Origin of the sequence: Psychrosphaera sp. F3M07, from assembly GCF_018860345.1 — a bacterium.
Classification (GTDB): Bacteria; Pseudomonadota; Gammaproteobacteria; order Enterobacterales; family Alteromonadaceae; genus Psychrosphaera; species Psychrosphaera aquimarina.
On record NZ_JAHKPJ010000011.1, the window covers coordinates 230686 to 288356 of the forward strand.

The following is a 57671-nucleotide window of genomic DNA, read 5'->3' on the forward strand; positions in this document are numbered from 1 at the left end:
CCAACCACATTATCTTGTTCATCGTACAAAACGTGTGACGCTGCAAAACCTGGGAATATTTCAACCCCCATAGATTCAGCTTGTTCCGCTAACCAACGACATACATTGCCCATTGAAACAATATAATTACCATCATTGTGCATTGTTTTTGGGAAGGCAAAACTTGGGACTTTAGAAGATGCAAGATCACCGCGTAGGTAATAAATTTCATCGTGACTAACTTGAGTAGTTAACGGAGCGCCTTTCTCTTTCCAATCTGGTATTAGTTCATTTAATGCTTTTGGGTCTAGTACCGCACCTGACAATACATGAGCGCCAACTTCAGAGCCTTTCTCTACCACGCAGACCATCAACTCTTCTTCGTTTTCTTGCGCTTTTTGCATCAATCGAATTGCCGCTGATAAACCAGCAGGCCCGGCCCCTACAATTACGACATCAAAGTCCATTGATTCTCTTTCAATTTCAGACACTCTGACTCCCCTTAAATTTTATTATTATGTAATTATTATTGCGCCATTCTACTTAGCTAACTTTAGTACAACAACTAAGTTTGAAAATAATTGTTTAACCGACTGTTGCCACAAATTGACACTGTGTTTGAGGACAGAGTCAGCAATTAGCTGCATTTCTAGCTCTTTGGTTAATTGGTGGATATATTTTGCACCTATGTTGCCCGATGCCCCTTTAAAGCTGTGTAACAATTCTAACCGTGCTGTCGGGTCAAGGTGTTCAAAGTCATCTAACAACACACTTAACCTAGCATAGTAGGATAAATGGAATTTATTTAATATAGCCAATACCGCATCGACAGACTGATTAACTTGGTTATATAAATATTGAACATCAACTTGATTCTGTAATTGCTTACTCAACACAATCAACTCAGGCTGTGTAAACGCCAGTATTGCTTCAATCAGTTTGGTTTTATCAATGGGCTTGGTCAAGTGTTGATTAATACCAGCTTGTAATGACTTCTCGATATCTAACTTGGAAGAATGCGCAGACATGGCAATAATTGGGAGTTCACAAAATTCATCCATCAAACGAATTCGGTTCGTTAGCGACAATCCATCCATCACTGGCATTTGAATGTCTGTCACAATCAAATCAAATGGTTGCTTTTCAAGTTCTAACAAAGCTTCCTGACCATTAAAGCAGGTTGTGAATGTCGCACCTTCTGATTCGAAAATTAGTTCTAATACTTTCTGATTTAAATCGTTATCTTCCACAATTAAAATATGTTTACCCAGTAATCGGGCTGCATTAGTGTGATGATAATTGGGGTAAATGATTTGCTGTTGGTGCAAGTTAAATAACATTGTTTGAATGTTTACAGGTGCAGTAAGCAATGGCAGGTGTGGGATACGAGATAAACTACTGCTTGGTTGTAAAGTGAAAGTGATAGGTTGTAACCGGATCACACCAGACTGAATTTTGTCGATTACGGGTTGAGGAATGTGCTCAATTAACTCTAAACGGCATAACAATACTGTTTGTTCGTTGTACAATTCTATGTCGTTTTGCTGCTGTAAGTTTATTGCTTTTGCGTCAGCCCCTATTGTGTTTAGTTTGCCTTGTATTAACTTTTCTATTTCAGCCTCGGTTTCCCAATAAACCCACTTATGATCTATCTGTTCTAGTCTTGGTTGTTCTTCAACGCTGCCAAATTCAAAGACTAAAGTGAAACGTGTTCCTACTCCAGGTTCACTTTCTAGGGTAATTTCACCACCTAACAATCGAACTAATTGATACGCAATGGTTAACCCTAATCCAGTACCACCATATTCACGAGTGACCGAACTATCTGCTTGTGAAAAGGCTTCAAATACCGACTGTCGATCAGATTCTGCAATCCCAATCCCGGTATCTACAACCTCAAATTTAACTTTCTGCTTATTGATGGCCACTTTTTCCATCAAAACCGCTGAAACCGTTACACTTCCTTGCTGGGTGAATTTCACCGAATTACCAATCAAGTTAGTAAAAATCTGAGTTAATTTAACTTCATCACTGATGAAAAACTGAGGAAAGTGCATTGGTAGGTTGATGTCTAATAACAGCCCTTTTTTCATTGCTTTAGGCAAACTATTTGCAAAAGCATTGTCCAGTACATCATTAATATTAAAGACACTCAGTTCCGTTTTTAGCTTATTTGCATTTGCCTTAGAAAAATCCAAAATATTGTTTATTACGGCCAATAAACTTTTTGCCGAATGTTCTGCAATACCAATAAAACTTTTTTGGCTCGGGTCTGTGTTGATGCCGTCCAATAACTCCAGCATCCCAATGATGGAGTTCATTGGCGTTCGTATTTCGTGACTAATGTTAGCAATGAATTCACCTTTAACTACATTGGCTTTCTCGGCCGCGGTGACTGCTTTTTGTAATTCATTAACATTATGATGTTGCTGTGTAATATCATTGCCTAACCCTAATACACCTAACACTGTATTTTGATTATTTATAATAGGTGAAAACAACCAACGTATAAGAACGGCCTCGCCCATTGAGTTTCGAGTCCACCGCTTTCTTACCATTGATTGTTTTTTAGCAATGACTTCTTGTTCAAACTCCTCAATCCAAACGGCGCGACTTAATTCAAAAATCTCTCTTGAGGTTTTATGCACTATGTTTTGTTCGCTCATACCAATAAAGGTTTCATAGGCACTGTTACAACCAAGGTATTTGCTGTCTAAACTTTTATAAAACAACATATCAGGGATGGTATTCATCATGGCTCGATTAAGTGCCAAATTTCTATCTTTGGTGCTGGTTTGTTCAAGCAGTTGTTGTGTTCGCGCATTAACTTTAGCGTCTAAATCATGCGCTCTGTTGGTTAAGGTTTTTAATAACTCTTTATTTTGTCTATATGTTTGGTTAAGTAAAGAAAACCAAACTTCCCAACCTTTTGCCGGGGCATTTTTACTTTGTGTTCTTTTAAAATGCAGTCCTTCGATACTATGGATCAGTTTAGAAACCGGCATCGCTAACAACCAACTGATTAGCGCTGCAAATACAATAATGACAAAAGTAGAGGTTAGAAATAACGTTTGGGCAAATGTCTTAGCCCCTTTAAATGCGACTAATTCAAGTTCATTGGTCGTATCAACAAGTAATAACCTAAAGAGATCGTCTCCTAAACTAAACTGCTCATAAATGACGGAATGGTAACCATCTACCTCGTTTACACTTGGGGTATTTAATTCACTTATTTCGTCATTTAATTGTTTGATTATATTGTTATAAGGCGAGGGGAATACTTTTTTTACCTTTAATAATGAATTCGTGTTGTGTTCAGGTTCAATGGCAATGTTGGTTGTTAATAAATAACTACTCATCGGATCCCAAATCACAAATTTGTTATTGATGTTGGCAGGAAATGACAAAAGTTTACTGTCGAGTTCAGCGATTAGAAAGTATTTCTCTTCCCCTTGTTTATACACAGGATAAATCAAAAAGTTTGTTAATTGGTTTGCTGCTTTTATAACAGGAATGTTAAATAATGACTTACTGTCAAAATCAATATAAACACCATGCCTGATCAACCAAACAAAGATTTCTGATGGGGTATTATCCTCAGCTTGTAGAATATATTCAAAATCAAATTTACCAGATTGCTTAATCAAGTAACTACTATTGATATGTTGATTGCTGTTCAAATTACGAAGATTTGTGTGGATCGTTTGGAAGTGCCATCCTAATTCAGTATCTCTTTTGCGACTCACCTTATGTCTAAATTTTTGCCCCCAACTAAATGCAAAAACATCTCCCAATGGTTTGATTTCTTCAGTATGGGGAGATTGTAAAAGAGTCGTTATTGAGTTAGCACTGGTGAAGATTATCTCGTTTAAAAAAGATAACTTTGCTGACATGGTTTGTATTACATGCTCTTGATGTGCAAAGTGTTGTTTTATTAGGTCCACTTTATCGGAGTTGTACTTTTGCACAGCAAAATAAATACTCATAACCGCAAGTAAAGACAGGGTAATGAAGAAAGCAACAATCAATCTTCTGGCTATAAATATATTCAATGTTATTCCATTAAAGTGAAAAAATAATTAAGCCAAAAAAACACATGGCTTTTGAGATTCGGTTTTAATTGATAAAACTAACATAGCAATCAAAACAATCAATACTGTTACGCACTTACTTGTTAATTAGGCTTTTCTAATTAGGTTGCAGAACCTTAGGTCAAAGCTATAATGAAATTCCAAATCAACAAAAGGCGACACTTATTTTTAATCTTCCTTTATTCCTCATCTTGTTGTTCACATTATCGATGCCGTTAGTGGCAAAAACTAAAAATATCGACGTTATAGTTATAGATCACCCTTCGTTTATGACAACACAGAAAAGTGACACTGAGTTATCACTAAAGTTACTCACAGAAAACAAGTTGAGCTTGGACATTCAATGGCAACCACATTTTTTGCCATCAGGCCAAGCTTACGGCGTGCTTTCGAGTGGACAATGGTGTGCAAGTTTACATCAACCCTCAAGATATAATGATTATATTAAATATTCGCTCACGGATACTAACGTAAAACTAGGATTAATACGTAAAAAGCAAATCAATCCGTTTACATGGAATGATTTCTACGACTTTTCTGGCGAGGCAGTGGCGTTATTGCGCTCGAATGCTGATGCAAAATTAATGAAACAATTTAAGTTAGCCAATATAACAGTGCATCTTGTTGATACAAATGATGCTGTCATTTCTATGGTGAATTCGGGGCATGTTGACTTTGGCATTATTGATAACATTAGCTACCAAAAATCTGAAAAAAAACCACAACTGCAATTCACAACCAATCCAATGTTACAAACCGAAACCGTGGTGTTTTTAAATACAAAATGTAAAGATTTAGACTTTTTAATAACTAAAATTAAAAGCGCTTAACATGTTGGGTAAATAATCTATCACTTGTTTAATTAACAATGAGAAAAACTCATAAACAATATTTATGAGTTTTTCAGTTCAACGATATTATGGATACTTATAAATTTTCCTCTGCGAATTGGGCTAAACGACTTCTTACGACCCCTTTTAAGTTCACATTGGCACTGCCTTCAAAGCTCTTAAACCGTTCAACGATATAAGTTAACCCCGAGGTTACTGCCGTTAGGTAATTACTATCTATTTGAGCTAAATTGCCTGAGCAGATGAGCTTAGTTCCTTCCCCACAACGGGTGATTATGGTCTTTAATTGTGAAGCGGTTAAGTTCTGACATTCGTCTAACAATACCACCGCATTTTGAATACTACGGCCACGCATAAAGTTGACACTCTTAAACTGAATGTTGGCTTTTTCCATAATATAACCAAGACTAGAGCTCGGATTTTCATCGTTTTTATGCAGTACTTCTAATGAGTCCGTAATCGCGGCTAACCATGGAGCCATTTTTTCTTCTTCCGTACCTGGTAAAAAACCAATAGATTCTGCTATTTCAGGGGTATTACGAGTAACAAGTACTTTGTCGTAAATGCCCTGTTCTACCACCATTTCTAACGCAGCGGCTAAGGCTAAAAGCGTTTTACCACATCCGGCGGGACCGGTTAAGATCACCAATTCAATATTAGGATCGAGTAGCGCATTTAATGCCATGCCTTGATATATATTTTTTGGTCTAATGCCCCAAGCTTGCCTAGCTAACAAACGTTGTCGCCCAAGGTCGAGTAATTCCACATGGTCGTTATCTTTGTTAATAACACGAGCGGCAAAGTCTGATGTTTCATCAAGTAAATATTCGTTTATAAATGTTCGTTCTAAACTTTTTGCAGTGAGCGAATGTATGGTATCTCTGCCATCGGTTTTACTTTCTACCGCCGTCATGTTTTGCCAAAACTCACCCGGAAACTCTTCATAACCTTTAGTTAAAAAGCTAATGTCGTCGATTAATTGGTCCGTTGTATAATCTTCAACATGTTTTAATCCTGCACCTTTTGCTTTTAAGCGCATATTAATGTCTTTGGTTACCAATACAACGGTAACATCCGGCTCGTCTTTCTGACTGTATTTTTTTTGTAAATACAAAGCCGCATTGATAATACGATTGTCATTTTCGCCGCCAGGTAAACCGGACACCTCAGCATTTATATGATGGTCGTTTAAAATGATTAAGTGACCCGTTACTGTGCTGTCTTTTAAATCACCTCTATTAAGTGGCACACCTTCAATCATCAATTCTGGTGGCACATCTTGTAATGTATTTTCTAAGGAGCGAATGGCCACTCGGGCATCACGGGAAACATCTTTATTTCGGTCTTTGATATGATCTAACTCTTCCAAAACCGTCATTGGAATGAGTACATCATGTTCTTGGAAGTTAAAAAATGCGTGGGGGTCGTGTAACAATATGTTGGTATCTAAAACAAATAACTTTTTTTCAGCGCTGCTTTTTTGTTGTTTTTGCATAGGTCGCCCTTTAATTGAATATCCATGTACTCTTTAAATGTAGTAAAAAAATATGAATGTTTGATGAAATTTATTCATTTAATGCACAATTAACGCGCTAAGCAAACTTTCTAAAATATCCTATTGTTAATGTCGTTAGCTTTATCGATGTTTTATTAATTAAATACTGTAATTGTGCGCTAAGGCAAGTACAATACGCGCCCTCAAAACTATGTAATCTGGGCATTCTAGGAGTTTCATTAATGAATTTTGCAATTGGTCAAAGATGGGTAAGTCAAGCCGAAAACGATTTAGGCTTAGGAACAATTATTCAAGTAGATACCCGTTTTGTTCAAGTCCTCTTTCCTGCCGCAGATGAAACTAGAAACTACGCCAGTGAACAAGCTCCTTTAATGCGAGTAGAATTCGCGCCTGGTGAAACCTTATCATCACTTGAAGATTTTAAGTTTGTCGTTGAACACGTAGAAGAAATGCAAAACACCTTAATATACAAAGGTAAACGTGTAGACAATGGTGAAGAAGTATCCGTCAAAGAAATCATGTTAGACCACCACATTAAACTGCATACCCCAGAAGCACGTTTATACACAGGTAATTTTGACCGCAGCAATTGGTTTTCATTGCGAATGGAAGCCCATCAACATAAAGCCGCCCTAGAGTCTTCACATTTACAAGGTTTACAAGGCGCACGCGTTAGTTTAATTCCACATCAGTTATATATTGCAGACACGGTTGGCCAACGCTTTTCACCAAGAGTGTTATTAGCCGATGAAGTTGGTTTAGGTAAAACCATTGAAGCAGGCTTAATTATCCACCAACAGTTGATTAGCGGCCGTTCGCAACGAGTATTATTAATCTTACCAGAAAGCCTACAACATCAATGGTTAGTCGAGATGTTACGTCGCTTTAATTTACGTTTTTCTATTTTTGACGATCAACGTTGTGAAGCTGAAATGGAAACAGCTGGTGAAGATGCGGTTTCCCCTTTTGACAGTGAACAATTGATCTTAATAAGCCAAGAATGGTTATCCCGTGACGATAAGTGGCAAAAAGCCTTATTGCAAAGTGAATGGGACTTAGTTGTCGTTGATGAAGCTCACCACATCACGCCAGAGAATGAATTGGCATTGGCAAAACAAACTGAGCTGAATCAGTTATATAAACATGTACAACAAATTGGCGAACAAACAAAAGGGTTAATCTTATTAACCGCAACCCCAGATCAACTAGGTCATTTTGGTCATTTCTCACGGTTACAATTATTAGACCCAAACCGTTTCCATGATTATGAGAAGTTTAAACAAGAGGAAACGCATTATCAGCAAATTGCTGAAATCGCTAATGTATTAGTGTCTCAAGAGTCGTTTTCAGATGCACAATACAAAGTGTTATCTCAGTTATTAAATGACTCTACAAGCATAGAAACGCTCGATAAGTACCAATCAAACAAGGACAAAGCTGAGTTAGCTCAACGTCTAATTTCTGATCTTTTAGACCGTCACGGTACTGGACGGATCATGTTCAGAAATAGCCGACAAGGCATTAAAGGATTCCCAGAACGTAAAGTAACACCTTACCCACTTAATGCACCTGAAGGTTACCCTAATCAAGCTAGCTTTATGGGATTACAACCTGAAACCCAACATGACAGTGGGGTAACTGAAAACAACGCTTGGTGGAACTTAGACCCAAGAGTGCAATGGTTATGCAACTTCTTATTAGAAAATAAAGGTGAAAAAGTATTAGTTATTTGTGCACATGCACAAACGGCAATGAAAATTGATGACACCTTATTTGAAAGAGAAGGGTTACGTTCAACTATTTTCCATGAAGGCATGAGTATAGTAGAACGCGACAAAGCGGCCGCTTATTTTGCCGATGAAGAAAACAGTGCTCAAGCGTTAATCTGTTCTGAAATTGGTTCAGAAGGCCGTAACTTCCAGTTTGCTCATCACCTAGTATTATTCGACTTACCAGCAAACCCAGACTTGTTAGAGCAACGTATAGGTCGTTTAGACCGTATTGGTCAAACCGAGACGGTAAAAATTCATGTGCCATATTTAGTGAATAGTGCACAAGAAAACTTATTTAATTGGTTCCATAATAGCTTTAATGCATTTGAACAAACCTCAACAACAGCCCGCATTGTAGCAGAAGAATTTAAACAACAAATATCCGACGTATTGTTGAATGTGTCAGAACAGAGCGCGCAAGAAGCGTTAATTCAAACATGTCAAACTCGTAACTTAGAGCTAAAACAAGATGTTGAAAACGGGCGAGATAGATTATTAGAATTAAACTCAAGTGGCGGCGATAAAGCCAAACAGATCTGTGAACAAATTGACGAAATGGATGATTCTACAGAATTGATGAATTATATCGGTCGCGTTTGGGATCAGTTTGGTGTTCAGCAAGAAGAAAAATCTACTTTCAGTACCATATTGCACCCAGGTGAACATATGTTAAATGACCATTTCCCAAGTTTACTTGAAGATGGCATGACGGTTTGTTTTGACCGTGAAACGGCATTATCACAAGAAGATCAGCACTTTATGAGTTGGGAACATCCAATGGTCACTGGTGTATTAGACATGCTTACGTCTGGTGAACTCGGCAACAGTTCTGTTTGTTTGTTACCACACAAACAATTACCACCGGGTACGTTTTTAGTGGAAGCCAGTTACGTGTTAACCACAAGTGCACCAAAATCATTACAACTTCATCGCTTTTTACCAAATACGGTTATCCGTTTAATGCTTGATAAAAACGGCAATAATTTAGCGGATAAAGTTAAACAAGGTTCGTTAGATAAGATGTTAAAAAATGCTAAAAAACAAATGGCATTGCAACTGATCAAGGCGTTAAAAGACGAAGTAAGTGTTCTGATAGAAAAAAGTGAAGCTATGGCTGCCACACATGCAGTACAAATAAAGCTGGAAGCAAAAGATAAAATGTTAACTAACCGCCAGCAAGAGTTAAATCGTTTAACCGCGTTGCAAAAAGTTAATCCGGCAATTCGAGATGAAGAAATTAACTATCTGCAGCAACAGATTGATAACTCAGTTAAAGAAATTGAAATGTCTCAAGTTAGTTTAGATGCCATACGATTAATCGTTGTAACACAAGGATAAAAACTGTGGCACTGCTGGAATATAATCCACCAACCAATCCATATTTAGATATTTTGTATCAAGATGAGCACATTCTCGTCTTGAATAAACCCAGTGGATTATTGTCCGTCCCTGGCAAGCATAAAGAACATTTTGATTCTTTGATGTTACGAGTTCAGGCTGTATGGCCTAATGCAGGGATTGTTCACCGTCTGGATATGATGACATCTGGTATTATCGTTATGTCGATGCACAAAGATGCACTTAGGTTTTTAAATCGACAATTTGCTGACCGTGCGACTGATAAGTTCTACATTGCAGTGGTTGCCGGGCATATGGAAAATGATACTGGCAGCATAGATTTACCGTTAATTTGTGATTGGCCAAATCGGCCTAAACAAATGGTGTGTTATGAAAATGGCAAACCATCATTGACCCACTATCAGGTAATAGAAAGAGGAGTAAGTAGTAACTATAATTGGACCCGAGTAAAATTAATACCCATTACTGGTCGAAGTCACCAGTTGCGTGTGCATTTAAAAGCATTGGGACACCCCATATTAGGCGATCGTTTGTATGCTCCAGAAGATATCATTCAACAAGCAGATAGATTGCAATTACACGCACAAAGATTAGAAATAAAGCACCCGCATACGGAGCAAGTGATGGTGTTTGAAAAAGAATGTGAATTTTAACGTTAGCTTCCAACATTAAAATTCAGCTCACACACATTGAGAAACCAATTGAATATTCAGCAATGGCGTTTATCTGGCGCCTATTTCACATTTAATAATCAACAGATTTTTTATAAAGACACATTACAAACTGACTCAGACAAAAACAAACAAACCTTGCTGTTAATTCATGGTTTTCCAACATCAAGCTGGGATTGGATGAAAATATGGCCAGAGTTAAATAAGTCGTATCGTTTGATAACTTTAGACTTATTGGGTTTTGGCTTTAGTGACAAACCCTATAAAAAGTACAGTATTTTTGAACAGGCTGATATTTGCCAAGCATTATTAACTAAGTTAAATGTGAGTCATTATCACATCATAGCCCACGATTATGGCGACACGGTTGCCCAAGAATTACTGGCCAGAGACGTAACTGGCGAACAGATCCAAAGTTGTAATTTAACCAATGGCGGCTTATTCCCAGAAACGCATCATTCATTACCAATACAAACGTTGTTGATCAGCCCTTTAGGTTTTTTATTTCCATTATTTTATTCAAAATTTAAGTTAAAACAAAACTTAGACAATATATGTTTTATACCATTGAGTGAGAGTGAAATCTCCGCTAATTGGCAACTAATTTGCCATAACAAAGGAAAGCGGATCATCCATAAAATAATTCGTTATATGCGAGAACGAATTCACAATAGAACGCGTTGGGTTAACGCTTTGATAAACACTGAAGTGCCTTTGCACCTTATTAACGGTGTATTGGACCCTATCAGCGGTGAGCATATGGTTGTCCGGTACGAGGAACTAATTCCGAAGCCTAACGTAACTCGGTTACACCAAGTAGGTCATTATCCACATGTTGAGAGCCCGAGTAAGTTTGCTAAGGTATGCATACGATTTATTGAAAATCATTCGAATCCCGCTTTATAAACAACAAAGCCCACATTAGTGGGCTTTTTCATTTAACTCAAAACAACTTAGTTAATATTTAAATCCAGCGGTTATACCAAAATCACTGTCGATATCACCGGTTAACGCCATAGTAGTGTATAAACCTAAAATAAAGTTATCAAAATATATGCTGGCCCCAAAACGAGTAAACAACCCACCTTCGACTTCTAGATCTTCTTCATAACAATCACTGCAGTTATCAATACCGCGAGTTGCATCAATGACTAGATTAAGACCGGCTTGCGCATAAAACATGCTCTTATTGCCATTAACAAACCAAGCTTTACCAAATGCACCACCAATTGATGAGGCTGATGCTGAAGATTTAGCCGTATCATAAGAGCCAGAGTTTCCTAAACCGGTACCTATTACATCTTGGCTAAAGCCATAATTATCATCAAACTCGACAATATTAATTAAAATACTCGAGTACCAGTCTTGTTCTAAATAATCAAATGACATACCAAAGGTAAATGCACTACTGTCAATTCCTTGTGTAGCTAATTCAGAGTTAATAGCCGTGTTACCAAAATTAAAGTTGATAGCCCAACCTTGTGGTTTAACTAAAATGGGTAGCACATCCGTTTCTTCAGCGCTGACAGTAAACGACGTTATAAACAATGTTAAAACGAGTAATAATTTCATTTTTATCCTAATGAAGGTAATTTAAGTCGCTGCTTTATAACAATAAACATTGGCTGTAACAAGTTGAACCATTGATTTTCTATGAGTGACTTATGTTGTTTTGTAAATGCTGATTAATCAAACTGTATGGATATTCGGCAAACTGAGCAAAACCAGAAATTGATCTAGCTTTTAATTTTGTAAAAACAGGGGTGGTTATTCCACATAAAAAGCGCGTGGTTAAAACCGAACTTGGTGCTTTTGCATATGCGGCTTGATAACGAGTTACAAATTCATGACTCGCCGCCATCAACTGTTGGGCTTCGATAACTGGCTTTTCTGCTGGTGCAGGAATAACAATTTGATGTCCCGAGCAAACGCTGCAATGCCCACATCGTACTGGTACGTTAACATCACCAAAATAACTCCCTAATTGATGGGTTAAACACTGGTTTTGTTCAAACAATTGCAACATATTATGAATTCTAGCGACTTCAGCTTGTTGTTTTTGTTCAAAATACTGAGCTAAATCTTGAGCTTGTTGGCTGATGTTAATTTGCTCAACATTAACTCGATAAACTTCAGTTATCTGTTTAGCTTGTAATTCTATCCAACCTTTTTCATCAAAATATTCCAATGCTTTGATCACTCTTGAACGGTCCGTGTTTGCGTTTTCTGTTTGATATTGCTGACAGATAGCGTCAACGTCTGCGGTCCACCAAGTTTTAGCCCGTTGTGAATAGCGTAAAATCGCTTGCACAAAACGTAAACGTTCATCATTAAAGTTTGATAATAAAGCCGCTTCGTCCACCAGCAATTTAAATTTATACTCCGCAAAATAAGAGTACATTGGCTGTACCAACCCTTGAATCTCTAAATAAACCAATAAGGTTTTTAAAGGTAACTGACGAATATTCGACTCCATGGATAACGTATAAAGTTGACACTCCCACTTACCGTTTTGTTTATTTTGATTGATATCTTGCAGCACATGTTCGATACCTGAATACTCTGGCGTATCACCATATATAAAGTTTTCTAATACACTGATGTTGTCTCGATTTACTATCACTAAACAATCTGATTTTTCACCATCTCTGCCGGCTCTGCCAATTTCTTGTGAATAGTTTTCAATTGATTTTGGTAAGTCAAAATGCACAACATGCCTGATATTACTTTTATCTATCCCCATACCAAATGCGATGGTTGCAACAATAATGTCGACATTGCCCGCCATAAAGTTTGCTTGTGTATCCTGCCTCACATCGCTGTTCATCCCTGCATGATAGGCTTTAACATTAAATCCAGCTTTAGCTAAAGAGGCAGCCACTAATTCAGCGGTTTGTTGTAATGTCACATACACTATTGTTGGGTCTATTTGGGCCGTTTTGTCTTTTTTATCACGAATATTATGTTTAAACGCGGGTTTGTATCTGGCCTCATGTAACAACCAATTTTCTAGATAAAACAGCTTATTTTTATCACTGACGGCCGCAACACCAATATCTAAATTAGGTCGATAAAAGCCTGTTGCCGTTACATCTTGCGGCGCTATATTAAATTTACTCGCCATATCTTGAATAACTTGAGGTGTTGCCGTTGCGGTTAATAATAGAGTTTGTGGGATATTAAAGTCACGCTGATACTGTGGCAATTTTAAATAATCAGGACGGAAATTGTGCCCCCATTCCGAAATACAATGCGCTTCATCAACCACTAATAAAGAAATAGAAATACTTTGTAGAAAATGACGGAAACGCTCGTTTTTTAGGCGTTCGACCGCCACCATTAATATTTTAATCTGCCCGGATCTCACCTCCTGCATTATTTGATTAACTTGATCACGAGACAAACTAGAATCGATACTGGCAGCCGGTATATTTTTACTATTTAGAAAACTGATCTGATCTTGCATTAACGCTAACAAAGGCGAAATAACTAACGTTAAATTAGGCATATGCAACGCAGGCAGTTGATAACACAATGACTTGCCCGACCCTGTTGGGAATATCGCAGCACTTGAACGACCGCTAACAATTGCATTAATGACTGGCTCTTGCCCTAATCTGAAGTCGGAAAAGCCAAAATATTGCTGTAATGTTTGTTTTATCGATGTTGGGTTCATCAAGATCATCCCTGCTTTGCAAATAACTGTAAACAAAAACAGTATAATTCATTCCCTTTAAATGCCAAGCCTAATGCGCTAAATTAGTTGTAATTGACCTTTAAAGCAGCGAATACGGTTTAATATTATTTATTAAGTAGGAACAAAATGACACCCGCAATCAATTACTTAAACAAAAACAAAATTGTCCATCAAGTACTTACTTACCACCACGAAACAAATGCTCAATCGTATGGTTTAGAAGCGGTTAAAAAGTTAAAACTACCTGCCCCACAAGTGTTTAAAACCTTAGTTGTAAGCACAGAAACCAACCAATTAGTAGTGGCAATTGTGCCAGTATCGTTTCAGTTGAATCTTAAAAGTGTTGCCAAAACCATTAAATGTAAAAAGGTGCTCATGGCAGAACCGGCTATGGTTGAAAGAAGTACGGGCTATGTTTTAGGTGGCGTCAGTCCATTAGGGCAAAAAAAGCGATTAACCACGGTTTTAGACAGTTCAGCTCTAGAGTATGAACTCATTTATGTTAGTGCTGGTAAAAGAGGCTTGGAGATTGGTGTTAACCCAAACGCATTAATAAGGCTACTGAATGCAAAAGTCAGTGATATTGCCCAGTTAACCTAAACGTTCAAAAAGCTGGGCTACCATTATTCCCTCTAGAACAAGACGCTGTTAGGGATGTTCATCCCCTTTTAATAGCACCAAACCTTCACACTTAATTTTACAACAGCACCTCGATGTTTTTCATTAATCAACACTGATATTGGCTTAGTCTTTCTTTGAAAAGCAATTATTATTACCACTTTCTTGTTTTGCTGCATTCAGCTCTTTATCTTTATACATGTTTAAGTCAGCAATGCTAATAAGCTCTTTGGGGCTGAATGCGTTTATTCCACGAATGGCCCCCCCAATTGCAATAGAGATTGGAATATTCAGAATTTCCCCCGTAATCGATTGCACCGCATATTGGCCATTTAACACTTTTCTTTTATTGGCGATTAAACGCTGTAGCTTTTCGTCGTTATCCACTTTGGGCACAATTAATACAAACTCATCCCCACCAAACCGCCCAACAAAGTCGTTTGCTCTATTGAACATTTGTAAACGGTGCCCTATATGTTGCAGAATTTTATCGCCTACTAAATGGCCATAAGTGTCATTGATTGGTTTAAAGTTATTGATGTCTAACATTAAGACTGAATATGTGACTTCATAACGCAAGAAATCAGATTCTATTGCTTCTAGTTTTTCATCAAACGCAGCGCGGTTATGTAACATGGTTAATTTGTCACGGGTTGCTAGCTGCCCAAGAGCGCTGTATAAAATTAGTCTTTCTTTAGCGAATTGGATGGCGCGTTTTAACGTTGATGCATTAATTTCAGATTTTAATAAATAATCTTGGGCGCCGAGTTGAATTGCTTGAATACCTATCTCATCATCATTGCCAGTAAGGACGATGATAGGAATATCTAAACTGAATTTACGAACTTCAACTAATGTGTCTAACCCAATTGATTCACGAATGTTTAAATCTATGACCAAAATATCAGGTACGATTGCATTTATCAGCTTATGCAAACCGTCTAAGGAGTCCGTTTCGAGAGTTGAATAGTTTATCGCTTTATCATTCGCTAATAACTGCTTGAACAGGTACACATCGTCACTGTTATCTTCTAGTAAATAGATGGTAAGCTCACTTTTCATTCTTATTCCTTCAGGTTCAAATTGAATGTAAACCAGTACTCAGACAGAGATGAAACTAACTGGGTGAGTTGTTCTAAATTATCAGGTTTAGTCAAATATGAATTCACACCTAATTCATACGCTGCTTTTACATCTTCTCGGTGATCCGATGTTGTGTAGGTAATAATGATTAATTGATTAATCATGTTTGATTTATTTAGCTTTTTTAGAACTTCTAAACCACTCATTTTTGGCATGTTTAAATCAAGTAATATCACTTTTCCAATACAATTATTTTGCTCTATATATTCAATTAATTCGTTTCCATCATGAAGAACGGTTACTTCCAGTTTAGGGGTAACTGCATCACAGGCCATTTTAAAAAAATAGATGTCGTCAAGATCATCTTCAACCAATATCAACTGACTCATGTTAACTCCCACTAATGGACCACCAGAGGCAAAGTGATAATAAATGTCGCCCCCTGTCCAGCCTGACTCTTACATGTAATTGTGCCTTTATGAATTGCTATAATCTGACGACACAGCGCCAAACCAATTCCACTTCCTGAATAAGAGTCTTTATTATTCAACCGTCTGAAGGGTTCAAATATTTGCTCTATAAATTTCTCAGGCACTCCAATGCCATTATCCTTAAAAATCACAGTTAAGTTGTTATTATCTTTTTGACTTTCTATTTCTATAATCGGTGTACTAGTTTGCTCCATAAACTTAATGCTATTGGCAATTAAGTTTTGAAACAGTTGGATCATTAAGCCTTCATCTACCAATAACACTTCATCAACTTGCTCTAACCTAAATTCGACCTGATGGTCTTCAATTAAGTGACTTAATAAGTCCATACTCTGGGTTAAAATGTTAGATAATGAACACGGTTTCATGTCTAACGCAGAACTATTTATTTTAGATAGTTTGAGTAGGTCTTTAATCATCTCTCGCATCCGTTCAGATGCGTTAACTAACCTTGAAAATTCAAATTCAATACTGGCATCATTTTTAATTTCATTTTGTAATCGGTTAGTTAATGAACTTGAAAAGGCCGTTATCTTTCTTAATGGTTCTTGTAAATCATGACTAGCGACAAAAGCAAAACGTTTTAAATAATCATTTGATTCTTGCAACTGATCCATCAGTAATGTGAGTTCTGTAATATCAACAAAAGTCCCCAACATTAATTCAGGCCTGTTGTCTTGTGTGTATTTCACAATACAGTCAAAGGAATAACACCAAACCCAATTGCCATCTTTGCTCTTAAATCGGTACTTTAATGAATATAGTTCACCATTTTTAGATTCGGCAACTTTAGTCATATGTTCAATGACTGAAGGTAGGTCGTCTGGGTGGAATAACGTCATAAAATCAACGCCATCATTCAATTCATCAATGTTATAACCTAGAATTTCTGTGTATCGACGATTGATAGTCACATTTTTTTGTCCATCCAGATCAAATACATAAAGCCCACAAACAGCAGAGTCTATTATTTTTTCTAAAAACAACTTATGCTCTTCCAGTGCTTTTTCAGATTTTTTTTGTTCACTAATATCAATCGCAGTTCCAACGATTTTAACCACATCCCCTTGTTCATTTTGGATTGGGTATAACGAGGTTTTATACCACCCATCCCTATTATTAAATTTTAAGTACTCAATATAATCGAGCTGAGTTTTCGATTTAACACAGTTGGTGTAATTTTGATGCACGTCTAATAAGTTGCCACTTGCAAAAGTTGATGACGTTAATTCTGAAAGGCGCTTATTTTCTATTTCTTTTGCAGATACCCCCAGTCGTTCGCACACCGTTCGATTAAATTCAGAAAATCTAAATTCGTTATTTGCTTCAATGTCCAACACCCAGATCGCGTGACTAGAACCTTCGTATATGGCATTTAAAAATTGTGATTTTTCAATAAGTGCAATTTCTAATAATTTCCTATGATGAATGTTTCTTAACGAACCTGACATTAGTATTGGTTCGTTTTGATCATTGAGGCATGAGTTGCCAATACTAAAGAACCAGTTGTATTCTCCAACTTCGTTTAACCCGACATACTCAACTTCGTATTTCTCTTTTGTCTTCAAATGAGCAGACAGTGCCATTTCTACTCTTGCACGATACTCTGGATGTATATGTTCAAACCAATGATTATATTGTGGGTTAGCCTCATTCTCCCGGCCTATAATCTTCATAAACTGTGGCGAATAATTAACGCTATTGTCAACGATATCCCATTCCCAAATACCATCTTCTATAGCTGAAATAACCCGAGTGAAACGTTCCAAGGAATGAACCAATTTTTCTTCTATCATTCTAATTTCAGTCAAGTTTTGAAATGAAATCAATCTGTATATTTGTTCATTGTAGGTGTACGAAGAGAGGTTTATTTCAATTGGGGTGATGCCCCCACGTTTAGCAACTAACGACCCTAAAAAAGTGGCATTTTCATCTTCAATCTTTTGTTTATAACTGTTTAAATTGTTGAGCAAAAACCTGTATTTTTCATCGTCAACTTTAATGTAACGATTAAATGCTAACAACTCTAATTCTTCCTTGTCATAGCCAGTTTCCATTAACAATTTTTCATTTATCAGAATGGGTTTAGCGTGGTCGTCTAATAACATAGTGCCAAAGGGTAACTTATTCAGCATAATGTTGATCATCTGCTTTTCGTTTAAACTGGCTTGGGCGTTTTGTAGCTTTTGGTAATTCGATTCCGCGAGTTTCACAGCCACTTTTAGTTTATTTTCAGCTTCCATACGAGCGCTAATATCACGAATTGTTGCTGTACTTATTTTTTCCCCCGAAATAACTGAACTACTAAGGCTGACCTCTATCGGAATGAGCTTGCCATTTTTATGCAAACCAAACAGTTGACGATCCCCTTCTCCCATTAACCGTCGGTGAGGCGTATCAAAGTAGGATTGGACGTATTGCTGATGTTTATGTTTCACATTGTCAGCCATCAACATAGATAGATTTTGTTGCAGTAATTCAGTTTTAGCATAACCAAATAATAATTCTAGCTGCTCGTTACATCGTATAATTGCTCCCTTTTCGGTAATACTTAACATGGCATCAGGAGAGTTGGCGATGAGTAATTCACTTTCGTTTAAAGCCTTGGTTAAATCAGCATAAACTCGCTTTAACCGCTTAGCCCCAACAATCAATAATATGGCAAACAAAAAGACAACAAAATACAAGGCAACTCCGGCAAATATCCAAAGTGATGTTTGTTCAAAGGTTATCTCGGTTTGTTTTTTATGTGTCTGATTGAGCGTTAATGCTCTGTCATTTAAAAAGGCCAAGGCTGTTAAAGCTTGGCTATCATCAATTTGTGCTGACACGTCCCTATCGATAATAGATGCATCACTTTGTTGCTCTAACTTAAGTAAACTTTGTTGATATTGGCGAACTACTCGCTTAAGAGTTTGAACGGCTTGTAACTCATCTTGAGTACTAAACAAGCTAGTTAACTTTTCAGCGGCAGAATTAAATTGCTCCAGATCTTCGGCAATCTTTTCTAAATTTTGTGGTTCATTCCTAATCACATAGTTTTTAAAATTATGAATAAATCCACCAAAACCAATGGCGTGATTAACACGAGATATTGCGGTGTTAATTTGTATTACTTTGTCATTTTGTCGATGTACTGATGTTTCTAAATCCGACAATCTAGTGGTTAATTCATAGGTATAAATACTAAAAAATAACGTAAAGACAAACGTTGCGACCAAAACAAGCATAATATGAATTTTAAACTTGTTAGCATAAAGGTTGGGATTCTCTATTTTCATCTCACAGCCAAAACCAAATTCCATTTTTATTAACATTAGCATAGGATTTAATTTACGGTTTACCCATAAACATTTGATTTATAATTAGACAAAATAGTAGTCAACTTATTTGGCTTAACTCATGTATAATCCCGCGCTTAATTTTGTGGTTACAAAAAGCCAGCACGGCCGTTTTATATATAGGTGACATATGTCAGATAAATTTTTCTTTAAAGGTCGCCAACCTGCGCGACTGGATCACACAAATCATGGTTTCAACCCTAAAGCCAACCAAAAGTTAGGCACTAAAAAATATCCTTTAACCTTGCAAGTCACCTCTGTTGAGCGCCAACAAGAAGTACAAGCATTAGTTGATGAAGCGAATTTAGTTGCCAATATCACCATTAACAATGCAAATGACGCGGTTGAATCTATTGAAGAGCTAACGACGATACTGAGTATCAGCAAACCCATTACATTTGAACAACTACCAAAACGCAACGATCCTTGTCATTGCGGAAGCGGCATTAAATTTAAAAAATGCTGTGCATAACAGTAAAATTTCTGTGGTGATCCTTAACGTGTTTTTTGTTAGGATCACAACACCATAAGTAACTTAACGTATCCCAAGATTTTAATCCGTTGAGTTCCTTTCCATTTAATCAAAATCACATTAATTAGAAGATGAGAATATGAAACAAGTAGCAATTGTTATGGGTTCAAAATCAGACGGGCCAACCATGAAACATGCCGCTGAAATGTTAGATACATTTGGCATTGAATATCACGCAGAAGTGGTATCCGCCCATAGAACACCACATTTGTTACAAGAGTTCGCAGAAACAGCCGAAGAAAAAGGTTACAAAGTGATTATTGCAGGCGCAGGCGGTGCAGCGCATCTACCTGGTATGATTGCCGCTTTTACCCACATCCCTGTGTTAGGTGTCCCCGTAAAATCGAGTAAATTAAGTGGTGTAGATTCTTTATATTCTATTGTACAAATGCCTAAAGGTGTTGCCGTTGGAACTTTAGCAATTGGTGAAGCTGGCGCTGGCAACGCTGGTTTATTAGCAGCGCAAATCATTGGATTAAATGATCCGGTCGTGACTCAAAAGATCAAAGACTTTAGAGCGGCGCAAACGCAAGACGTTTTAGATAATCATAAATTAGATTTTTAGTTTTTAACTAATCTATTTATTTAGTCTGTTAATTTACAACTCAACTTCGGTATTAAAATGACTCAAACATTCACAGGTAATGCCTCTTATCTAAATAACGGTAATGATTTAATTGTTGTACTAGGCCACGGTCAACTCGCAAGAATGATGTATTTAGGTGCAACACAGTTAGGTCTAAATATCATTGCAGTGGACGCAACCAATCGTGTTTGTGTTAATGCTGTGGATAAAACTGTCCTAGATTTAACCGTTGAACAAGCATTTGAAGCTTGTAAAGCCATCACCTCAGAATTTGAACATTTACCAAAAGACTTAGTTAAACAAGCTGAAGATTCTGGTAAATTTAAGCCGAATGCTCAGGCCATTGCAGCCGGAGCAGACCGAATTATTGAAAAATCACTTTTAGAAAAATTAGACATTCCTAATTGTCCACATCAAATAATAAACAGTGTTTCTGACTTACAAAATGCGTATCAAAATTTAGGGCCTAAGTTGATATTAAAAACGAGTCGTGACGGTTACGACGGTTATGGTCAATGGCGTATTTTTTCAGAACAAGATTTGGCGGTTGTGTGTGGCGATTTAGTTGATTTCGATTTTGAACATATGCCATTAGTGGCAGAGCAATGTATTTTGTTTGAAAGAGAGATCTCGTTATTAGGGGTGACTGATATTCATGGTGAACACAAGTATTACCCGCTGACGGAGAATCACCATGGCGACGGTCAACTTGTCTTATCATTAGCGCCAGCCCCTAATTTAACACCTGAGTTACAGCAACGTGCCGAAGCCATTCATAAAACAATGGCGGAAGCGTTAAATTATTGTGGTGTATTAGCGATTGAGCTATTCCAAACTGGCGATCAATTATTAGTCAATGAAATCGCGCCTAGAGTACATAACTCAGGTCATTGGACACAACAAGGTTGTGCCGCTAGCCAATTTGAAAATCACATTAGAGCGGTGGCAGGTTTACCATTAGGTGATACAAGTGCGCGGCATTTAGTTGCGATGGTAAATTATGTTGGTGAGCCAAAACCAAGTTCAGAGTTATTAAAGCTAGATAACGCTCATTTACATTGGTATGACAAATCCGTTAGGTCAAAACGTAAAATGGGCCATATTAATTTAGTAGCGGATTCTGTTGAAGAATTACAAAAATTGATTGGTCAAGTACATGATTTATTGCCTGAGTCGTTAGCGACAAATTTGGCAGAAATTAAAGAGTAACTCTGATGTTTTAGCTAATCGTTTTACAATAAGACGGTTAGCTACTTTGCACTTTTATCGCCAAAAACTCATCTGATAATGCATCTATCTTTTTCGCTTTTGCCCATATCCCTAATTTTCCGTTATTCACCTCATCCAATAAAAACAACTCAATTTCAACCGGTACAAGTTCACCGGACTTGGTAACGTATTCTTTTTGAAACGATGCATAACCTTCAGCGAAAACATGCCTGATCACCATATGGTTTTCATAAATTGTCCACGCTTCCGCGGTAATATCTTGATAAGCTAAGTTTTTAAGCTCATTTAGTGTATAACCTGTTAACGCCAGAAAGTGTTGATTGGCATTAATTACATTTCCTTTAGCGTCGGTGGCTGCAACAGCGTATTCTTCTTTATCAAATTGAGTTTTATAATCGTAATTAATGGTGCGCATACCAACCTTCCATTGAACAATAATTATTCAATTTACACTTTTTTTAGAAAATATGCACATCCGATCAGTAAGTTAAGATATAAAATATGAATAACAAAACTATTTATAACAAATTCAAACAATTATAATGTTTCAAATCAGCTCTAATTAGGAACTAATAGATGAAAAAAATTCTCGACGGTTTAAAGCAATTTCAAAAGTTAATATACCCGTTACATCAAACACGTTTTGAAGAGTTAGCAGTTAACCAAGACCCTGATGTTTTATTTATTACCTGTTCAGACTCCCGTGTTGATCCTAATTTAATTACCCAAACCGATCCAGGCGAACTATTTATTTGTCGTAATGCTGGCAATATCGTACCACCACACTCAAATGAAACCGGTGGCATGACTGCATCAATAGAATATGCAGTATCTGTTTTAAACGTAAAAAACATTATTATTTGTGGTCACAGTCATTGCGGTGCAATGAAAGCGGCCATGCACCCAGAGAACGTAAAAAATTTACCTCACGTAAAAGTATGGATCGATCACGTAAGAGCTGCAAAAGAGTCGGTAGAGTTTTCGCATAAATGTGAACCTTCTGGCCTTGATGACTCTCACTTAGACGAGTTAACCAAACAAAATATTGTATTACAGTTACACCATCTAAAAACCCACCCATCGGTATTTGCAAAATTAAACTCTGGTCAGTTGAACTTACATGGCTGGATTTACAATATAAAAACGGGTGTGGTTGAATCATATAATGAGGAAACTAAAGAGTTTATTACGTTATAATAACCCTGACTTGGCTTCTATAACTATTCAACTATTGAGTGTAAAAATTCTTATTTGAACGTTTTAATTACTTAAAAAGATATGGTTACACTCAAATGAACAAATCTCGCTTACATCCAAGAAACCGTCATCAAGCCGTTAATGGTGTGGCTTATGATTTTGCCACACTTTGTAAGGTTAACCCCGAGTTAACTCAATACGTTGGCACCAATCAAGCTGGCAATTCTACCATCGACTTCGCCGTTTCTGATGCAGTTAAACAACTGAATAAAGCCTTATTATTGCACTTCTACCAATTGCGTTTTTGGGATATTCCAGAGCAATACCTTTGCCCACCTATACCGGGACGTGCTGATTACATCCATTATTTGGCTGATTTATTAGCAACACACTTTAATGGTGATATACCAACAGGGAAAAATATTAAAGGGCTAGATATTGGAACCGGAGCCAATTTAATTTACCCAATCATAGGTTCATTTGAATACAAGTGGAGTTTTGTTGGCAGTGATATCGACCCAGTATCTATTAACTGTGCGACTCAATTGTGTAAAGTAAACCCAAGATTAACAAAAGCAATTAAACTTCGTAGTCAAAACAATCCAGATCAAATATTTAAAGGTGTGATTAACAGCACAGATAAATTTGCGTTTACCATGTGCAACCCACCTTTTCATAAATCCGCAGAAGAAGCACAAAAAGGCAGCCAACGTAAATTAAATAACTTAGCCGCAACCCGTAAAGGTAAATCAGAATCCACTGATAAACTGAATTTTGGCGGCCAAGCAAATGAGTTATGGTGTGATGGTGGAGAGGTTGAATTCGTATGCAAGATGGTGCGTGAAAGTTCTAACTACAGCCAACAAGTGGTATGGTTTTCCAGTCTTATCTCAAAGAAAGATAACCTAGAAATAATCCAAGCTGAGCTAAAAAAATCAAAGGCAAAGCAAATAAAAATTATTGATATGGGACAAGGGAATAAAATTAGCCGATTTATCGCTTGGTCGTTTTTAACCAAAGAACAACAAGATGAGTGGTTTAATTCCCCTGCCTAATATTCAACAGGGGCTTTATGAAAAACAATCACTCTGCGCTGGTTTTATTATTAACCAGCGTTTTATTATTTATCACTGGCTGCGGAAACAATAATCAGCCTGACACCTCCAACGTCAATAGTGCGGCACATTGGTTAACGGACACAATAATTGTTGTAGGTGATACTAAACCCAACACTCAATTTGAACTGCACACCACCCTTGTCGATGGTCGTAAATCACAAGTTAAATTAACAACTACTTCTATGCCAACAGCGCTGTCGGTAAAGTACCCTCATCTATCCGATTTTGTTGCGTTACAAGTTCCGCAAACGATTATCGATGTAAAGTCACTGTTAAAAGGCCATAATCAGGTAATACAAAGTTCAAAAGATGCAGCTACTCAAATATCCAATGTACAAATTTATGGTGTACTGGACGCTTTGTATACTGCCAAAGAGAATGATGCCAATGAAGAAACGGATTTTGGCTCAGTTGTAAATCAACACTCTGTGACATTTAAAGTGTGGGCGCCCACCGCAACCCAAGTCACGGTTTTATTAACAGATAAAACGCACCAGCAAACCACTTCTGAATTGGTCATGACTGAGGACAGAAATACCGGTGTTTGGTCTGTATCGAGCACACAAGCTAACGCCTTTGATTATTACCAATATCAGCTTGATGTATACCACCCTAACACGCAACAATTTGAAACCGTTACAACTACCGACCCTTATTCATTAAGTCTTTCTACTAATAGTAAGTATTCACAAATAATAGATTTGAATAACCCGAACACCTTCCCACAAGGCTGGTTAACACAAACGATAGATACCTTAGAAGCCCCAGAAGATCTGATCTTATATGAAACTCATATTCGGGACTTTAGTGCATCTGAGAAAAAGTTATCGTCACCTGAGTTTAAAGGTAAATACAAAGCTTTTAGTGAAACTAATACCGACGGCATTAACCACTTAAAAATGTTAAAACAAGCGGGGTTAAATACCATTCATCTGTTGCCAACCTACGATATTTCTACAGTAGATGAACAAGCAGGCATCGCCATTGACATCGATGATCCCGTGTCAAAGGTGTGTTCTATTTACCCAGACTTAACCCATTGTGATGATGACAAGGTATTAAACAAAAGCCTGAAACAATTATTAAACAGTTTTGATACTCGCACGGGACAAGCTCAAGAAGTGATGGAAACCATTAGAGGCAAAGATAATTACAATTGGGGCTACGACCCATATCATTACACGGTACCGGAAGGCAGTTATGCCGTTAATCCTGAAGGTAAAAGTCGCATCGTAGAATTCCGTGAAATGGTGACTTCGCTGCATAATTTAGGTTTTAGAGTGATCATGGATGTGGTGTACAACCACACTTTTGCCTCTGGTTTAAATGAAAAGTCGGTATTAGATAAAGTGGTCCCGGGTTATTACCATAGATACGATGCCATTTCTGGTGTTATGGAAATTTCCACTTGTTGTGATAACAGCGCAACTGAACATGCCATGATGGAAAAACTAATGACTGACTCATTAGTGGTTTGGGCACGTGATTACAAAATTGACGGCTTCCGCTTTGACCTTATGGGTCACCAACCAAAACAAGCGATGTTAAACGCCAGACAAGCGGTACAACAAATTGACCCAGATACTTATTTTTATGGTGAAGGTTGGAACTTTGGCGAGGTTGCCAACAACAAACAGTTTGTTCAGGCCAGTCAAAATGAATTAGCAGGCAGCGAAATTGGCACCTTTACTGATAGATTACGTGATGCGGTACGTGGTGGTAACTTCATGACCAACGCTGAAGGGTTACGCCGTGACCAAGGTATAGGCAACGGCTTATTAGTGATTCCAAATGAGTTACAACCAGAAGATAAACAATTGGCTGAATATCAAATATCGATGGATCAAGTTCGCCTTGGTTTAGCTGGTAACTTGCAACAATTCTCAATTCAAACATCCAACAATGACATCAAATTAGGTAAACAGATCAATTATGGTGGTTCTCCTGCTGGTTACGCGTTAGACCCTGCAGATACCATTAATTATGTCTCTAAACATGACAATCAAAGTTTATGGGACAACCACCAATATAGATTGCCATTTGATATGAGCAGTGATGACCGTGTGCGTATTCAGAATATGTCGTTAGCGTATCCATTATTAGCTCAAGGTATACCATTTCTGCACATGGGTTCTGAACTGTTACGTTCTAAATCATTTTTACGTGATAGTTACGACTATGGTGACTGGTTTAATGCCGTGGATTTTTCTAAACAAAGTAATAACTACGATGTGGGATTACCACCAGCAGAGAAAGATATAGACAACTGGCCTATCATTACGACTTTGTTAACAAACAATGAAGACCGAGATGATGTCAGCCCAACACAAATTGATTTTGCATCTAAGGTGTTTGCTGAGTTTATAAATATTCGCGCGCACTCTGTGTTGTTTAGGTTACGTACTGCAGAGCAAATAAACCAAAAAGTATCGTTTTTAAATACGGGTTCTGCACATCAAAATGGATTAATTGTCATGCTGATTGATGATAATCAAGGGCAAGATTTAGATCCTAATTACCAATCTATTATTGTTATTTTTAATAACAACAACTCGCCCCAAGAGTTTAGTTATCAAGACGCAGCAAGTTATAAATTGCATGTTACACAAGCCAATGGTGTTGATGCTCAAGTAAAAACATCAGCGAGTGATGGTAATGGATTTACCATAGCTCCATTAAGCGTAGCGGTATTTGTTAAGTAACTAAGGTGTGTGAACAACTAACGCCACTTCTTTAAAAACTCGATACAAAAAAACACCAAGGTAGATATTATCTTGGTGTTTTTTTTATCTTTAAAAAGAGTTTAGCGACTGAATTTTTTAAATGGCTATCCGTTTAAATTACTTTCCGTTTAAAGGCAGTATCAGTCTTCTATGTTTCGGGTGAAACAAGGTTCGTTTGGTTTTGATAATTCTGGATTATATTGATAACCCGCCATATCAAACGCTAACAAACCTTCCAAGTTTTCGATTTTGTTTTTCACTAAATATTGCACCATCATGCCACGGGCTTTTTTAGCGAAAAAGCTGATCATTTTATATTGACCATTTTTCCAATCTTTAAACATTGGCGTAATAAGCTGAGCGTTTAACTGTTTCTTTTTTACTGACTTAAAATATTCAGTTGAAGCTAAGTTAACCAGAAACTCGGATTTAGTTGCCGCGATTTGCTCATTAAGTTTATTGGTGATGAGTTCGCCCCAAAATTCATATAAGTTTTTACCACGAGTGTTAGCTAGTTTAGTCCCCATTTCCAAACGATAAGGTTGCATTAAATCAAGTGGTTTTAATAAACCATACAAACCAGACAAAATACGTAAATGGGTTTGGCAATAATCAAAGTCTTGTTGTGAAAAACTTGTCGCTTCTATCCCTGTGTACACATCACCATTAAAGGCTAGGATTGCTTGTTTCGCATTATCAGGTGTGAAGTTAGGCTGCCACTGTGCAAAACGTGCTGCATTTAATCCCGCTAACTTATCACTAATGTGCATTAAGTTAGATAAATCAACAGGCGTTAACGTCACGCAGGTTTTCATTAATTCTTGCGCATCATTCAACAACTCAGGTTGAGTATACGTTTCAGTAACAGGCGGGGTTTCATAATCTAAATTTTTAGCAGGTGATACAACATACAACATGATTTATTTCTTAACAGCCTTAAATATATTTGAACGCAGTTTAACAAAAAGTGACATTTATGTTTACCCATATATTGCTATTGATGGTTAAATTTAATCAAGAGGATGATTTACCGAATTGGCTTATCCCAACGTCAACCAGATCCCCATAAGCGATAACGCAATGATCATGGTTTGTTTAGTTCTTAACGTCCAAAACCATTCTGGATATACCTTTGCAAGATTGGTTTTCAACTCAATTTGCCATAACACCAAAAACAATAAAGCACTGATAAACACACCGGCTTTAGGTACTATAAAAATGATCAACCATGACAATATAGAAACTAAGCCAGCACCAAACATCAATCCTTTTCGATTAAAGTCAAATTTCTCATTATTTAATTGAATTAAAAAAGCCGCAGACCATACACTACCGGCAACAAAGCTAACAATAATTGCACTGTATAATCTGACGATAAGGAGTACATCAAAGTCCAAACCAAACAACGGGAGTATTGGAAACCAAGTTAACACAGTGCATACTATAAACGGCGCGATGGCGAACCAACTCATAAATGAGATGGTAGGCTTCAATTCAGTGGTGAAATATTGATTATTTGACATATTACAAAGCTATTTATTCTATTTGCCCAATACAATAGAGAATTGACATTGGATAGCAATAAAAATCGAAGCCAGAAAAACCATAACCAGTAAATACATCATCTAATTTTAAAAAGCTGAACCAATTTGTAATTTTGCTACAAAATAACACCGTTTTATTCAGTATTTTTACGCTAGATGACTTCCAAGATGCCTCGCATTGTAATAAAGTTACAGCATCTGGATTTCAAACTCTAAATCAACGGATCCTAAATAATGACAAGCATATTAAAACAATTAAGAGAGATGACGACAGTTGTTGCCGACACCGGCGAAATTGAAGCGATTAAAAAGTTTCAACCTGTGGATGCAACAACAAACCCATCTTTGTTATTAAAAGCCGCACAACTTCCTGAATACCAATCTTTAATTACTGAATCTATTGCTTGGGCAAAAACACAATCATCTGATCAAGTACAACAGCTAGAAGATGCTGGTGATAAATTATCAGTACTTATTGGTAAAGAAATAAGCGCAGTTATCCCTGGCCGTATTTCTACTGAAGTGGATGCGCGTTTATCTTTTGATACTGAAGCGACCATTTTGAAAGCCAAAAAACTTATTGCCTTATATGAAGAAGCTGGCGTTCCTAAAGATCGTGTTTTAATAAAAGCAGCGTCAACTTGGGAAGGCATTAAAGCCGCAGAGCAATTAGAGAAAGAAGGCATTCAATGTAACTTAACTCTGTTATTTAGTTTTGCTCAAGCAAGAGCATGTGCTGAAGCCGGCGTATTTTTAATATCACCATTTGTTGGTCGTATTTTAGATTGGTACAAAGCGAATACCGAACAACAAGACTACACTGGTGAAACTGATCCAGGCGTTGTATCAGTAAGAGGCATTTACCAATACTATAAAGAACATGGATATGACACAGTAGTTATGGGCGCAAGCTTCCGTAATACCGATGAGATTTTAGCCCTAGCGGGTTGTGACCGTTTGACTATAGCTCCGGCATTGTTAGACACTCTAGATAATATGCAAGGTACATTAGAACAGAAGTTAGCCTTCGCTGGTGATGTTAAAGCCAAACCAGAATCTATGACCGAAGCTCAGTTCCGTTGGGATCATAATCAAGACCCTATGGCGAACGAAAAATTGGCTGAAGGCATTAGAAACTTTGCCATTGACCAAGTTAAACTAGAAACTCTATTACTTGAAAAATTATAAAAAAAGTAACTAACTTTGATTAAGTGGCACAGGATGACGTGTCACTTTTTTTGTTTCTGCACCACAGCAAAACTATAACAATCTGATAATTTTTAGGAAATCAATAATGACAGTTCAATCTTGGCAGTCTGTACAACAAGAATTTAACCGTTTAAAAGATACACATATGCGTGACCTATTTGCACAAGATCCACAACGTGCCAATACATTCACAAAAAAAGCATGTGGTTTCACTCTCGATTACTCAAAAAATAGAATAGATGAACAAGCGTTAACTGCATTGTTTAAACTGGCTACTGACAACCAGTTAGAGCAAAAACGTGATGCGATGTTTGCTGGTGAGATCATTAACAAAACCGAACACCGCGCAGTATTACATACCGCTCTTAGACGTAATGCCCAAGACACTATTTTAGTAGATGACAGCAACGTGGTTGATGAAGTTCATGCAACCTTGGCTAAGATCAAACAGTTTGTTGCCGATATTCATAACGGGACACGTACAGGACGCACAGGAAAGGCCTTCACTGATGTTGTTGCAATTGGTATCGGTGGTTCGTTCTTAGGCCCTAAGATTGTCACTGAGGCGTTAAAACCTTATCAAAATCAATCGTTAAAAGTTCATTTTGTTGCCAATGTTGATGCACATCATATTGTTGATGTATTAGCTAAGTTAAATGCTGAAACAACCTTAGTAGTAATGAGTTCAAAATCATTTACTACCCAAGAAACCCTTAAAAATACCGAAACCACTCGTGAATGGTTTTTGGCATCAGGCGCTAAGTTTGAAGATATTGCCAAACATTTCATGTGTGTCTCAAGCAACATAACAAAAGCCACTGAATTTGGTATTGACCCTGACAACATATTCCCAATGTGGGATTGGGTTGGTGGCCGTTATTCTTTATGGTCAGCGATTGGTTTGCCAATTGCCTTGTCTATCGGTTTTGATAACTTTGAAAAAATCCTACAAGGCGCAAGAGAAATGGACCAACATTTCTTAACTTCACCACTAGAAGAAAACTTACCTGTGATCATGGCCGTGTTAGGTGTGTGGTACAGCAACTTCTTTGGCTGCCAAAGTCATGTATTGTTACCTTACTCTCATTATTTGCGTGGTTTCCCAGCTTATGTTCAACAGCTAGATATGGAGTCAAACGGTAAATCCGTTAACCAACTTGACCAAAACGTTGAATATACAACTGGGCCAATTATTTGGGGTGGTGAAGGTACTAACGGACAACATGCGTTCCACCAATTAATGCATCAAGGGAATACAATTATTCCTGCTGATTTTATTATGCCGATAAAACCCAATCACGGTGAAACAGAACACCATCAAATGTTAGCCTCAAACTGTTTTGCTCAAACTCAAGCGTTAATGCAAGGTCAAACGACCGCAGAGATAGAACAAGAATTACTGGCTAAAGGTGTTGAACAAGCAGAAGCGACACGTTTGGCTAAACACAAATTTATGCCAGGTAACCGCCCTTCTAATACATTGTTAATGGAGCAACTTGACCCAATTCAGTTAGGTCGATTAATTGCTTTATACGAACACAAAGTATTTGTACAAGGTGTGGTTTGGGACGTAAACAGCTTTGACCAATGGGGTGTTGAATTAGGTAAAGTATTAGGTAATCAAGTATTATCTGCATTACAAGATACTGCTCAGCCTGAGTTAGACTCTTCAACACAACAATTAGTGGATATGTTTAAACAACAAATTTCCTAACGCTTTGTGTTATTTTATCCGATACAATAAAAACGCTCATTGAGCGTTTTTTTTTATTGTCCTGGATTATAAATAAAACCAATTAATCCAGACATTAACCATAAATAAGGGATTTTGTGAAACCGAGTCAATTTTTAGAACTGGTAATTTTAGCCGCTATATGGGGTGCCTCATTTATGTTCATGCGAGTTGCTGCACCTGAATTTGGCGCAACGGCATTAGCCAGTTATCGTATGGTATTGGCCGCTCTCACCTTATTCCCTATTTTGCTTTATTACATCATCAAAAATAATTGGCACACTCTCAATTTAACACTGGAGCCAAACGCAAAAACATCACAACAGGTTATCGGTCATATCTTTGTTTTAGGTATTACCAATTCGGCTATCCCGATGTTTTTGTTCGCCTACGCAGCAACCAATTTAGATGCCGGCTTTTCTTCTATCATGAATGCAACGACCCCTTTATGGGGCGCAGTCATCGGCGCTTTATTATTTAACTCTAAGTTATCTAGGCTGGCAGTTTTTGGACTGTTATTGGGATTTATTGGCGTATTTGTTTTATCAATCGATAAACTCAGTTGGCAATTCACTGGGCAAGTTAAAGGTATTTTAGCTGTTATTTGTGCCACCAGTTTATATGGTTTATCTGCTAATTACTCAAAACGTAATTTAACTGGAGTAAAACCTTTGTTTATTGCCTCAGGCAGTTTGTTTGGCAGTGCTCTGCTCATGTTGCCTATTTTAATTTATACCACGCCAGAACTCAGCACGATAAGTTCATTTGCTTGGTTAATGTTAATCAGTTTAAGTGTTGTAAGTACTGGTATTGCGTATATTTTATACTATCGCATTATTGAACATTCAGGCCCAACTAACGCGATGACAGTAACATTTTTAATTCCCATCTTTGGCGTGTTTTTTGGTTATGTATTTTTAAATGAACAATTAAACAGCAATATTTTGTGGGGCGTTTTATTAGTTCTCACAGGTGTATTATTAACCACAGGCCTATTAAAAAAGCGCAATACGTCCATTTAAAATACAATTTGTTCATTTTACTCACAAAATTTGTTTAATATTTTTTCACAAATAAATTTTACATTACGAGTAAATGTGGTAAATAGTATCCCGAGCAGAGAAAAAACTCTGCTATAAAGAGTCTGTTTTCCATTAATTTTTATAAAAGAATTAACGGCAAACATTCTTTAACAACAACATAATTATAAAAGTAGAAGGAGACCACGATGGAAGGTCTAGCTGAAATACTTGAAAATACGCTTGAAACTAAAACACCCTCAAAACGAACGTCAAAAAGAAAGTGGCGTGAAATAGAATCGATTAAGGATAAATATCGACTGAGAGATGAACTCAAAGACATAGACCCGATGGCGGATTATGACTTTGATAACCTAGAGTTCTAATAAGTTAAAAAGTGAAAAAAGCCTAATCCATGGATTAGGCTTTTTTGTGTTTACTGTCCCGTCCTGGAATGTGTTTACATTTATGACGACCTCTAATCCTATCACTGGATCATAGTATCGTGCCTGCATATAAATTAGTACAAACTACGCACACTGTTGTTTAATAAAAATTTCAAAATATACAGTTAGTTACAAGTATAGTCTTCTTACAGGTAGTCACAAAAAAGCCCAGTTAAAAACTGGGCTTCTGTAAAATATGGGGCGTAATAATCGTCAAACTAAAATCAACGACTCTGACCCCATTGATCGGTAAAATATGGGGCGTAATAATCGTCAAACTAAAATCAACGACTCTGACCCCATTGATCGCAGATTTAGGTGGCTGTCTCTAATGCCTTTTTCCAACGAATTATCAGTGGGGATACCTAATATTTTAAAAAAATCGATTTATTTATTTTAATCCGTTTCTTCTTTTTTCAATCCAAACATTGTTATAAAAAAGGTTAATATTCCAGTGCCAACTGTCACGATTAGAAAACTACTTAATATTGAAATTAAAGTTATATTTTGAGTCTCGCCATCTAGAACCATAAACAACCCTCTTACAATTAAGCACCCAACCATAACTACATATAAATATGTAAAAGACAATTTCCAATTTTTAATAAATTCTTTATCAATATTCAACTTCTACCCTCCTTTCTAGTTCTTTTACTGTTGTACCCACAGCTGCCTTTACTGCACTATCAGTGAACTCTGCTACACCTTCCTTAGCACCTTTAGTAATCATTGAATCTTTTACACTGGTTCCCATTATTGCTTTCATAGTTGATCCATTTCCTAAACCGGGAACCGAAGCTACCGACGATGTCAAAGCTTTACCAATATCAGCGTTATTTCCATCTAAACCATCATGGATCATAGATTCGCTAGCTGCTCCTAATGCATTCAGCGAACCATTAAAGACTTTGGAGCTCGTAGCAAGTTTTGTCCCAACTGAAGCGACTATTGAATAACCACTTGTAGCTCCACCGATAGTCATACTAGCCATTATTTTACTTCCACTAAATCCATTACCAGCCAACGCCTGTGAAGCAGCTTCAAAAATTCCACCAACTGCTGCACCTATAACAAAATTAAGAAACTCACCGTTAGGATCAGCGTATTTATATGGATTGTTATTTACATATAAGTAGCGGTTGAACGACATGACAGGATTTTTAGCCGTATAACCAACAGGATCATTCGAGTAGAAACGACCTATGACTGGATCATAGTATCGTGCCTGCATATAAAGTAATCGTAATTACGAACCACTGCGTTCTAATTAAAAATTTAATATTTACAGTATGTTACATTATAGTCGATTTATATACAGTCACAAAAAAACACCCAACGAACTAACGGAGGGTGTTTTATTTGCTGTAGTAAAGTGAAAGACCAGATTCTTTGTTTTTTCCAGTATGCTCGGTACTACTGTGTCGATGTTAGTTGGAGTTCTCTTTGTGCTCGACATAAATTGCACAAAGTAAACCAACAATTGTGCTCAATATAACGATCACGATTAAAGCTTTAATTACGTTAATAACTTCTAGAGTTTCGAACCCCGCCCCCCAAAGTTTGATCAACACAACAGCAAGTACATATTTACTTACAAGCAAACTGTAATCTTTGATATTACTTTTAAACCTAAATTTATCTTTTATCATCAATTATTTATCTTCTCATCGATAGTTCCAGCAGCCACATTACTAACGATCTTATCACCAGCAGTCTTTATGTCGCTTTTTAAACTAGAGCTTACATCAACTTTCTGACTATTTTGAGAAAGTGCTTTCTTTAGTTGTCCACCGCCTTTAGTAGCAGCGACGGAAGATTTTCCTATGCCAGCAACTGAATTCAATGCGGCTTCACCAGCTCTTGTGAAACTTCCGTCGGCATTACCATTAAGGCCGTCACTTATAAGACTGACGGTCGCAGCTCCTGCAGCCCCCATACTTTCATTAGCAACATGTGCAGCGACTGTGCTTCCTAAGCTTAATCCCTTAGTGGCAATACTATAACCACCTGTAGCGGCCCCCATCCCAGTTTGAAGGCCTACTTTACCCCAATCATTTACTCCACCGCTAGTTGCATATTGAGTTGCAACCTCGCTTATAAAACCGACCGCAGCTCCAATAGCAAATTGTATAAACTCGCCATCAGGATCTGTATATTTATATGGGTTATTGTTTGCATACATATATCGGTTAAATGACATGACTGGATTAGCAGCGGTATACCCAACCGGATCATTACTGTAGAAACGCCCGATAACTGGATCATAGTATCGTGCCTGCATATACAGGTAACCGACATAGTAACGTTAAGGCATTATAATAAGTTTTGTTGTATCGGCTCTTCCGTACTTTCCAAATCATCCTTGGGCTGCCAATTTATTGGAGTCATTCCCTGCTGAATGAGTATCTCGTTCGTTTTTGAAAAGTGCTGACAACCGAAAAAACCACGATGTGCCGATAATGGTGATGGGTGTGGGGCATTTAATACATGATGTTTATTGGTGTCTATTGAGGCTGCTTTTTTCTGCGCATGACTGCCCCATAATAAAAAGACCAAACCACTTCTTTGTTCGTTAAGTGTTGTTATTACTTTATCGGTGAACGTTTCCCAACCTAGACTTTTGTGGGAATGTGCTTGCCCTGAACGGACTGTTAATACTGTATTTAATAACAAAACACCTTGTTGTGCCCACTCAACCAAATAACCATGTTTAGGCATCTCAAAACCGTCTATGTCGGTCACGAGTTCTTTATACATATTGCGTAATGAAGGCGGTATTTTTATATTAGGTTTTACTGAAAATGCCAAACCATGCGCTTGTTCTGGCCCGTGGTATGGGTCTTGCCCAAGAATAACGACTTTTACTTTGTCTAATGGGGTTAATTCAAAAGCAGAAAATACATCATGATCGGCAGGAAATATCTCTATGCCCTTTGCACGTTCTTGAGCAACAGTATTAAGGGTGTCCATTAAATACGTCTGTTGCTGCTCTTGGGCGATGAAAGATGACCAGGTTAATGGCATTAATGTTCTCCACTAATTGATGATTAAGTCCAGCAGAGCAGTATTGGCAGAAATACTCTGTAGATGCATGTATTAACAAACATCTACAGGGAGCAGAGTTTCGAGACGCGAGTTTCGAGTTTCGAGTTTCGAGCTTCGAGATTCGAACTTCGAGTCACGAGTTTCGAGTTTCGAGTTTCGAGTTTCGAGCTTCGAGCTTCGAGCTTCGAGTTACGAGCTTCGAGTTACGAGTTACGAGCCTAAACACTAACATCTAAACAATGTTTATTAACTTATGCAGTTAAATACGCACGTAGTTTATCAAAGTCCGCGTCCATTGTTTCAGATAATATTGTTGAACTGGCAACCGCTGCTAATTCTTTTGGTAAAGGAATTAACTCACCTAAAATATTTTCAACACTTTCTTTAAACTTAGCTGGATGTGCTGTGCCTAAGAATATACCAACTTCATCATCTTCAATGCTGTGTTTTAAGGCTTTATAAGCAATAGCACCATGAGGCTCTGAAACATAGTCATTTTGATAAAGTTGTTTTACGCCCATCTGGCTAGAGTCTTCGTCAATCATAGTAGAAGACAGTAAGTCTTTATCAAACCAACCTAAGTCCATCATATGTTGAATACGAGGCCAGTTGTTTGGCTCACTCACATCCATCGCATTAGATAAGGTGGCAACCGTTTCTTTTGGATCCCATTCACCTGTTGTAAGGAAACGAGGAACCGTATCATTTTCGTTAGTGGCAGCAATAAAACGCTTAATTGGCAAACCTAATACTTTGGCAATGATACCAGCGGTTAAGTTTCCAAAGTTACCACTTGGGATTGAGAATACTGACTTGTCTCTTTGCTCAACCGGTAGTTGTGCTACTGCTTCAAAGTAATAACAAACTTGAGCAAACAATCGGCTTATATTGATAGAGTTCGCAGAATTTAAGCCAATTTCTTTACGTAACTCAGCGTCTTCAAATGATGCTTTAACTAACGCTTGGCAATCATCGAATGTGCCTTTAACTGCGATCGTTTCAATGTTGCCACCTAAAGTGCAGAACATTTTTTCTTGTAAACGGCTGATTTTATTTTCTGGGTATAAGATCACAACTCTAATGTCTTTAATACCATAAAATGCATGGGCTACCGCAGCGCCAGTATCACCAGAAGTCGCCGTTAATATAGTTAACTGGCCTTGCTGGTTAAACTTTTTCAAACACTGGGCCATAAAACGAGCACCAAAGTCTTTAAACGCTAATGTTGGGCCATGGAAGAGCTCTAAGCTATGAATGTTTTCACTAACTTGTTTTAACGGTGCAGGGAATTCAAATGCATTTGTTAACATGTCTTCAAGGTCTGCTTGGCTAATTTCGTCGTTCAATAAATGAGACAAAACGATACTGCTGCGCTTAATAAATGGTAATGCTAATAATTCATCAATGTTTGATAGTTTTTTTATTTGTTTTGGGAAAAACAAACCTCGGTCACGGCCTAAACCTTGTTTAACAGCTTGTTCAAAACTTACCTGCTGATCATTATGCTTTATGTTCTCTAACAGCATGGTTACCTCTTTGACTTCTCTAAATTAATTTAATCGGTGTTGTTACTGAGTTATTGTTTAATTGGTTAACTCTATGTCTTTCGCACCCTGAATTGCACATTGGCAAATATGAACAAATCCTTTACCAGCTTGGATATAGTTTTGTTCAAGATAATTTTTATATTTTTCTGCTTGGGCTAAGTCGCCGGTAAGAGCAAACAACGTTGGTCCTGCCCCAGATATGCCAACCGCCAACGCACCTTGTTCTAACAAATGTTGTTTTGATGATTTAAACCCTGCTATTAAATCGGCTCTATACGGCTCGGCAATAACATCTTTAATGGTTTTTGCCGCTATCGTTTGTTCACCTTGATATAAATAGGCCACAAACGCAGATAAATATTGTGCATTATAAATTGCTACAGACTTATCCACTTGTTTAGGCAATACTTCCCTCGCCTCTTTGGTTGGCAAAGAAAAACCAGGAAATGCTACTACCCAATACCATGAATCTGGGTTTGGTAAGTTAATCACAGGTGCTGACTCGTGCGGACTCATTAACTGTAAACCGCCAAAATAACTTGGTGCCACATTGTCATAATGTAAATCACCACTAGCACCCGCTTCTACTTCGCCCATTAAGGTCAATAATTCTTGATCTGTGTATGGCAATTCAAACAAACGGTTAAGTGCCGTTAAGCTAGCTACAACAGAACAAGCACTTGACCCTAAACCACTGCCCACAGGCAATGATTTCACTAATTCCATTTTTACCGCTGGGTATTCATCAGAATTGCTTAATTTTGAACGAAACAAAACATAAGCAATCCAAGCAAGGTTTTGCATTTTGTCCGTGGGACATACATGAGCAAACTCGCCAGAATTTATCATTTCATCTTGTTGGCTAAATTCAACATGAACAGTGTCACCAAGTGGTTGTTGGTCAATTCGAACTAATGCGGCACCTAATAAGTCAAAACCAACACTTACATTACCGGTACTCGCTGGCGCATAAGCTGATGCTTTACGCCCAATCAGTTCATTTTTATTAACTGCATTCATGACTACAACATCACCTCTTGTTGCCAGCTTAATGTTCTCATTACATCACCAAATACACCGGCAGCGGTTACTGCAGCACCAGCACCATAACCACGTAATACAATTGGAATTGGTTGGTAATACGCACTGTGTATTGCTAATGCATTTTCGCCATTTTTAACAGCATGTAGTGCATTATCAGGTCCTACAGATACAACCTTAACCTTACACTTACCTTCTTTGATTTCACCCACATAACGTAGTACTTCACCGTTAGATTTAGCATTTTCGTTTAGCGCTTCAAAAGTAGGGTCTAATTCAGGTAAACGTGCCAAAAACTCTTCAACCGAACCTGACGCGTCAAAGTCATCGCCTAATACAGATTCAATTTCAATATCAGATAATTCTAATTCCATCCCTGACTCACGAGCCATGATAAGTAACTTACGCGCGACATCCATACCACTTAAGTCATCACGAGGGTCTGGTTCGGTGTAACCCAATTCTTTTGCTTCAATGGTTGCTTGAGACAAAGTTTGACCTTCATCTAATTTGCCAAAGATATACGACAATGATCCAGACAAAATACCTTCAAACGCCACTAATTCATCACCAGCATTAAACAACCCTTGTAGAGTGTCTATAACTGGCAAGCCAGCACCAACCGTTGTTTCGTATAAGAAACGACGCATTGTTGATTGTGCTGTTTCTCTTAATTCTGAGTAATACGCCATGCTACCAGTGTTGGCTTTTTTGTTTGGTGTGACGATGTGGAAACCGGCCGCTAAAAACTCAACATATTGACTGGCAACGCCTTCCGAAGAGGTACAGTCAACCAATACTGGATTTACCAAATGATTGTCTTGGACAAAACGTTTGATGTTTAACAAACTAAACGCAGGTTCAGCTTGCTGTAGTAATTCTTCATAGTTTTCTAAATCAATACCATCTTGGTTTAATAACAATTTACGACTGTTGGCTATGCCATAAACGTTTAATCGGATGTTACGATCTTTCAGCCATTGTTGTTGACGTTTGATTTGTTTTATCAATTCACCACCAACAACACCACAACCCAATACAAACAAATCAATTGAAGGTATTTTTGTAAAAAAGTTTTCGTGGCAAACTTTAATTGCATCTTCACATTTACGACGTTCAACAACTGACGAGATTGAACTCTCTGTGCTGTCTTGCGCTATGGCTAATATGTTTACTCTCGCTTGTGCTAACGATGTAAAGAATTTTGCAGCAATGCCTTTATGTTGACGCATGCCTTCACCAATAAGTGAAACGATAGCCACTTCATCATTAACTTTTGGTTTATCCAATAAACCATTTTTTATTTCTAACTCAAATTCGTTATATAACGCCGCGATTGCTTCTTTTTTATGTTCTGCAAAAATACAGAAACTAATGCTAAATTCTGACGATGATTGTGTGATCAGTACCACAGAAATTTCTTTATCCGCCATTGCTTTGAAGGTACGGCTTGCCATGCCAACCACCCCTTTCATGCCAGGACCAAATACCGTCAACATACATACATCGTTTAAACTAGAGATAGCTTTAATTGGTGTTGTGTTATTTGCTTCAGTTGCGATAACAGTGCCTTTCGCACTTGGGTTTAATGTATTTTTGATCACACATGGAATTTTATAGTGGGCTAATGGACCAATGGTTTTTGGATGTAAAACACTGGCACCAAAGTAAGATAATTCCATTGCTTCTGAATAAGATAACTTATCAACTAAAGTGGCGTCTTTTACTTGTCTTGGGTCCGCACTATATACACCGTCAACGTCTGTCCATATTTCACAGATGTCGGCATGCAAACAAGCTGCAACGATAGCTGCTGAGTAATCACTGCCATTTCGACCTAACGTTGTTAATTGACCATCTTCATTGGCAGCAGTGAAACCAGGTAACAAGTAAACTTCTTTTCCACTTTGCATTTCATTCATGATAGCGGCACGACTGAGTTCGATATTCGCCACACCATTTAAATAGTCATCGCTGCTAATGATAGATTTAGTTGGCTCTAAAACCTGAGAGCTTACTCCCATAGCGTTAAATACTTGTTGCATAAGTAATACACTAAATACTTCACCACGACTGATGACAAAGGCTTTTACGTGAGCAGGACAATGATTTAATAACTGTACACCGGTCAACTTACTATTTAGTTCGGCAATAAGTTGGTCAATTTGTGAGAGTAACTGCTGTTCAGACTCACACTTAGAAGCCTTGGTAATTTGCTCTAGATTTGATTTTAAACCGTCTAAACTTGCTTTGAACTCGGCACCAGACTCGGCGATATCACACAAATCCACAAGCTGGTTGGTTACGCCCTTTGGAGCTGAAAGTACCGCTGTTGTAATAGAGGTTTGAGCTTGTCCCGCAATAATATTTGCCACTGTGGCAAAACGTTCATGATCGGCTAACGAGCTACCACCAAATTTAACAACTTTCATAACTACTTTCCTTTTATTAAACAAAAACCCGTGATATTAATCACGGGCTCTGCAAGTATTGTGCGCACCAGTGACTACACTACCCAGTTAGGGTGGTGTTGATAATAATGATGGTGTCAAATGTGTGCTTTTGCATATGTGTAAAATCGAATTATTAGAGTAAAAAGTCAAGTGCTTTTTACGACACTTATAATTGCAAACGGTGCAATTTGCTAATATATGACCTGTTCTCGGTTTATTAATCGCCTGTCGATAAGATGTTTGACAACTAGTCAGAAAAAACGCTAGCGTCTATAATCGATTCATCATAAGTACCTGAATTGTATTTATACTTTAAATAATAACGACACTTCTGATCCCTAATAAAAGGTTAAATAGACATTTCTTTTATTAGTTTTGCATAATGGTTTTGTCTTAAGTGAAGTATATTGGTATAAATGAACCGTTAAGCCATTCGTTTTGTGAAAAAGCGCTTAAGATTAACTAATTACTAAAACCTATTGAGCAAATTTAAAGTAATTAGTATAAATTAGTAATTATGCTCAGGCATTAACTTTTATTATTAGAGTTAGATGTCAAAATAACTAAAGTTAATGTAGGAATATCATCGGAATGCAGCCAAGCAAAAGTATATCCAGACGCCTGTTAGTGAGCGTTTTATCAGTTTATTTTATATTAACCTTTGTCGTTACCTGCGCGCAGATTTATGCCGATTACTCCAATACAAAAGATTACATCAGTCACGAATTACGTAACTTAGAAAAAACCTTTAGTGCAAGTTTAACTAGGGCTATTTGGGAACTTAACACTCCACAAGTTGTTTCTATATCTGAAGGTTTGTTAGAGATCCCTATGGTCGAGGGCGTATTAATTCGTGATGATAATCGAGAACTTCTCACTCAGATGGGTGGCATTGCAAATTTCACTGACTTCCAAGGTACGGAATTGAGTGAAGTAGGTGCGGTCATTTCTGGTAAAGATGGTTTATTTGGTTATACCTTCCCGCTTATTTTTGAATTCTCCGGACGAACAACACAAGTTGGTGATGTGACTCTATTCTCAAGCCGAGAAATTGTTATTAGCCGGATAATGCTTAGTATATTATTTTTAATCGCCAGTGCGATTATTAAAACCATTTGTTTAGTTGTTTTGTTCTCCATTGCCTTTAAAAAGTACCTCACCACTCCGTTAGGTGAATTAACCGAGAAAATTGAAAAAATCGATATGGAAAATATTGATGATGCTCAAATTCAAATAGATCAAGAAGAAGAAAACGAACTAACTGTTATTAAACATTCATTTAATGATTTGATGGCAAAAGTGTCTAGCTCTCAAACCGAATTAAAACACGCGCAAAAACAGTTAGTGAAAACCAACGACAGACTCGATCAACAAAACTTAATGTTAGAACAAGAAGTAGCTAAGAAAACAGCTAACTTAAGCCAAGCTATGATGGATCTGCAAAAACAAAAATACCAATTAGAAACTCAACAAAAAACCTTAAAAGAAGAAATAGAAACAAGGCGTGGTACTGAGTCTAAATTATTACACCAAACCACTGAGTTAGAACACACCATTGAAACTTTAGGCATGGCTCATGGCAAATTGGTTGAGTCAGAAAAATTAGCGGCGTTAGGTGGTTTAGTGGCTGGTATTACCCACGACGTAAATACCCCTATTGGCGTTGGTGTGACCGCCACCAGTTACCTCTCAGATCGATTAAGTGAACTTGACAAAAAATTCCATGATAAATCGCTAAGTGCCAATGATATGAAAAACTTCATTGATGAAGGCAATCAAAGCATAGAGTTGTTAAATAATAATTTAAATAGAGCCAGTGAGTTAATTGCTAGTTTTAAACAAATAGCGGTAGACCAAGCCAGTGAAGCTATTAGAACCATTAATTTAAAAGAATACCTGAATGAGATCATTACCTCTTTAAAACCCAAATTAAAGAAATCTGCACACGAAATAAATATCGACTGTCCAGATGACATCATAATGAAAGTGCCAGCCGGTGCCATTTCACAAATATTCACTAACTTCTTATTAAACAGTGTTATCCACGGTTTTGATGGTAGAGAAAATGGCCAAATAGACATTGTAATCAAAGATTGCGGAGACACAGTTAAAATTGAATACAAAGATAATGGTAATGGCATTAGTAAAGAACAACTCAATCGTCTATTCGACCCATTTTATACAACTAAACGCGAACAAGGTGGCTCAGGTTTAGGCACTAATATCGCTTACAACTTAGTGAAACAAACTTTAGACGGTGAAATTGAAGCGGAAAGTGAATTAGAAAAAGGTTTAACATACCGCTTAGAATTACCAAAAGTTAAAAAAGATCCTTCAATTTCGTAATTTAAAGAACAAACTAATTAGGCTGCAATTGATGCAGCCTTTTTTGTATTTGTTTGTTATTATCTTGCGCCTCTAGATTATGGAATAAGAAAAACATATGTGGTTTAACAACGCCTTTATTTATCAATTCACCAAGCCATTTGACACGCCAAATGAAGAGTTAGAATCATCACTTAATGAACATCTGTTTCGTCCTTGTGGTAGCCAAGATCAATTAAAACAAGGTTGGGTTTCCGCTATTCCAGGCACCAGTAATATGGTTCATGTAGCTGGCAAGAATGCCCTTGTGTGTTTAAAAACAGAAGAAAAGGTTTTACCAAGTTCGGTTGTTAAAGACGCATTGGAAGAGAAAGTTCAACTATTACAAAATGAACGTGGCCAAAAAGTGGGTAAAAAAGAAAAACAAACTCTTAAAGAAGAGATTGTTCAACAACTATTACCAAAGGCGTTTACTAAAAGCAGTCGTTTGTATGCTTATATCAATACTGAAAAACAAATCATTGTTGTAAACACCAGTAGTGCAAACAAAGCAGAAAACTTATTAGCGTTTTTACGTCAATCTTTAGGTTCATTGCCAACCCTTCCTCACAAGCCTGACGGCGATTTAATTGTGACTATGACACATTGGGTTAAGAACAACGATTTACCGTCGCCATTCACGTTTGCGAACGATATAGAGCTAAAAGCGTTGGATGAAGAAGCGGCTGCGGCAAAATTAAAAAATCATGATGTGACTGAAGAAGAAGTTCAGTTACATATAACAAATGGTAAATACGTCCATAAATTAGCTTTGGTTTGGGCTGAAAAAATTAAGTTCAACTTAAATGAAGATGCCGCATTAAAACAAGTTAAGTTCTTAGACATAGTTAAAGAGCAAAATGATGACGTTGCTAGTGACGATCACCTTGCTAAATTTGATGCTGATTTTGCATTAATGACCGGTGAATTGAATGAGTTAATTGAAGAGTTAGCCACCACTTGGACTAACCCTGAAGAAAACTAAAACGTTAATTTTTTAACAAAAAACCAGCTCTGATGAGCTGGTTTTTTTTATTATTAGGGACGGCATTTAGTCATTTTAATTTTTTTGAGTTTCAATCTAATTATTGAGCTCTGAGTTGTCAAAATATTCTAATAACGCGATGTTGGAAGAACGCGCTTCAACCTGCGTTACCCCCTCTTTAAAAATGAAATCCGTTACTAAACTTCTAATCGTATATATGTTACCCGCCTTATCAACTATCTCAACATCGCGTTGCTGCGTCATGTAACATGTCCCTTCAATATCATCACAATTACTAACATTAGCGTCGTCAGCCTCAGAATAATAACTCTTAGTGATTATACCTAGTTCGGTTTCATTCCATTCAAACGGGAGCACTTCAACTGTATTGCTATCAATGTGACGGTATTGCTCCCCAAATTTATCAGTAGAGAATTGTAAAAACTCCGTTGGAGATTGGTAGGCTTTTGTTAATAACCCATATTGCCCATCTAATTCGAAAGAATTAACATCAAAGGCAACATTGACCGCCGCCATATCCCCACGTAACGATACAGTGGTAAGCATACCTGATGTACTCGTTTTCATTTTAGGATTAACATTAACCAATTCAGGTGCATTTATTAATAAGTTAGTTTGCCTTACGCCTTGTAAGTTGTTGATTTGGGCATAAGTCATCAAGTGATTTGTGGAATTTACCGTTGGATTATCGTCTGCTACAACTTCAATCGCTAATATACCAAAGGTAATGGCCCAATTAAATTGTACTTCACCACCATCAATTAGTTGATGATAAAAACCGGTACCATCGTCTTTGAATGTGGCATAAACCGATTCAATAGGCAAAGCAGCGAACATTAAGTTTGAATTATCAACGCTTTCATCTAATACAGAAATAACCCACTGAGAATCCATCAACTCTTTATCATCAAAAGGAATTACATCTTTATCTGACAGGGCATTAAATGTATTAAACTGTTGTAAATATGTGACTTCTGAAGAATCTGTATTTACCAATTTATAGCTGTAATCAACGTACAATTGCACGACTGAATCACTCGTTGGTAACTTTTTCACTTTCGCCGATGAATAATATTTATCGTAACAACTTGTGATATTGTTTTCGCTTGTGCAATACGTTTCAATAAATGCCCCTTCATCGTCTCGTGCTGCTATTGAAAGAACACCATCCGTTAATGTCCAAGTGATAACAAAGGTTCCACTAGACGTGCTCCAACTCCCCTCACCATCATCTTTTATATCGAACACATCGCTAATTGCACTTTGATACTCATCAGATTTAACAAGGTAAAATTTGTTAGTAAAACTAAAACGGGGATCTGCTGGTGTAAGTGTTGGATCATAAATAATGTCATTAATTAATTCATTAATAACATCAGGGTTTTCAGAGCTTATGTCGGCTATAAACTGCGCGGTTAATTGTTTATCTTTTACAAGCTGCAAGGTGTTAGTAATCCCCTCAGGTAATTCCACATTATTGTCCACTACGGCTTTGATCAGAGCGGCAATTTCTAATACGTCGTTAAAATCTAATTGTTTATTCATATCATCAAGTTGAGCTTGGTTTAGTAATCCGTCATCTTCAACTAGCTGATTATTTATGATCACATACTTAGCTGTCGTAACATTTGATACCGTTAGGTTATTATTTTCATCAGCTGTTAATACGCCATCAATACCCGCTGAGCTTAGCAGGCTTTCTCCATCGCCCAAGTACGACTTAAATAACACAGAGTCGAAGTCGTCAGAGCCTTCTGCAGTGACGACGACCATTAAGTCGTCTTCTGGAAACTCAACTTCTAAAGTGTATTTCCCTTGGTTATCAGCGGTTGTTTGAAATTCTAAATGACCTATAACAACCGTGACTAAAGCGTTGGGGATAGGTTCGTCGGTGACAGAACCAGAAATGATTAACTGTTTATTTACTTGAATTAACAAATCCACTTCTTTGGATATCGTTTCTAGCTCTCTGCCGTTATCAAAAGAAACCGACATTTGTAACGTTACCTGTGTATCTTCATCAACATCAGGTGTAACAAAATTTAATAATGCTTGGCCTTGTTCACTTACTTGTGTAAATGAAAGTGGCATATCAAAGCCAACCGGAGCATCAATAATCCCCCAGAAAACTTGCAGTTCGGCAGCATTGGTAGTGGTCTGTTTAATATCAGCTTGGATAGTCCAGGCGGTTTGTTCTTTGATAACATCTTTATTATTGAGCAAAACTTTATAGGCGACCAATTCCTTGACTGGGAATTGATCGTCAAAACCAAATATTTTCTTGGCAGTATCCTTACACCCCTGCAAGGTTAATAAAATAAAACCTACGACGAGTAAGTGTTTGTAAATTGTCATTATACCCTCAGATATTTGAGCTTAGTTGACCTTAATTTAGCTTGATAACAACTAATGTTGATAGCGGACATTACGGCTGAACTACCAATAAACCTAATATTTTCATAGTTTAACTCAAGGGTGGATAATCTACGATTAAAGATCCCAAGCAACAGATAAACCTAAAGCAAAAGCACTGGTAGTCGCAGCGGGTATACTCACCTTACGTTTAATATCGGTACCATCCATATCAGTCACTAAAGTTTTAGTTTGCAACTCACGTTCAGTTAATCGATAAGTAGCAAAGAAACCTAAATTAAAGCCTTTTTTAAACTTGAAAGTATAACGAGCTTCCGTTAAAAAATTGTAGCCTCCGGTTTCATTAAAACTAACATCTGAATTTACGGAGTTGAGGACATCTGTCCAAACCGGTAAACCAATTAAGGCTTTAGCAGAAAACATGTTTTCAGAATTAACCAAAGCACCACTTTCATAAACTAAGCCTGTTAATAAGTTTATATTGGCCACTACCTCTTCTGTGTAACTTGCATCGACGGTAACTAATTGGGAAAGAGATGTAATATTTGAGCGCTTAAATGTGTGCATGGCAAACTCAGCGCCTGCAGCAAACCTTAAATGCTCAGTATATTTAAATTGGATCAGTCCTGTTGTGGTGGCATCTGTGAAAGTGAAATCATTTTTTTGAACATCATTTGTTCCAGAGATATTCATTTCCGGTAAGTCAATATTCATAATCCAAATTTCATCATCCGCTGTCGGTGCAAAAGTTGCACTTGAGTCCATTGAGAAATCAAAAGTATCCGTCACATGATACAAACCACCGGTACGAATTGTCGGGCTGGATACTTGGCCATCGGTGACAATACTAAAAGGTATTTCTCGTCCAAATGCACTCACGCTATCTTTTAAACGCTCTTCATAACTGACGGATTCCATACCAAATGAAAAATAAGAGTAACTGCCAACAGAGTCAACATTCACCGGTTCGTTACTGGCATGTACGTGAGATATCGATGCAAAAACAAGGAGGCTATTGAAAAGTAACTTAGCTTTGTTAGACATAAATTTTTCCACTTAGAATAAAAGTTTTAACTGTAAACAAAAAAGCCACTTAGAAAAATAAGACTAAGTGGCTTTGTTAATTAACGTAAATGTATTATTTACGTATTGCTTTTTTACTTAGTGACTCAGCCGGAGTTTCAGCCGCTGCACTAGCTGTATTAAAAATATTAGCACCAGAGTCGAATGTTTCTTCCAATAGTACTTCATCGTCTTCACCTGACATGTCAGTGACTTTGATATTATCTATTTGAACATTACCTTCAGCTAAACGTAAATCAAGTGTGAAACCTTTAGTTTCAGCGTCCACTTCATCAGCCCAGAACTGCCAACTAGCTTCTCTAACATCTAAGAATAACTCTTTTGACAAGGTCAAAATAGATTCGTCATCTGAGTTAAATACGTTCAGAGTTGCCGTGGTAACGTCATCATCCAAATTGTCAGTGTCATTAGTATCGGTTACAAATGTCCATTCATAACGAACCCATTCACGTTGTGACCAACCTTCACCTTGGCGAATTGCATTGTCCCAGTCATGGTAGAACCAATCTGGTTGTTCGCTAAGGCTGTATATATCTAAGTTATCAGTCGTCCAATTTAATCCACCACCATGGCTTGCAAATAGGAACCAACGATTTGAATCTGTATTTTCTTCAAAATCAGACAATTTGAATATTGGAGACCACTCCCAATCGCCATCGTTGAAGCCATAGTTTTCACCCGCTTCATTTCCAGCAGCACTCATATTGGTACAACTATCATTATCTAGTGGGCCATCAAATTGGCACAAACCAGTTAAGTCCGTGTAGTCATCTGAATTCAAATCTGAAGAGTAATAGCCGTTTTGATATAACGTATTATTAAAGTTTGGAATATCAGCGTCTATGTCGGCTTCATTTACCCAATAGCTATTTCTCCAATCAAATTGAACTTCAACACGCTCATTAGCAGAGTTTTCCCAACCCCAAGGTACGTACAACATATCTTGGGTATTCCACTCAGGAGTATTTCCGTCTTCATCACGCCAATCTCCAAAATCCCAGTAATAGCGAGTTCCAGTGTCTTGATCAACATAATAATCAGCCACTTCTGTTAACACTTCACCATCTTCATCTGGATTTAAAGGGTCCATACCTAGATTACGTCTGTATAGTGTATTTTCACCATCACTATTGGTTTCCCAACGATCAGAATACACATTACCGTCAACATCAACATGGTGATATGGGATTCGAACATAACGTACTTTGTTTTCTTCTGCGTCATCTAAGAAGTAACCATCGTCTACTGAATCACCATCAATATCCGTGATAATTGGTTGGGCAACTCTTACTTCTTTATCTTGATTCCAAGCCGCACGCCACACCGTGTTATTAGACCATTGCCATTTTAATGCATAAGATTTATCAGCCGTTAATTCAAAACCATCATTCCAAGTCCAAAAATTACCATCTGAATCTGCAGGATTAGAATCAACATTGTTCCAATTAATTTGATGTGAATCTCTTAAAAACACTTCCACTTTAAATTTGCTAGAGCTAGGAACTGAATATTCAACTTTATGATTTAACGGATAACCTACATTCGCTAATGTTGTTTCACTGCTTGAATGCCAAGGGTTAAGTTCGTCAACACCAAACTTACCAACTTGGCCGTCCGTAATTCCAGCAACCGCACCGGCAAAACCTGTATACCAACCTTCACTAGGTCTTGTAGTCCACGACCAATTCAGATCAGACTCACCAGATAATAATTGAAAACCTTCAATATCAACGGCTTCGCCATCAATGTTAATTTCATAACTTGAGGCGGTCGTTAATGGATCGGTTGAGACATTAATATTACCTGTTGCATCATCAATAGTGGTTCTGTCTGTATCAAATATCATATGCATGGTACGGTTTAGCCAAATATTTAGGCTTAACGCTACTTCTTCTTTAACTTCATTGCCTTCTTCATCTTTTGTTACGGCATATACTGAAGTGCCAGAATTAACAGAGTTGGTATCCATATATTTACTAAATTCAACAGAGGCCGAATATAAATTCTCTTGATCTGTAAAGTAGTTAATAACTTTAGGGTTATTACCTGTGAAAACACCTGTTGAGCTACCACGTAATACTTCAATATCATCAATTTTATTTGAGTCACCTAACACTGAAGATGTTTGAGTAATTTCTAAGAACTCAGCTTCTGTTTCACCACGTTTCATTGATAACGTATCAATACGTCCAGAAATTGATGTACTTGTATTTTTGTCAAAACCAGTAAATAAAATTTTATCTCCTGATACTTTCCAATTATAGATATCGTAACGTTGTAACCAATCGTCATCTTCAAGTATATCAACACGTTTACCATCAACTAAACGGACAGCACGTATAACCGAACGAACGCCAAAATCTGGGTGTTCTCTGTCTTCAATATAATATGCAAAACCTTTAGCTACTTGTAAATCACGTTGACCATTGTCAAAGAAATTCCAGTATGAGTCCCAATCATCACCAACGATAAACTCCGCATAGGTCGCACCACTGTATGGCAACATACGTTTTAATTTTGCGATAAATAGTGTGCGGTCATTTAAATAACGTTCTTCGATAAATAAACCGTACATAGAGCCGTCATCACCTAAGATGATGCGCTTTGGTGAAACATTCCAATCATTATCAGAAAATATTTTCGTTTCCAATTCAAGAATGTAACGCCCTGGCCCTTCTACTCTTGGTTGTATAAACTTAATACCTGCATCCCAACCGTTCGAGTCTGAATAGATAACTGTGTTTGCATCATCTTTAGCATAAAAGAATTGCCCCCAAGGTAGACTATCTTCTAACGTGAATGTTTCAGGGTTTGTATTAGAAGCATTTTTCACTAAATTCAGACTGTATTGTCCGTTAGCTAATTGGTCATAATATGTGTAAGTGATAGTGTCATTAGGTAATGACATAAACGAGGACACAAAAAAGTTATCAGGCGTTAAGTTTTGACTGGTTCCATCTGGTGAAACTTTACGTAAGCTTTGTGATTCCCAGAAAGTTTGATTAAATTCAAACGAGTCGTTCACACCATCACCATCGGTATCAACTTCGTCCATTTTCTTAGCGATGAAATAAACATTACCATTCGCATCTATCTGTAATGGCTTACGTTTTTGATCACTTAACGTTTTACGGTAATCATCGTTAATACTAGCAGCGACGTAACCGACTTCAACACATGTCCACTCGGCAGTATCAACATTAACTTTAAATATTGCACAGCCTTCCGTCGCTTTAATGAATTCATGGCTATTCCATATATCCTCTTGTGCTAAAGCAAAAAATAACCAAGGCGTTACTTCAACTTCGTCTTCTGAAAATGGATCACTTTCGTCACGAGGTGTCACAGTAACTTCTTCCCAAACAACAGAATAAGAAACGTTCAAGTTATAATCTGATTCAGCAGCAAATTGTAAATCGCCATTTTCGTCAATAACAAAGAAGTTAGACGTTGTATCGTCAGCTAATTTTGCTGCTGCTTGAGCAGAATAACCGGCAGCTTGGATATTTTTAGCTCTTTCTAGTTTAGAAAGTTTTTTACCTTTTTTAGGAGAGTCGTGGAAAACAAAGGTATTTAATTTACGTCCATCTTTTGACATTGCACTTACAATGCCGCCAACGCTATTACCATCGCCTGAAGTTTGAGTCGCAGGATTTTCAGTTGTTACAACAGAAACGGCACCAGAAAGATTAAATGATAAAACATTGCCATCTCCTTCTCCTTCTCCTTCTCCTTCACCACCTGTATTTGGATCCGTTTGGATTGAACTATCATTAGGCGCAAAGTCAGCGTTATCACCAACGCCGTCTCCATCTGAGTCCATTGTTTCTGAACTATCGTCAGGAAAAGCATCTTCTGAATCGGCAACCCCATCACCGTCTCTATCTGAGGGTTGGGTTATACCACCATCATCAGGTGCGTCGTCTCCGCCGCCCCCACCACAGGCTGTTAAAGCGAGTACGCTGCTTAAAGCTAATAACTTTAATAACGATGTAATACTCATGATATCTCCTAGAACATTAATTTATTATTATAATTGTTTTTAATTATAGTTACTGTTTTATTCTAGCCTATTATTCTCCAATTAATAGACATTTATTGGTTTAAATTTTAATTTTTATTTAATGTAAATCAATGATTTATCACAACCACCTCATCTGACCAGAAATATTGGGACAACGAATAAATACAGCGTCAAATTTTATTGGCATTGTTCCTGCTATATCCATACATCAGAATATCCCGCAACAATTTATTGGAGATTTATATGGAATGGGCGTTAGTTTTATTAGTGCTGTTAATTATTACCGTTTCACTCGTGGCTAGTCATTTTATGGACAATAGCAACCCTTATCCCTTTAAAAAGAAAACACAATTATTAACCAGCATTGAACGTGGTTTTTTAGCACTACTAGAGAAAGCGGTTGGTAATGATTTTAAAATTGTTAACCGTGTAAAATTAAACGATATCATTGACCTGAAAGATTCGGTAACTGGCAAAGCTAAACGCTCTGCATTAATGAAAACGTCTTCAAAATATATCGATTACGTTTTGTGTGACCCAAATACATTCCGAATCATTGCTGCTGTTGATTTAGTTAATCACAACAAAGGTGGTCATAAATCTAAACAGGATTGGTTTGTCAATGGTGCGCTAGAAGCTGCTGGTATTCCTCATATTAGAATAAAAGTAAAAGCCGGATATCAAATCGAAGAAATTAGAAATGGCATCATGTACAAGATTGGTAAAAAAGAACGTTCAACACCACCTGAACCAATTATCAAAGGCAATATCCCTAGACGTCCCGTGGGTGCACTGTCCTCTTCACAAATAAAAGCTCAATTGGCAGCACCGGTATTCGCAAAAGCATCATAACGTAATGATTGCGACAAATTAACGTTTGACACAATAGGAGGCTTTGCCTCCTTTTTTGATCCAGTAGATTTTAGATAAATGAGTTAGCTTTCAAACAAGATTATTTTATACTGTGTCAAATTTTTGAATTAAGAATCTAATATAAGGTCTAACATGACTATCGCTATCATAGGTGCAATGGAACAAGAAGTTGCCATTTTAAAAGACAAAATGAACAACCGTGTTGAAACTAAAATCGCCGATTTTGTTTTCTACTCTGGCAAATTGAACAACCAAGATGTAGTACTTGTGCAATCAGGCATAGGTAAAGTAGCCTCTACCATTGCAACCGCATTGGTGATTGAACGATTCTCACCTAAATATGTTATCAATACCGGCTCTGCTGGCGGCTTTGATCCAGCGTTGAAAGTGGGTGACATCGCGGTGGGCAATGAACTCGTTCATCATGACGTTGATGTAACTGCATTTAATTATGCATTTGGTCAAGTCCCTGGAATGCCTGCCACATTTAAAGCCGATGAAACGCTAATTGCCGTAGCACAACAATGCATCAACAACCTTGATGGCATTACCAGTAAAGTTGGTTTAATCGCAACGGGTGATAGTTTTATGTGTGATCCTGAACGTATTAACCAGACTCGTGAACGTTTCCCGACTATGTTAGCGGTTGAAATGGAAGGGGCCGCTATAGCGCAAACTTGCCATCAATTAAAAACCCCTTTTTTAGTGATCCGTTCTTTATCTGATATTGCAGGTCAAGAATCACCAATGAGCTTTGATGCATACTTAGAAGTGGCATCGAAAAACTCATCGGCATTAATGTTGGATATTTTAAGCCAACTTTAATGATTGAATTTATCGACTCGGTTGTATCAATTTACCCAGAATTAATTGCATTAACTCTGGTTTTAATTTTGGAATGGATATTTCCGCTGTCGACCAAATTCACACCGGCATTTACCTTCAATGTTTTAGCAAGCGCCATATCCAATAAAGTGGCGCAATCGGGCACGACCAAACAACAATTATTGGCTGGCTGGTTAGCGTTAGGTACCTATTTGTTTTTAATTGCAACCATCGTTGGTTCAATTCTGTTTGCGGTTACTAATGATGTGTGGACACAAGCCATACTCTTGTATTTTGCGTTGGGGTATCAAACCGTCGCGAACCAGGCAAGTGCAATTCAAACTTGTATTAGTCAAAAACAAAAATCCGCAGCGAAAACCATTTTGTCGCACATCACTGAATTTGATGTGGATAGATTAAGTGAACTGGGCATTAATAAACTCACCCTAGAAAGTGTAATTAAACGTTTTGTTTCTTATTGGTTGATGCCAGTAATAATATTTATCATCTTCAATGGTTTTATCGCTATTTTATATCGAGCGTTATTAGAGGCTTATACGGTATGGCAACCTAAAAACCCTAAATTCAAACATTTTGGGCAAGCTGTATTTAGTATTAAAAATGGGTTTGAGTTTTTGCCTACGTTATTAATAGCCCCAATATATTCGGTTTTTAAATCAAGTCCTTTTTGGTCGCGTTATGTTAGTACTAACAAACACCAATGGCAGCAATCTCAAACATCATCCTTTAATCAATTAGTATGGTTAAGCATTGTTTCCGCAGGGTGTAAATCTGAATTAGCAGGTCCATTAATGTTAAATCAACAAAAGCTAACACGACCACGAATCAACCAAGGCGCCCCCCTATTTCCTTCAGCCATTGGGGAACTTTTAAAGTGGAATAATAGATTTAGGCTAAGCTTTATCTTGTTTAATATTGTGACTATCTCTACATTAGTGTTAACTAATGTAATTTAATAATGGACATAACATGAAATCATTCTTAATCACTATTCTGTCTCTATTCACAACCTTTGCAATTGCAGGTTATGACGGTACTAATAAACTAATCACTGCAAATGAGCTATTACAACAAAAAGACAACTATGTCATTTTGGATGTGCGTTCGGAAGATGAATTTAATCAAGGCCATATTGCCGGCGCCATTAACATCCCTCATTATGCCGTGTTAGATGAGTTAGAACTGCTAAAGTCTATGGATAAACCTATTGTTGTGCATTGCCGCAGTGGAGCACGAGCTTGGAAGGCTGAAAGAATGTTAATGAAAAACGGCGTTAACAACTTAATTCACTTAGAAGGTGACATGTTAAATTGGGTAGAGCAAAACTTACCGCTTATTACCAACCCATGAGCGTTAAATAACTTTCTCAAATTCTATTTTACTCGCATACTAGTTGAATCACCCTCATTCAAACTACATACATAAATTAAAGGGCATTAAATGACGGCATTATATATTGCAGGGATAGGCTTATGTGCGTTACTTGCACAATGGCTCGCTTGGGTCGCGCGCGTACCTGCTATTCTATTCTTATTAGTTACCGGATTATTATTAGGCCCTGGTTTTTCTATTGTTGATCCTGATGCCATTTTTGGTGATTTATTATTTCCTATCATTTCATTATCGGTGGCGATTATATTATTTGAAGGGGCACTCACCCTGCACTTCAAAGAATTAAAAGGCATTGGCAATGTGGTTCGAAATCTCTGTTCAATTGGCATGATAGCAACAGCCATTATTATTGGTTTTAGTTGTTATTGGTTATTAGATGTTGATTGGCGAATTGCCGCGGTAATTGGTGCCGTTCTAGTGGTTACGGGTCCTACGGTAACCGCGCCTTTGTTAAATGCGATGCGACCGACTGAAGAGATAGACCGCATTTTACGTTGGGAAGGCATAGTAATCGACCCTATCGGTGCTTTGTTTGCCGTATTAGTCTTTGAAGCCGTTATGTTATCTGGACACTCAGATATATTTAGCCATACAGCCGTCGCTCTGGTAAAAACCGTTGGACTTGGTCTAACCATTGGTATTATTGCCGGGTATATTACCAACTTAATAATTCAAAAAGAGTGGCTGCCATACAACTTACAAAAATTTGGAGTGTTATCTTTAGTCTTAATTAGCTTTACTGTTTCTAACGCTATTAGTCATGAATCGGGTTTGTTAGCGGTAACGGTTTTTGGTATCTACTTGGCAAATCAAGACGACCTAGAATTAGATTCAATTCTTGAATTTAAAGAAGACCTGTCACAAATATTAATTTCGATTTTATTTATCTTATTAGCCGCACGTTTAGAGTTAAACGAATTACTCTTGTTAGGTCCTAACGTTTTCTTCTTCATGTTAATTGTATTGTTTGTAGCTCGCCCTGTGTGCATTGCATTATCAACCTACAAATCTAGCTTAAATTGGCGCGCCAGAACCATATTGGCTTGGATTGCACCAAGAGGTATTGTCGCTGCAGCAGTTGGCTCTGTCTTTGCCTTAAGCATGAGTAAAGCGGGTATTCAAGGAGCCGATAAAATAGTACCAATCATTTTCTTAGTTATCATCGTCACTGTTGTGCTACAAAGCTTAACGGCGATACCAATTGCTAAGTTATTAAAAATACGTCAAAAACGACCATCTACAGTGTTAATTATTGGTGCTAATCATATTGCCCGAGCGATAGCTAAAGTATTACAAGAGCAAAAAGTAGATGTATATCTATCTGACCCAGCATGGGAAAACTGTCGTCTGGCACGTATGGATGGGTTAAAGAGTTATTTTGGTAATCCACAATCTGCACAAGCTGAACGTTTTTTACCTATGTCGAACTTAAAGACCTTAATTGGACTTTCGCCAAACAGGCATAATAATGCCTTGGGTGTGCAGTATTTCTCTCACATTTTAGAAGAGAAAAACGTGTATTCATTAAAGTCCTCAAGTGCCCACTCTAAAGCGAATAAAGACAGTTTAACCTTTTTATCTCGTCAAAATTTGTTTGGTGAAAATGCATCGTATTCTGTGTTAAGTAGCTTAGTTGCGAAAGGCGGCAAAGTCAGCGCCACTAAATTAGCCGAAGCATTTAACTGGGAGAATTATTTAGAAGTAAACAAAGAAGCTATTCCACTATTTGTGTTACAGCATTTTGATGAAGAAGATTATGTTCGAGTGATCCCATTTACTGTTGGCGGTGAATACGTACCAGACGTAGGAGATATGATCATCGCTATGCAACCTCCAAAGGTAACGATACTCAAGTAATCCTGAATTTGATTGTGAAACAAAGTACAGCTAAAGCTGTACTTTGTTACTTTAAACCCAAATTGAAATACCAATTAATTCGGCTTGGGTTTTTCATATTTAACGGTTAGTGGTAAATAAATAGTATAAGTAACCCCTTTATTCACTTCACTTTCAAGCGTAATGCGTCCTTGTAATGTGGTGGTGACAAGATTGTAAATTAAATGTGCACCTAACCCACTCCCGCCTTGGTTTCTCTTGGTGGTGTAAAACGGCTCAAATATATGTTTGATTTGATCTTCATTCATCCCTAACCCATCATCACGGTATACCATGACAATCTCATTATCATCTTGGGTGACTCTAATATTAATATGCCCTTTAGTTGTAGCTGTAAAACCATGAACTAAACTATTTTGAATTAAGTTAGTAAGTACTTGTGAAATGGCTCCTGCAACTGATTCAAGCGTAACATCACCTTCACAATCAACCGTGATTTCATGAGGCAAAGATTTAAACATAGGTTTAAGTGAGTGCAGTATTTCCTCTATGTACTGTTTCAAATCTAATCGTCTGATGTTCAAGCTGCCTTGATCCACCGCCATTTTCTTAAAACTATTAATTAAGTCAGCAGCCCGTAAACAATTTGACTCAATGATAGAGCAACTATCCCCCACATCTTCTAAAAACTCGGTAAGGTCTTGGGCATTAAGTTGATTTTTCTTGAAGCTAGTTTGAACCCCTTTCGTTAAATGGGATAGGTTTGTGATACCTGTTACACAAACTCCAAGCGGGGTATTTATTTCGTGGGCAACGCCAGCAACGAGTTTACCAAGTGATGCCATTTTTTCTTTTTGAATCAACTCTTTCTGTGTCGCTTTTAATTGCGACATCGTACTCTCAAGTTGTTTGTTTTGTTTTTTAATAAGGCTGATATTTTGCCTGAGTTCTTGTTTTATCATTTGTTGTTCTAAAACAAATAA

44 protein-coding genes (2 of these 44 only partly in view) are annotated in these 57671 nt (G+C 37.4%); 22 read left to right on the forward strand and 22 right to left on the reverse strand.

All coding sequences use genetic code 11. The features are described from left to right. Both KO505_RS04680 and KO505_RS04685 read right to left on the reverse strand, forming a co-directional pair. A protein-coding gene (locus tag KO505_RS04680) for an electron transfer flavoprotein-ubiquinone oxidoreductase (protein WP_216054367.1) crosses the window boundary here: on the reverse strand, positions 1–446 show its beginning. It extends 1192 nt beyond the left edge of the window; 446 of the gene's 1638 nt are visible here — the first part of the coding sequence; it begins with the start codon at positions 444–446; its stop codon lies off the left edge, out of view. Between the two features lie 72 nt (positions 447–518). Further along, positions 519–4031, reverse strand: coding sequence for a response regulator (locus tag KO505_RS04685; RefSeq protein ID WP_216054284.1), 3513 nt, complete (start codon positions 4029–4031; stop codon positions 519–521). A gap of 257 nt (positions 4032–4288) precedes the next feature. Between KO505_RS04685 and KO505_RS04690 the strand changes: the two genes are divergently transcribed. Further along, positions 4289–4900 carry a hypothetical protein gene (locus KO505_RS04690; RefSeq protein WP_216054285.1) on the forward strand — a complete coding sequence of 204 codons (612 nt, stop codon included), beginning with the start codon at positions 4289–4291 and terminating at the stop codon, positions 4898–4900. A 97-nt stretch (positions 4901–4997) separates the two neighbouring features. On the opposite strand, the gene KO505_RS04695 is transcribed toward KO505_RS04690, so the two are convergent. Then, on the reverse strand, positions 4998–6416 hold the full coding sequence (locus KO505_RS04695) for a PhoH family protein (protein WP_216054286.1): 1419 nt from the start codon (positions 6414–6416) through the stop codon (positions 4998–5000). Between the two features lie 242 nt (positions 6417–6658). Between KO505_RS04695 and rapA the strand changes: the two genes are divergently transcribed. From rapA to KO505_RS04710, 3 genes are read left to right on the forward strand one after another with little or no spacing between them, the layout of a single operon-like run. Further along, positions 6659–9547: an RNA polymerase-associated protein RapA gene (gene rapA, locus KO505_RS04700; RefSeq protein WP_216054287.1), complete on the forward strand. Its 2889-nt coding sequence runs from the start codon at positions 6659–6661 to the stop codon at positions 9545–9547. Between the two features lie 5 nt (positions 9548–9552). Then, positions 9553–10221 carry a bifunctional tRNA pseudouridine(32) synthase/23S rRNA pseudouridine(746) synthase RluA gene (gene rluA, locus KO505_RS04705; RefSeq protein ID WP_341206192.1) on the forward strand — a complete coding sequence of 223 codons (669 nt, stop codon included), beginning with the start codon at positions 9553–9555 and terminating at the stop codon, positions 10219–10221. A gap of 48 nt (positions 10222–10269) precedes the next feature. Further along, on the forward strand, positions 10270–11145 hold the full coding sequence (locus tag KO505_RS04710) for an alpha/beta fold hydrolase (RefSeq protein WP_216054288.1): 876 nt from the start codon (positions 10270–10272) through the stop codon (positions 11143–11145). A gap of 51 nt (positions 11146–11196) precedes the next feature. On the opposite strand, the gene KO505_RS04715 is transcribed toward KO505_RS04710, so the two are convergent. Further along, entirely contained in the window at positions 11197–11811 is a 615-nt protein-coding gene (locus KO505_RS04715; protein WP_216054289.1) for a hypothetical protein, read from the reverse strand. Between the two features lie 79 nt (positions 11812–11890). Next, entirely contained in the window at positions 11891–13915 is a 2025-nt protein-coding gene (locus KO505_RS04720) for an ATP-dependent DNA helicase RecQ (RefSeq protein WP_252731642.1), read from the reverse strand. 147 nt (positions 13916–14062) lie between these two features. Here KO505_RS04720 and ybaK point away from each other — a divergent pair, with 147 nt between their 5' ends. After that, positions 14063–14536 carry a Cys-tRNA(Pro) deacylase gene (gene ybaK, locus KO505_RS04725; protein ID WP_216054290.1) on the forward strand — a complete coding sequence of 158 codons (474 nt, stop codon included), beginning with the start codon at positions 14063–14065 and terminating at the stop codon, positions 14534–14536. Between the two features lie 144 nt (positions 14537–14680). Here the strand turns inward: ybaK and KO505_RS04730 are convergent, their stop codons facing one another. Genes KO505_RS04730 through KO505_RS04740 form a run of 3 tightly spaced genes read right to left on the reverse strand, consistent with a single transcriptional unit; the run spans position 14681 to position 19409 of the window. Beyond that, entirely contained in the window at positions 14681–15616 is a 936-nt protein-coding gene (locus KO505_RS04730) for a GGDEF domain-containing response regulator (RefSeq protein WP_216054291.1), read from the reverse strand. A gap of 2 nt (positions 15617–15618) precedes the next feature. After that, entirely contained in the window at positions 15619–16026 is a 408-nt protein-coding gene (locus KO505_RS04735; protein WP_216054292.1) for a response regulator, read from the reverse strand. Between the two features lie 11 nt (positions 16027–16037). After that, positions 16038–19409 carry a PAS domain S-box protein gene (locus KO505_RS04740; RefSeq protein ID WP_216054293.1) on the reverse strand — a complete coding sequence of 1124 codons (3372 nt, stop codon included), beginning with the start codon at positions 19407–19409 and terminating at the stop codon, positions 16038–16040. Between the two features lie 190 nt (positions 19410–19599). On the opposite strand from KO505_RS04740, the gene KO505_RS04745 reads away from it, so the two are divergent. The 3 genes from KO505_RS04745 to KO505_RS04755 all read left to right on the forward strand — a co-directional run bounded on the left by KO505_RS04745 (position 19600) and on the right by KO505_RS04755 (position 21796). Continuing rightward, positions 19600–19941, forward strand: a complete 342-nt coding sequence (locus KO505_RS04745; protein ID WP_216054294.1) for a PBPRA1643 family SWIM/SEC-C metal-binding motif protein — start codon at positions 19600–19602, stop codon at positions 19939–19941. A gap of 139 nt (positions 19942–20080) precedes the next feature. After that, the gene (gene purE / locus KO505_RS04750; RefSeq protein ID WP_216054295.1) at positions 20081–20566 is read left to right on the forward strand and encodes a 5-(carboxyamino)imidazole ribonucleotide mutase; all 486 of its coding nucleotides are present in this window, start codon (positions 20081–20083) and stop codon (positions 20564–20566) included. Positions 20567–20623: 57 nt separating this feature from the next. Next, complete coding sequence (locus KO505_RS04755) at positions 20624–21796, forward strand: 5-(carboxyamino)imidazole ribonucleotide synthase (RefSeq protein ID WP_216054296.1); 1173 nt, start codon at positions 20624–20626, stop codon at positions 21794–21796. A gap of 37 nt (positions 21797–21833) precedes the next feature. Here KO505_RS04755 and KO505_RS04760 read toward each other — a convergent pair whose 3' ends face one another. After that, positions 21834–22232, reverse strand: coding sequence for a PAS domain-containing protein (locus KO505_RS04760; RefSeq protein ID WP_216054297.1), 399 nt, complete (start codon positions 22230–22232; stop codon positions 21834–21836). Between the two features lie 161 nt (positions 22233–22393). Here KO505_RS04760 and KO505_RS04765 point away from each other — a divergent pair, with 161 nt between their 5' ends. From KO505_RS04765 to pulA, 3 genes are all read left to right on the forward strand, one after another. After that, positions 22394–23014, forward strand: a complete 621-nt coding sequence (locus KO505_RS04765; protein WP_216054298.1) for a carbonic anhydrase — start codon at positions 22394–22396, stop codon at positions 23012–23014. A 95-nt stretch (positions 23015–23109) separates the two neighbouring features. After that, the gene (gene rlmF, locus KO505_RS04770; RefSeq protein ID WP_216054299.1) at positions 23110–24069 is read left to right on the forward strand and encodes a 23S rRNA (adenine(1618)-N(6))-methyltransferase RlmF; all 960 of its coding nucleotides are present in this window, start codon (positions 23110–23112) and stop codon (positions 24067–24069) included. A gap of 17 nt (positions 24070–24086) precedes the next feature. Next, complete coding sequence (gene pulA, locus KO505_RS04775; protein WP_216054300.1) at positions 24087–26834, forward strand: pullulanase-type alpha-1,6-glucosidase; 2748 nt, start codon at positions 24087–24089, stop codon at positions 26832–26834. 161 nt (positions 26835–26995) lie between these two features. Here pulA and yaaA read toward each other — a convergent pair whose 3' ends face one another. Both yaaA and KO505_RS04785 read right to left on the reverse strand, forming a co-directional pair. Further along, entirely contained in the window at positions 26996–27772 is a 777-nt protein-coding gene (yaaA, locus tag KO505_RS04780) for a peroxide stress protein YaaA (protein WP_216054301.1), read from the reverse strand. Between the two features lie 123 nt (positions 27773–27895). Then, a complete protein-coding gene (locus KO505_RS04785) occupies positions 27896–28378 on the reverse strand; it encodes a DUF3429 domain-containing protein (protein ID WP_216054303.1) in 483 nt (160 codons plus the stop codon). A gap of 255 nt (positions 28379–28633) precedes the next feature. Here KO505_RS04785 and tal point away from each other — a divergent pair, with 255 nt between their 5' ends. From tal to KO505_RS04805, 4 genes are all read left to right on the forward strand, one after another. Continuing rightward, positions 28634–29587, forward strand: a complete 954-nt coding sequence (gene tal / locus KO505_RS04790; RefSeq protein ID WP_216054304.1) for a transaldolase — start codon at positions 28634–28636, stop codon at positions 29585–29587. A gap of 106 nt (positions 29588–29693) precedes the next feature. Further along, on the forward strand, positions 29694–31322 hold the full coding sequence (pgi, locus tag KO505_RS04795) for a glucose-6-phosphate isomerase (RefSeq protein WP_216054305.1): 1629 nt from the start codon (positions 29694–29696) through the stop codon (positions 31320–31322). Positions 31323–31438: 116 nt separating this feature from the next. Then, entirely contained in the window at positions 31439–32362 is a 924-nt protein-coding gene (locus KO505_RS04800) for a DMT family transporter (protein WP_216054306.1), read from the forward strand. A 206-nt stretch (positions 32363–32568) separates the two neighbouring features. Beyond that, positions 32569–32745, forward strand: coding sequence for a DUF3545 family protein (locus KO505_RS04805; protein WP_216054307.1), 177 nt, complete (start codon positions 32569–32571; stop codon positions 32743–32745). Between the two features lie 456 nt (positions 32746–33201). Here KO505_RS04805 and KO505_RS04810 read toward each other — a convergent pair whose 3' ends face one another. The 7 genes from KO505_RS04810 to thrA all read right to left on the reverse strand — a co-directional run bounded on the left by KO505_RS04810 (position 33202) and on the right by thrA (position 40870). Further along, positions 33202–33432, reverse strand: coding sequence for a hypothetical protein (locus KO505_RS04810; protein WP_216054308.1), 231 nt, complete (start codon positions 33430–33432; stop codon positions 33202–33204). Further along, positions 33422–34036, reverse strand: coding sequence for an RHS repeat-associated core domain-containing protein (locus KO505_RS04815; protein WP_216054309.1), 615 nt, complete (start codon positions 34034–34036; stop codon positions 33422–33424). The genes KO505_RS04810 and KO505_RS04815 overlap by 11 nt, the downstream gene beginning before the upstream one ends. 417 nt (positions 34037–34453) lie before the next feature. After that, the gene (locus KO505_RS17335; RefSeq protein WP_252731643.1) at positions 34454–35086 is read right to left on the reverse strand and encodes an RHS repeat-associated core domain-containing protein; all 633 of its coding nucleotides are present in this window, start codon (positions 35084–35086) and stop codon (positions 34454–34456) included. Positions 35087–35118: 32 nt separating this feature from the next. Further along, positions 35119–35829 carry a uracil-DNA glycosylase gene (gene ung / locus KO505_RS04825; RefSeq protein ID WP_216054310.1) on the reverse strand — a complete coding sequence of 237 codons (711 nt, stop codon included), beginning with the start codon at positions 35827–35829 and terminating at the stop codon, positions 35119–35121. A 272-nt stretch (positions 35830–36101) separates the two neighbouring features. Continuing rightward, the gene (gene thrC, locus KO505_RS04830) at positions 36102–37376 is read right to left on the reverse strand and encodes a threonine synthase (protein WP_216054311.1); all 1275 of its coding nucleotides are present in this window, start codon (positions 37374–37376) and stop codon (positions 36102–36104) included. A gap of 57 nt (positions 37377–37433) precedes the next feature. Next, on the reverse strand, positions 37434–38417 hold the full coding sequence (gene thrB / locus KO505_RS04835) for a homoserine kinase (protein WP_216054312.1): 984 nt from the start codon (positions 38415–38417) through the stop codon (positions 37434–37436). A 2-nt stretch (positions 38418–38419) separates the two neighbouring features. Continuing rightward, the gene (gene thrA, locus KO505_RS04840; RefSeq protein ID WP_216054313.1) at positions 38420–40870 is read right to left on the reverse strand and encodes a bifunctional aspartate kinase/homoserine dehydrogenase I; all 2451 of its coding nucleotides are present in this window, start codon (positions 40868–40870) and stop codon (positions 38420–38422) included. 612 nt (positions 40871–41482) lie between these two features. Here thrA and KO505_RS04845 point away from each other — a divergent pair. Then, positions 41483–43237, forward strand: a complete 1755-nt coding sequence (locus KO505_RS04845) for a sensor histidine kinase (RefSeq protein ID WP_216054314.1) — start codon at positions 41483–41485, stop codon at positions 43235–43237. Positions 43238–43334: 97 nt separating this feature from the next. Next, complete coding sequence (gene rdgC, locus KO505_RS04850) at positions 43335–44240, forward strand: recombination-associated protein RdgC (RefSeq protein WP_216054315.1); 906 nt, start codon at positions 43335–43337, stop codon at positions 44238–44240. A gap of 96 nt (positions 44241–44336) precedes the next feature. Here the strand turns inward: rdgC and KO505_RS04855 are convergent, their stop codons facing one another. From KO505_RS04855 to KO505_RS04865, 3 genes are all read right to left on the reverse strand, one after another. Continuing rightward, the gene (locus KO505_RS04855) at positions 44337–46616 is read right to left on the reverse strand and encodes a carboxypeptidase-like regulatory domain-containing protein (RefSeq protein WP_216054316.1); all 2280 of its coding nucleotides are present in this window, start codon (positions 46614–46616) and stop codon (positions 44337–44339) included. Between the two features lie 135 nt (positions 46617–46751). Continuing rightward, positions 46752–47678, reverse strand: a complete 927-nt coding sequence (locus KO505_RS04860; RefSeq protein WP_216054317.1) for a hypothetical protein — start codon at positions 47676–47678, stop codon at positions 46752–46754. A 94-nt stretch (positions 47679–47772) separates the two neighbouring features. Beyond that, positions 47773–51720: a hypothetical protein gene (locus KO505_RS04865; RefSeq protein ID WP_216054318.1), complete on the reverse strand. Its 3948-nt coding sequence runs from the start codon at positions 51718–51720 to the stop codon at positions 47773–47775. A gap of 264 nt (positions 51721–51984) precedes the next feature. Between KO505_RS04865 and KO505_RS04870 the strand changes: the two genes are divergently transcribed. The 5 genes from KO505_RS04870 (at position 51985) to KO505_RS04890 (ending at position 56709) form a co-directional block, all read left to right on the forward strand. Next, positions 51985–52593, forward strand: coding sequence for a DUF2726 domain-containing protein (locus KO505_RS04870; protein ID WP_216054319.1), 609 nt, complete (start codon positions 51985–51987; stop codon positions 52591–52593). A gap of 153 nt (positions 52594–52746) precedes the next feature. Then, positions 52747–53439 (forward strand): 5'-methylthioadenosine/S-adenosylhomocysteine nucleosidase, encoded by a 693-nt coding sequence (gene mtnN / locus KO505_RS04875; RefSeq protein WP_216054320.1) that lies wholly within the window; start codon positions 52747–52749, stop codon positions 53437–53439. After that, entirely contained in the window at positions 53439–54416 is a 978-nt protein-coding gene (locus tag KO505_RS04880; protein WP_216054321.1) for a cobalamin biosynthesis protein, read from the forward strand. The genes mtnN and KO505_RS04880 overlap by 1 nt, the downstream gene beginning before the upstream one ends. Positions 54417–54429: 13 nt before the next feature. Next, on the forward strand, positions 54430–54810 hold the full coding sequence (locus KO505_RS04885) for a rhodanese-like domain-containing protein (RefSeq protein ID WP_216054322.1): 381 nt from the start codon (positions 54430–54432) through the stop codon (positions 54808–54810). Positions 54811–54900: 90 nt separating this feature from the next. Continuing rightward, positions 54901–56709: a sodium:proton antiporter gene (locus tag KO505_RS04890; protein ID WP_216054323.1), complete on the forward strand. Its 1809-nt coding sequence runs from the start codon at positions 54901–54903 to the stop codon at positions 56707–56709. Between the two features lie 74 nt (positions 56710–56783). Here the strand turns inward: KO505_RS04890 and KO505_RS04895 are convergent, their stop codons facing one another. Next, on the reverse strand, positions 56784–57671 hold the 3' portion of the coding sequence (locus KO505_RS04895) for a GAF domain-containing sensor histidine kinase (protein WP_216054324.1). 537 nt of this gene lie beyond the right edge of the window; the window shows 888 of its 1425 coding nt (coding positions 538–1425); the start codon falls outside the window, past its right edge — the gene reads right to left on this strand; the stop codon is at positions 56784–56786.

Coding starts and splice junctions, on each gene's coding strand:
- KO505_RS04715 (WP_216054289.1), bottom strand. CDS start 11,811: ATGAAATTATTACTCGTTTTAACATTGTTTATAACGTCGTTTACTGTC.
- KO505_RS04805 (WP_216054307.1), top strand. CDS start 32,569: ATGGAAGGTCTAGCTGAAATACTTGAAAATACGCTTGAAACTAAAACA.
- KO505_RS04865 (WP_216054318.1), bottom strand. CDS start 51,720: ATGAGTATTACATCGTTATTAAAGTTATTAGCTTTAAGCAGCGTACTC.
- KO505_RS04755 (WP_216054296.1), top strand. CDS start 20,624: ATGACTCAAACATTCACAGGTAATGCCTCTTATCTAAATAACGGTAAT.
- KO505_RS04765 (WP_216054298.1), top strand. CDS start 22,394: ATGAAAAAAATTCTCGACGGTTTAAAGCAATTTCAAAAGTTAATATAC.
- ybaK (WP_216054290.1), top strand. CDS start 14,063: ATGACACCCGCAATCAATTACTTAAACAAAAACAAAATTGTCCATCAA.
- KO505_RS04735 (WP_216054292.1), bottom strand. CDS start 16,026: ATGAGTCAGTTGATATTGGTTGAAGATGATCTTGACGACATCTATTTT.
- KO505_RS04785 (WP_216054303.1), bottom strand. CDS start 28,378: ATGTCAAATAATCAATATTTCACCACTGAATTGAAGCCTACCATCTCA.
- KO505_RS04760 (WP_216054297.1), bottom strand. CDS start 22,232: ATGCGCACCATTAATTACGATTATAAAACTCAATTTGATAAAGAAGAA.
- KO505_RS04720 (WP_252731642.1), bottom strand. CDS start 13,915: ATGAACCCAACATCGATAAAACAAACATTACAGCAATATTTTGGCTTT.
- ung (WP_216054310.1), bottom strand. CDS start 35,829: ATGCCATTAACCTGGTCATCTTTCATCGCCCAAGAGCAGCAACAGACG.
- mtnN (WP_216054320.1), top strand. CDS start 52,747: ATGACTATCGCTATCATAGGTGCAATGGAACAAGAAGTTGCCATTTTA.
- KO505_RS04745 (WP_216054294.1), top strand. CDS start 19,600: ATGTCAGATAAATTTTTCTTTAAAGGTCGCCAACCTGCGCGACTGGAT.
- rlmF (WP_216054299.1), top strand. CDS start 23,110: ATGAACAAATCTCGCTTACATCCAAGAAACCGTCATCAAGCCGTTAAT.
- pgi (WP_216054305.1), top strand. CDS start 29,694: ATGACAGTTCAATCTTGGCAGTCTGTACAACAAGAATTTAACCGTTTA.
- thrA (WP_216054313.1), bottom strand. CDS start 40,870: ATGAAAGTTGTTAAATTTGGTGGTAGCTCGTTAGCCGATCATGAACGT.
- rdgC (WP_216054315.1), top strand. CDS start 43,335: ATGTGGTTTAACAACGCCTTTATTTATCAATTCACCAAGCCATTTGAC.
- rapA (WP_216054287.1), top strand. CDS start 6,659: ATGAATTTTGCAATTGGTCAAAGATGGGTAAGTCAAGCCGAAAACGAT.
- yaaA (WP_216054301.1), bottom strand. CDS start 27,772: ATGTTGTATGTTGTATCACCTGCTAAAAATTTAGATTATGAAACCCCG.
- KO505_RS04695 (WP_216054286.1), bottom strand. CDS start 6,416: ATGCAAAAACAACAAAAAAGCAGCGCTGAAAAAAAGTTATTTGTTTTA.
- KO505_RS04870 (WP_216054319.1), top strand. CDS start 51,985: ATGGAATGGGCGTTAGTTTTATTAGTGCTGTTAATTATTACCGTTTCA.
- pulA (WP_216054300.1), top strand. CDS start 24,087: ATGAAAAACAATCACTCTGCGCTGGTTTTATTATTAACCAGCGTTTTA.
- purE (WP_216054295.1), top strand. CDS start 20,081: ATGAAACAAGTAGCAATTGTTATGGGTTCAAAATCAGACGGGCCAACC.
- KO505_RS04855 (WP_216054316.1), bottom strand. CDS start 46,616: ATGACAATTTACAAACACTTACTCGTCGTAGGTTTTATTTTATTAACC.
- KO505_RS04815 (WP_216054309.1), bottom strand. CDS start 34,036: ATGCAGGCACGATACTATGATCCAGTCATAGGTCGTTTCTACTCGAAT.
- KO505_RS04885 (WP_216054322.1), top strand. CDS start 54,430: ATGAAATCATTCTTAATCACTATTCTGTCTCTATTCACAACCTTTGCA.
- KO505_RS04845 (WP_216054314.1), top strand. CDS start 41,483: ATGCAGCCAAGCAAAAGTATATCCAGACGCCTGTTAGTGAGCGTTTTA.
- KO505_RS04860 (WP_216054317.1), bottom strand. CDS start 47,678: ATGTCTAACAAAGCTAAGTTACTTTTCAATAGCCTCCTTGTTTTTGCA.
- KO505_RS04740 (WP_216054293.1), bottom strand. CDS start 19,409: ATGAAAATAGAGAATCCCAACCTTTATGCTAACAAGTTTAAAATTCAT.
- tal (WP_216054304.1), top strand. CDS start 28,634: ATGACAAGCATATTAAAACAATTAAGAGAGATGACGACAGTTGTTGCC.
- KO505_RS04890 (WP_216054323.1), top strand. CDS start 54,901: ATGACGGCATTATATATTGCAGGGATAGGCTTATGTGCGTTACTTGCA.
- KO505_RS04730 (WP_216054291.1), bottom strand. CDS start 15,616: ATGAAAAGTGAGCTTACCATCTATTTACTAGAAGATAACAGTGACGAT.
- thrB (WP_216054312.1), bottom strand. CDS start 38,417: ATGAATGCAGTTAATAAAAATGAACTGATTGGGCGTAAAGCATCAGCT.
- thrC (WP_216054311.1), bottom strand. CDS start 37,376: ATGCTGTTAGAGAACATAAAGCATAATGATCAGCAGGTAAGTTTTGAA.
- KO505_RS04880 (WP_216054321.1), top strand. CDS start 53,439: ATGATTGAATTTATCGACTCGGTTGTATCAATTTACCCAGAATTAATT.
- KO505_RS17335 (WP_252731643.1), bottom strand. CDS start 35,086: ATGCAGGCACGATACTATGATCCAGTTATCGGGCGTTTCTACAGTAAT.